Here is a 55,813-nt window from a genome sequence, read left to right as displayed (position 1 = left end):
TCAGGCGACGTCTGGCCAGCACGCGCAGCTGACCTCCGCCAGCAACCCAGCCCCGCGGGGAAACAGTCTGAGTGCGCAAAAAAGTGCCCTCCCAGCGCATGGGAAGGCACTTTTTTGCGCACTCAGCGGGCGTAACCGGCTTTCATGGCCTGGGTCAGATCGCGGCCGCCTTGTCGAGTGCCTGCATCAGGTCGTCGGTGAGGTCGTCGACGTGCTCCAGGCCGATCGAGAGCCGCACGATACCTGCGCCCGGCTTCTTGTCTGCCTCGACGGGGCGATGGGTAAGCGATGCCGGATGCTGCACCAGTGAGTCGACTCCGCCCAGAGAGACCGCGTGCACGATCAGCGAGCACGCTTCGGTGAACGCGGCGGCGGCATCGTAGCCACCGGCAAGCTCCACTGCGAGCATCGCACCGGGGCCGACCATCTGCCGTCCCTCGCCGACCAGGCCCTTGGGGTCCTGACCGGGCAGGCCCGGGTACATCACGCGGCTGAGAGCCTTGTGCCCCTGCATCCGTTCGGCAAGCAGCCCCGCCGTCTCCTGCTGGGCGCGCACCCGAATCGGAAGGGTACGCAGCCCCCGGTGAAGCAGGTAGGCCGACAACGGGTGAAGCAGGCCGCCGGTGACGGCGCGCACCTGCCGCAGACGGGTGACCCAGTCGCGGTTGGTGGCGATGACCCCGCCCATGACGTCACCGTGTCCACCGAGGTATTTGGTGGCGCTGTGCAGAACCAGGGTGACACCCTGTTCGATCGGGCGCTGCAGAACCGGGGTGGCGAAGGTGTTGTCGACCATCACGGGAACCTCACCTGCCTGTTCCACCACGTCGGTGAGGTCGACGAGTTCCAACGAGGGGTTCGCGGGCGATTCGATCAGTACGAGCCCGGTGTTCTCTCGGATACTCTCCCTGATCTCGTCCACTCCACACCAGGTGACCTCGGTGCCGAGAATCCCGGTGGCCAGAACGTGGTCGGTGCCGCCGTAGATGGGGCGCACCGCGACCACGTGCGGCTTACCGGCGGTCACGGTCGCGATCAGTGCGGCGCTGAGCGCCGCCATGCCGGTGCCGAAGGCGACGGCGCCTTCGCTGCCTTCGAGGGAGGCCAGGGAGTCTTCGAAACGGGCGACCCCGGGCTGCCAGAGTCGCTGGTACACCGCAGAGTGGTCGGGCATGAGGTCACCACCGGTGGCCATGTGCTCATAGGAGTCACCACCGGACTCAACGCTCCCCAGGGGGTTTGTGGTGGAGAGATCAATCGGGGGAACATGGGAACCCGACTCGACAAGGCCCTCCATTCCGCCGTGAACGGCCCGGGTTTCAAATCTGGCATTTTTTGGTTGCATGATCTGACAGAAACAGACTCAGACACAAAACGCAAACCCGCGGGCGAGCGCCCCGATTGATACGCAGAAAAAGACTCAGGCCCCCACCGTGCGGTGAGGGCCTGAGTACGTTCAGTTCGTTCAGATCGGGTTGGCATCACAGCCGTCCCAGATCGTCAAAACTAGAGGGGGCGAATGTTCTCCGCCTGAGGGCCCTTGGGGCCCTGGGTGACCTCGAACTCGACGCGCTGGTTCTCGTCGAGCGTCTTGTACCCGCTCGACGCGATGGCCGAGTAGTGTGCGAACACGTCGGGGCTGCCGTCTTCGGGGGCGATGAATCCAAAGCCCTTTTCGGCGTTAAACCACTTCACGGTACCTGTTGCCATTTAAAACTCCTCCAGGAGTACTCACTTTTGCCTCGACTGTCGAGACAGCATGTCGCAGTGTTTATCTGGTGCTCCAGGAGGGAACTCATTCAGTCGCGACGGTCTAAACCACAAGCGTTCAAAACGTGAAAAACACTGCAACTGCGTACCCGACACTAGTGCACGCAGGCTAAAAATGCTTGCATTGTGTCGAGAGCGTTACAATTGAGCCGCGAAAATCAGCGTTTGACGCACCGAGTCGACGCTCACGGGCTGTTTCCCAGCGAATTTCGCAGATCGGCGTGCCGCGGCATTTCTACAAGGGGAGTAGCGGTCTCCAACCAGGTTTTCACGGCACTCAGCCGAAAGTGCCAATCACCGGGCGCCGCGGCCGGACTGGATCCATCCCCAGGATCTCGCCAGGACACCACACTCACGCTGTCGTCCACCGCGGTCACCGACCAGGCGACGGAGCACGAGGGGTCGGGGCCCTCGCAACCGGGAACTCCGGAAACGATCGTGCGCTCGATGTCTGAGACAGCCGCCCGGATGTACAGGTTCTGCTCGCGGTTGCGTGTTGGGGGCTCCTCATGCGGTGATACTGCCGCATTCCGGTTCGAACCCTCCTGGCCGGCGTTGTTGGGCCCGGACTCGAGAACCCGGAACGAACGGCCCGCACTCGGTTTCAGCCGGTCTTCGATGTCGCGCAGCCGACTGATCGTGTCCCTGGCCTCGTCAACCACAGTGAGCAGCGCAGGCACGAGCATGAGAAGGCGTTGCACCTTCTCAGCATTCGACGACCCGTCACCGGAGTGGATGATCCCCATCGCGTTGCCCTTGAGCACAGCGGCCTCGTCGAAGAATGTCTCTGGGCGGTCTTCGGCGAGATTGAGGTCGGCGGCGGCGAAGGCCTCCAGCGCGGCGTGTTCCGAATCTGTCATGCGAGCGTGCTCGACCGGGTTGCGGTCGGCCGGCCGCCGGTGATTGTGTTCTTCGCCCATCGAACCATCGTAGGCTCGACCGCTCGCGTTCGCCTGCCCGAGCCCACCACCCCGGGATCGCCGGCCACGGCGCCTCGACCGCTTCGGCCTAGAATGCCAGCATGACATCAGCGCAGATTCTCGGAGACCAATATCAGGAGGCGACCGCTGCCGGCGCGACCGCTCTGGACGCCGCCGATCCCTTGGCCTCCTACGGGGATCGCTTCATCACCCCCGACGGGGAGAAAGTCATCTACCTCGACGGCAACTCCCTGGGTCGGCCACCCGCGGCGAGCGCCGACCGAATCAACGATTTCGTTCGCGCCCAATGGGGCACCCGCCTGATTCGGGGCTGGACCGATGGGTGGATGGACCTTCCGCAGATCATCGGCGACCGACTGGGCTCGGTCATGCTGGGCGCTGCCGCCGGCCAGGTCACGGTGGGGGATTCCACGACCGTGATGCTCTACAAGTTGATCCGCGCTGCGGTCGATGCGCATCCGGAGCGGCGTGAGATCCTGATTGACACCGACAACTTTCCCACAGATCGTTTCATCGTGGAGGGGATCGCGGCCGAGCGCGGTCTGACCGTGCGCTGGATCCAACCCGACCCGACGGCTGGCGTCACCGTCGACCAGGTCGTCGAGGCGGTCACGGGGAACACAGCGCTCGTGGTGCTCAGCCACGTGTCGTATCGGTCCGGATATTTGGCCGACATGGAGGCGATCACCCGCGCCGCCCACGACGTCGGGGCACTCATCCTCTGGGACCTCTGCCATTCCGTCGGGGTCATACCCACCCAGCTCGACGCGTGGGGGGTCGACCTTGCCGTCGGCTGCACGTACAAATACCTGAACGGCGGGCCGGGCTCACCCGCCTTCGGCTATGTGCGGAGCGAACACCAGTCCCGGCTGCCGCAGCCGATCTGGGGCTGGCTGGGGCGAGAAGACCCGTTCGAGATGGAACAGGGCTACCAGGTGGCCACGGGAATTCGCGGCTTCATCAGCGGCACGCCCTCGATCCTGGGCATGCTGGCGATGCAGGACACGATCGACATGATCGACGAGGTGGGCATCACCGCCGTACGGGCAAAATCAGTTCAGCTGACGGAATACGCGGTGATGCTGGTCAACGAATGGCTGGTTCCGCGCGGGGTTGAGATCGCGTCGCCCCTCGACCCGGAGCGGCGAGGCGGGCACATCACCATCAACCACGACAGCTACCGCGCGGCCCTCGACACCCTCTGGGACAGGAATGTGATCCCCGACTTCCGCACGCCGAACGGGCTGCGCCTGGGACTGTCGCCGCTGTCCACCTCGTTCGCGGACGTCTATGCCGGCGTGGATGCCATCCACGAGGTCACCCGCGCTGCAGGCTGACCTCGTGGACGCTGTGCCTGATCCAGTCAGCCGACCGTCTTGGCGAACTTGCTGAGAAGGTGGGGGCCGGCCACCACTGGTTCATAGCGGGGTTGCTCCCCGGGCTCGACGCAGGTCGGCAGGCACTCGATCACGGCGCCGAAGTCGGCGTTGAAGAAGAACGGCATGCTCTGTCGACGGCTGCCGGCGCGTTCGGCGACCGGCGGGTTGACGACCCGGTGCAGCGTCGAGTTCCAGCGATCGTTGGTCCACCGGGCCATCAGGTCGCCGATGTTCACCACGAATGCGCCGTCGATGCTGGGGATGCCGACCCATTCGCCCGCGTTCTCGTCGCGCACCTCGAGGCCACCGGCCGAGGGCTCCTGCCGGAGAATCGTGAGGATGCCGTAGTCGGTGTGGGCGCCTGCGCGCAACTGGCCGGGCTGCGGGTCACCGTCGGGTGCCGTGTAGTTGATGGCCCGCAGCGCACTGGTCGAACGCTGGATCTTGTCGTCGAAGAACGCCGGCGGCAGATCGAGGCCGCGCGCGAACAGTGAGAGCAGTCGCCCGCTCAGTCCGAGCATCGACCGGTAGTAGGCCGTCCAGGTCTCACGCAACTCCGGCAGCATCTCCGGCCACAGGTTGGGCGAGTACGCGTCGGACTCTCCCTCGATCAGTTCGTGGGTGGGCTCATCGACCGGGCCGATGTTGAAGATCTCCTTCAAGTCACCGGGTCCTCTGGACCCCAAAGATTTGCTGAGTGCTTCCATGCCCATCGGAATGTAGCCGTACGGGTAGGACGCGCTCGGACGCTCCACCGTGAGTTTCTCTGCCAGAGAAAGGTCGAAGAACCTGCGTGCAGTATCCCAGGCCGGGTCGGCGATCTGAGTGTCGATGCCGTGCCCGATGATCTGGAAGAAGCCCACTTCGCGGCAGACCTCATCCAACTCGCGGCCGACCGTCTGCGGGTCGCGATCCAGATCGACAACCGGCAGCAACTCAGCGTCGCGACGGTCATCCAATTGAGCGGTAAAAGTAGTTTCGTCGTGAGAGTTGTTCATGGGCAAAGCCTATCGATCGGGCGGATCGATCCCGCACTCCCGGGTATCGGCGAGCACACGACGCATGTGGCGCCTCCGTCTGCCAAGCCCTTTGCGGCTGCCGATCGCCCCGTCAGCGTCGGCGGCGAGGCTTTCGGCCGGGCGCTGGGCGCCGGGGTGGTCCTGCAGGCCGCCTGCCGCCCTTCGACGAGGCGGGTTCCTTTTTCGGCGGCTTCTTCGTGTCGCCCTCTGCCTTCGCGGCATCCGGCTGCCGGCCGCGTGAACTCGCGGCCGTGCGACCCCGCACGATGCCCACCCAGTCATCGATCTCGTCGCTGGTCGCCTCGGTTGGCCAGACAAGGGCGATCTCGGTTTCTTCGGCGTCGATCAACGGCACGGCCCGCACGTCTTTGCGGCTGTACAGCCGCGCCACCGAATGGGGCAGCACCAGCACGCCGACTCCGGCCGCGACCAGTTCGACCGCCTGCTTCGTCGGGTCTGTGTCGGCACCTGTACCCGGTGCAGCGCCGGGTGGTGTGGAGTCTGCGATGGAAAGGGTCGTGTCGTCGGCCAACGAGGCCAGGTCGAGTTCGGACGCATCCCACAGCGGATGATCCTTGCCGAGCACTACGACGGGAACCTCGCCATACAGGCGAATGACGTTCAAGCCCTCACGCTCGATCGGAAGACGCACGAAGCAGACGTCGGCCCGATCTTCCATTACGACCGCGAGTTGGTCACGCTCGGCCACAGGGAGGAGCTCCAACGGCTCAGACGGATGGCGTTCCGCCCACGTTCTCGTCCATTTGGTGAGGGTGACGCCAGGCACGAAAGCGACTCGCAACGACATTGGCTCTCCTCACGGGGTCTGACGAATGGTGTCCTGCTACTGGCTTCAACGAATCGGCCTCCATCACGCGGTGTCAATCAGGCAGTTTCACCTCGGTGTCTCTGCGGCAGCCCCCTTCGGTCATCCGGCCTGCCTGCACAAAGGTTACGCTGTGCAGATGAGTTCGACGCGCACCCCCCAGATGATGAAAGCCGCCACGGCGGCAAAAAAGCTCGGAATCTACCTCCCGGCCACCCCGGAGGAGTTCCAGAAATCTGAGATCAGCCGAACCGAGCTGAACCAGCTGCAGGAGTCGCCTCCAGAATGGTTGCAGCAGTTGCGGCAGAACGGTCCGCACCCGCGTCTGGTGGTCGCTTCAAAACTTGGGGTCTCCATCGCGGGCCTGGTGCGCGCCGGGATTATTGACAACCCGCTGACCACCGCCGAGATCAAGGAATTGTTGCAGGCGCCACCAGCCTGGCTGGTTGAGGAGCGTGCCACGCACGCCGGTGTGCAGACAGAGAATCGCCGGGTGAAAGAGATCGCCGCCGCCGAGCGGAAGAAAAAAGAGCGTTCAGCGGGGCGCTGAGACCGGTTATCCGCTCTCGGTGAGCTTCGCTACCCACTGGCGAAGGAACCAGGCCCCGGCGTGGTCATGGATCAGGTCGTCGGGTACCACCACCGGGTACGGCTTCTGAAGTACGCCGTCTGACGGCCTCACATCGACGTGGGCCACCTCGTAGCCCGCATCGTGAAGAAAGTCGGCCATCAGGTAGTCGCTCCGTGAATCACCGACCGTGCGCCACAGCGTCGGCACCGGCCCGTGCCCGAGAAAGTACCCCAGTGCGCGCTCGGCGCCCCGATCCTTGTCGAGCAGCACCGACTCCACATCGATCGAGATGATGGTCGGGTCGATGCGGAACGGAACGTGCCCGTCTGAATCAGCAACGACCCGATCATTGAACCGCGCGCCGAGGCCGTGGTCGACGAGCAGATCGAATGCCGCAGCGGCGAACGACGGTTGTGCACGCACAAACGCCTCATGCTCGACGTCGGTGCGCTGCTCCACGGAGATCATGGCGTATTTGGTGCCGTCGAACTCCATCGTCTCAGCAAATGATGAGTGCACGAGTTGGCGAATCGCCTCGGTGTAATCCTGCGGCAGGGCGAGTGCGTGATCGATCTCGACCGTCCCAACGCCCTGCTCGGTGATCGGAAACCACACTCCACCCTTCTCGCAGACGCCGAACATCCGCCCGCCACCGGCAAGAACTGGCCCGAGCCCGGCATCGATCAACGGCCCGACCACGTGTTCGCGGATGAAAGATTCGCTCCGGCCAGTGACGAAAGCAATCGGAACGCCGAGCCCGCAGAGAGTGACCAGATCGTCGATGATGCTTGGAATGGCTATGGAGCGGCTGACTGGGCTGGCGATCGGGCCGTCAACATCAAGGAGCAGACCGAGGGGTGGAATGGTTGTGGGCACGGCTCCATTCTCGTCGGTTCACCTCGGAGCGGGCGTGAACGTCTGCTGTCTCGTCGCGGCAGCGCCCTGAGGCGGGCACTGTTTGACGGTGCAGAGTTATTTGACGGTGCAGAGTTATTTGACGGTGCAGAGTTATTTGACAGTGCAGTCTCATTTGACGGTGCAGTGTCATTTGACGGTGCAGTCTCCGGGCGCCACAGACTGGTCGAAGGAGTCTGCCGATGCGAGGACCGGTGCGAGTTCTGCCATGGTGAGTGCGTAACCGACAGATGCCCGATCCTCGCTCTTGGCGAAGACCACCCCGGCCACCCGGCCGTCGGTGGTGAGCAACGGCCCACCCGAGTTGCCGGGTTGCACGCTCGCCGTGAGCGTGTACACCTCCAGAAGCCGGGGGTTCGTGCCGTAGATGTTGGGAACGTCAACCGGCGATACCGCGCTGACGGCGGCCGGGCCCAGCCGGAACGGACCGCCCAAGGGGTAACCGGCAACCACGGCCGGCGAGCCGACAGGCAGCGTCTCGGCTGCCGGCAGCGCGGGCGTGGGCAGCCCGTCGACCGCAATCACCGCCAGGTCCCGTTCGGGGTCGAATGAGACCACACGGCCCGTAAACGTTCCCGAACGCGGTGTCTCGATCACCGGCTCCGACACGCCGGCAACCACATGGGCGTTGGTGACGATGCGCCCTGGGGAGACCACGAACCCACTTCCAGACTGGTTCTGGCCACATTTCCACGCTGTTCCGGTCACTTTCACCACGGAATCTGCCGTGATCGTGAGCGCCGGGGAACCCAAGTCGATGTCGGGAAGTTCGGCCGGCTCAGCCTGCTGCGTGGGCAGGCCGAGTACGCGAGGAACACCCTGCTCCGCCACCGTGGAACGCAGCTCAGCGAACAGTGACTGCACCGGTGTGGGGGTGAGCGAATGGATGACCCCCAGCACCGTGGATTGGGAGACGGCCTGCGACACGAACGGGATGCCCAACCCGCTGGCGCTGAAGGCCAGCATCGAGATCAAACCGGCAGTGACCACCACACCGACCACAGCCCCGAGCAGCCTGTCGATGATTCTGAGCGGCGTGCGGTCCACACCCCGGCGCACATACCGGCCGACCGCCGATCCGAGGGTGTGCCCGAGCACGATCAGCACGATCGCTGTGGCCACAACCGAAGGCACACGCCACACCGCATCCGTGACCCAGGAGCTGACCAACGGAATAGCGAGGAAGGCTGCCACCACGCCCAGCACCACACCGGAGATCGCGCCGAGACTCAGGGCCAGCCCGGCACGGAAGCCGTAAACGAGATAGCCCACGAGAACAAGCACCAGGGCGATGTCGAGAATCGGTAGTCCCACCGGATGCTCTCCTTGATCTCGTAGTCAGTCGCGGCAGCGCACCGTATGCATGCGACCGGCACCCGAGAATGTTACGCGACACTCTTCCGAGTTCACTGCAACGGTGTGAGACGAAGCATCGCTACAGACGAGGCAACGCTGTGAGACGAGCAGTAGCGGTGACCGTGCTGACGACGAGAGGCAGACCGGCCAAGCGGCAGGGGAGAGGCCGCATTCTATGACGGAATTCCCAGCCGATACCACTTGGGGAATATTTCGCCTCAGGGTATGGTTGAAGGTACTGTAGGTGTGCACTAGCATGCACTCCGACCAGCTTGATCACCGCACGTGCCACAGTATCTGCCGATGAACAGCGCCCCAGACACTATCTGGTCGGGCTGGAAGTCAGCGGATCGAATCGTCGTCAGGTGCCCAAACACATAACCATAGGGTGCTACGACACTTGTGATGCACGCGAGACGGGATCAAGCCGAGGCTCATGGACAAACAAGGGACAACTCAACATGATTTTTGAAGTCGGCGAAACTGTCGTATACCCCCATCACGGTGCTGCGACCATCACGAAGGTGACAACACGAAAGATCAAGGGTGTCGACACCAGGTATGTGAAGCTCGAGATGCACGAGGGTGATCTCGTCGTCGAGTTGCCGATTGACAACCTTGAGGAAGTCGGAGTTCGCGACGTCATCGATCAGGCCGGCGTCGAAGCCGTCTACGAAGTATTGCGCTCCGAGACGGTCGAGGAGCCAGGCAACTGGTCGCGGCGGTTCAAGGCGAACACCGAAAAGATGGGCAGCGGCGACGTCTTGCGCATCTCCGAAGTGGTGCGCGACCTCTGGCGTCGCGACCGCGAACGCGGTGTTTCCGCAGGGGAGAAGGCGATGCTGGCCAAGGCCCGGCGCAACCTCATCTCCGAGCTCCTTCTTGCACTGCACCTGTCGGCAGAAGAGACCGAGAGTGTGCTCGACGAGGTTCTCGAGTCAGCACTGGTCGCCGCATAGCCAGGCACAGCTGAAAAACATCGGTCCGGCCGCGTAGCTCTGAGCTACCCGGCCGGACCTTTCTGCTCATGGGCACCCTGCCCGGGAGATCGGTGGCCGTGCGCACTGGGCAATGCATCCGGAGCGACCTATATTGAGGTAACAAAACGCGGGATACGTTGAAGATCACTCTTTGGCGAGTCCATCCACTCGCGCAAATGACCCGATAGCTGTGCTCGTGTCTTCATTCTTGTATTCCTTGGGCCGCTGGGCCTTTCGGGCGCGGTGGCTGGTTCTCGTTGCATGGGTCGTGGTTCTGGTCGCGCTCATCGTGCTCGCGGGGCTCTTCGGCTCCGGCACCGACAACACCTACAAGATCCCCGGTACCGAATCTCAGAGCGCACTGGATTCGCTGGCCCGAACCTTCTCCGAAGTGAGTGGCACGTCCGCCCAGATGATTGTTGTGGCGCCCCCGGGCGAGGCCGTTCAACAACCTGAGTTCGAGGCCGCGATCGAGACCTCGATCACTCAGATCCTGACGATACCGCAGGTGTCGAATGTGACCTCTCCCTACGCGGCGACACCAACAGGCAACATCAGTCCTGATTCATCTGCCGCGCTGGTCCCCATCCAACTCTCGGTCACCCAGAGCGCGGTTGACGCCACAACATCCGACGCGCTGCAAGCGGCGGGGCGAACATTGAGCGCCGAACTGCCACCCGGATCGACCGTGGCGGTGGGCGGGCAACTCTTCTCGCAGACATCGGCCGGCATCAGCATCACCGAACTGATCGGTGTGTTGGTGGCTTTCATTGTTCTGCTGTTCACCTTCGGCTCGTTCGTGGCAGCGGGGCTACCGTTGGTCACCGCCCTCCTGGGCGTCGGCGCATCCCTGGCCGTGATACTCACCGCAACACGTTTTCTGACGATCACCTCGACCACACCGCTGTTGTCGCTCATGCTCGGGCTTGCCGTGGGCATCGACTACGCGCTGTTCATCATCTCCCGGCACCAGGAGAACCTCAAAGAAGGTCTCGCGCCAGAGGAGTCAGCGGCTCGCGCCATCGCCACAGCAGGGTCTGCCGTCGTCTTCGCCGCGATCACGGTGATCATCGCCCTGCTCGGACTGAGCGTGGCAAGGATCCCCTTCTTGACGACCATGGGGGTGGCCGCCGCGTTCGCCGTCGCCGTCGCAGTGCTCGTTTCGATGACACTCACGCCCGCGCTGTTGGGGTTTGCAGGAAAACGGGCCGTCGGCAAGCGCTTTCGTGTGGCTCTGTTGCCGGCCAAGATCTCGGACGGCGCGGCCACCGGCGACAATGCCACCCCACCTGCCCGGGGCGAGCTCGAGGCTTCCAAACCTGCTGACGATGACGACTCCACCCCCCGTTCTCTGGGCGAGCTCGAAGCGTCCGTGGTTGGGAACAGTGTTGGCGCAGACCACCACAGGAGTGTTGACGTCGCTGCGGCCGATCCCAGCGCTGATCCGCGCGGTAAATCCCGAGCGGGGGCCGGCACAGAGTTGGTACCCGTGCAGAACACGCCGGCCGGTCATCGACGGGCCTCGCACGGATTCTTCTTTCACTGGGTGGGAGTCATGACGAAATGGCCGATCGTCACGGTGCTTGCCGGGGTCATTCTGCTCGGGCTCGCGACCGTGCCAGCCGGGCACCTGCGCCTTGCACTGCCCGATGCCGGGTCACTCGAGGTGGGCGCACCGGGCAGGGTCACCTACGACCTCGTCAGCAAATACTTCGGCCCGGGTTACAACGGCCCGCTGATCGTGACGGGCTCCATCATCCAGAGCACCGACCCGGTGGGCCTGATGGCAACACTCGGAACCCAGATTGCGACCGTCCCCGGCGTGGCCGCGGTACCCCTGTCGACACCAAACCCCTCGGGCGACACCGGGATCGTACAAGTCATCCCCAAAGGTGGCCCCGACTCGCCACAGACGAAGGAACTCGTCGCCACACTGCGGGCGCAGCACGACACGTTCCTGCAGGAAGACGGCGTCGACCTGTCCGTCACCGGCTACACAGCGGCTGGTATCGACATCTCCGCCCGACTGGCCCAGGCGCTGTTACCATTCGCGCTGCTCGTGGTGGGCCTGTCGCTGATCCTGCTCATGATGGTGTTCCGCTCCATCGTGGTTCCCATCACGGCGGCGCTCGGCTACCTGCTCTCCATCGGAGCTGCTCTCGGGGTGAGCACCCTCGTGTTTGTGGACGGCGTTCTGGCCGGGCCATTGAACGTGAACTCGCTCGGCTCGGTGATCAGTTTCATGCCGATCATCTTGATGGGGGTGCTGTTCGGCCTCGCGATGGATTACGAGGTCTTTCTGGTGACCCGCATGCGCGAGCACTTCGTTCACCATGGCAACCCCCGAGAAGCCGTCGAACAGGGCTTCATCGGCTCGGCTCGGGTGGTGACTGCGGCCGCCATCATCATGTTCGCCGTGTTTGCGGCATTCATCCCCGAAGGCGACGCGTCTATCCAACCGATCGCAGTGGGGCTGGCGGTCGGAGTGCTCGTCGACGCCTTCATCGTGCGGATGAGTCTCATTCCCGCCGTTCTGGTGCTGTTCGGCCGCCACGCCTGGTGGCTACCAGCCTGGTTGGAACGCGCGCTGCCCTCGTTCGACGTGGAGGGGGAGGGTCTGCGCAAGGAGCTCGCGGTGGTGGGCTGGCCAGATCCGACCCGGGAGTTTGCGATCGCCGCGGAACACGCAACCGTATCGAATGCCAGCACTGTCGTCGTCAAAGACCTGCACCTGCTGCTCCCCTTTGGGGACGTACTGATCGTACGAGGTACACCACAGTCGGGAAGATCGACCCTGCTTCTCACCCTCGCCGGACGGTTGCAACGAGTAGAGGGGCCGGTGAAGGTCGCGGGTTTCGCCCTGCCGATGCGTGCAGCGAAGGTGCGATCGCTTGTCGGCGTCGCCCGCCCCAGTCGCAGCGGTGACCCGGTCGCCGACCTGCGCGCCGCCCTCTCCCACCACGCGGTGATCGTGATCATCGATGACCTCGACGCCGTCATGCATCCAGCAGATCGGGCCGCGTTCTCCCATCTGCTCGAGAGCGCGTGGACCGACGCCCTCGCCCGCGACTCCTCGCTGACGATCATCGCGTCCTGTGGGCTCATGGCGCGACTCGACGAACTGCTGCCGATGGGGCCGACGGTGCACACGGCGCTGCTCACCTCGGGCAAGTACGCACATCTCCAGGGAAAGTGAGAAGACATGCCAAAATCAGCCTTGTCTGCGCAATCCGGTTTCGAACGCATGGGGGGAGTCGCAGTCGTCGCCATTGTGCTTATTCCGCTAGTGCTCGGGGTGTTGCTCACCTCAGGGTTGGCCAGCCCGACGGCACGGGCCGACCGCATCACGGCCGCAATCGTGAACGATGACGTTCCGGTCACCGTCAACGGAAACTCTGTGCCGCTGGGCAGACAATTCTCTGCTGCGTTGATCGCCGGTGGTGCCGACCAGTTGTCGGCGTCCTCGGCAGGCGGGGTTGTGGCCCCGCCCGAAGACAACTTCACATGGATCCTCACAAATGATGACGACGCTGCTGCGGGTCTTTCGGATGGTTTCTACACCGCGGTCGTGACCATCCCCCCGTCGTTCTCGGCTGATGCAATGTCGATCTCGGGTCCAGCCGCCTCTGCCACGCAGGCGATTTTTCACGTCAGCACGTCTCCGGGATCTGCTTACATCGACCCAGCCCTGACCGAGGCGATCACTGGTGCCGCCACCACTGCCCTGAACCTGAAACTCACGACGCAATACCTGCAGAACGTGTACGCCGGTTTCAACACCATCGATGACCAGATGGCACAGGCAGCCTCGGGTGCGGTTTCGCTTGCGTCGGGTGCATCGTCGGTGTCGAGCGGCGCGCAGTCTCTGGCCACCGGTGCGAGCTCCCTCGCCGCAGGTCTGGTGTCGCTCAGCTCGGGTGCTGCTTCGCTGAGTGCGGGCGCGGCGAGCCTGGATCAAAAGGTGCAACCACTGCCGTCACAGACCGAGCAACTCGCTGAGGGTTCCGCGGCGCTGGCGAACGCCACCGACAATGCCCAGACTTCAGTGGCCGGTGCAACATCGTCTTTTTCGACCGTGGTCGCCGAATTGTGCCAGAAGCCCGGGCCGCTGTGCACCAGCGCGACAAATGCACTGGGGCGCCTGCAGAACGCCGACGCAGGCGTGACGCAGCTGGCGAGCGGCGCTGACGCCGTGGCCTCGGGGAACGCCCAACTTGCTGCCGCGATGCCGTCCCTGGTCGCAGGGGTGGACCAGGTCTCGGGCGGCGCTGGTCAGGTCGCCTACGCCGCCGTCCAGGCGAGCAGTGGCGGGGCGTCGGTCAATGAGGGTGCCGCCAGTCTGGTTGGGGGAGCAGAACAGGTCGACTCGGGGGCCGCGCAGCTGTCCCAGAGCCTCGGTCAGGCGGTCACACAGATCCCCACATACAGCACCTCCGACATGTCGACTCTGGCGGCGGTCGCCGCCGAACCGGTGGTCGCCCAGCAGGCACCCGGCGGGCAGCAGGGTTCGCTCTCGGTGCCGCTGTTCTGCGTGATTGCCCTGTGGTTCGGAGGTCTGGTCATGGCCCTGGTGCGCAAGGCGGTGCCGTCATCTCGCTTGTTGGCAACCACGGCTTCGTGGATGATCACGGGGAGGTCGGTGGCGATCGGGTCGTTGTTGGGGGCCGCGCAGGGGCTGCTGGTCGCACCCGTGCTGCTTTTCGGAATGACGGTCGACAGGTCGGAGTGGGTGGCTTTCACCGGCCTGAGCGTTCTGGCGGGGATCGTGTTTGCCCTGGTCAACCAGGGGCTGGTTGCCGCGTTCGGAGCGGTGGGGCGGGTGATCGCCCTGTTCGCGGGCGTCATCACCCTCATCGTTGGTCTGGTCTCAACGGTGTCTCCGGCCTTCCTCACCGTGGCCGGCCTGCTGCCGACCACCCCGGCCGTGCAGATGTTGCGCGCAACCGCCATCGGTGACACCGGTGGCGCGTGGACGAGCGCCGCCGTGTGTACGGGGTTCGGTGTGGTGGGCATCGCGCTGGTCTTCGCCGGGGTGATCGGCCGGCGAAGCGTTCGGACGCGGGCCTTGAGCCCGGCCAGAACCGCGCGATGGTGATCGCACCCCGTCACTACCTGCTGGGGAGGCCACGATGCCCGCTCCGTGCCGGCGGGATCCGGCATCGGCGAGAATGGTGCCATGGATATCACAGGGCAATACCGGCACTACAAGGGCAGCGTCTATGAAGTGGTCGGCATCGCCCGGCACAGTGAGACCGAGGAAGAACTCGTGCTCTACCGTTCGCCCGCCGGCGATCTGTGGGTCAGACCCCGCACGATGTTCTTCGAGCAGGTTCAGGTAGACGGCAACCAGGTTGCGCGCTTCACCAAGATCTCGTGACGCCGTTGGACACGTGGCACGGATCCGAGCCGTCGGCGCGCACCACCCGGCCGAGCGCCTATCCTTGGCTGAGATGATCACGAGACGACAAGCCGCGGTGCGGCTCGATATTCCGGTGGAAATGGCCCAGCGCAACGGCATCCCCGCGCGCATGACCGAGGCCGAATTGGCCGCCATCGATCAAAACCCGCCGTCCTGGCTGGCCCAGTCGCGAGCCAACCGCACCGGAAAGAAGCCGGTCTGGGTGCAGCTCACGTGTGTCGTGTGCGGATACTCCGAGGCAGCCCGTCCCAAGAAGTGGTGGCCAGAGGTCACTTATCTGAGCTGCTTCGATCACGGCTATGACGAGGTGCCGCCTCCCGCGGAAGGGCTGAGCCGTACTGAGGTCGACGGCATCGGCACCCGGTTCGTCGGCATCGTCGACGCTCCGGCCTGACACACCCGCGACCGCGCCCCTCGGAACGGTTCGCGCACGTTCGACCGGGCACGAAGAGTTCCATCTGGCGCGCGGGGCTGCCGACGTCGACCTGCGCCACGAGAAGCCCTCGGTGAGGCGGCGAATGCACGGCCACGTGTGCTTGGATTGCATCAATCATGAACACACTCTTAAACATCATCTGGCTGGTCCTGTCGGGATTCTGGCTGTTTCTGAGCTACATGCTCGCTGGCATCATCTGCTGCATCCTGATTGTGACCATCCCCTTCGGTATTGCATCGTTCCGCATCGGTCTGTACGCGTTGTGGCCGTTTGGGCGTGAAGTGGTCAACCGGCCGCATGCCGGCGTGTTCTCATTTCTCGGCAACGTGATCTGGGTGATCGTGGCCGGCATCTGGATCGCCATCGAGCACGTCATTGGGGGAGTGCTGTTGTGCCTCACCATCATCGGCATCCCGTTGGGGATCGCGAACTTCAAGCTGGTGCCCGTCGCACTCATGCCGCTCGGCAAAGAGATCGTCGACATTCGGCGCTGACCGCCGGGGCCACCCGCAGCTGAGCCGTAGGGGCCCGGCCATAGAATTGCACCATGGCTCTACTCCATCACGCTGACCTGAAACCGTCCAAAGTGGAATTCCTCGCCCGGTGGGTCCCGAGCCAACCGTGGTTTGCCGGAGACGCAGAGGCGGAGTTCAGCCGCGTGGGTGCGTATCGGTTCGACGATCCGGCCGGCGAGGTCGGCATCGAAACTTTTTTGGTGACCGCCGGCGACGGCCCGGTACTGCAGATTCCCCTCACCTATCGTGGAGCGCCGCTTGCCGGCGCCGAGGCTTCATTGGCGGGCACCATGGAGCATTCGGTGCTCGGGCACCGTTGGGTGTACGACGCCACCGGTGACCCGGTCTATCTCGCGGCAGTGCTGACGGCAATGCTAACTGGCGGCCACGAAGTGCAGGAGTACTTCATCGTCGACGGGGAGAAGGAATTTCGTGAACCGAGCGCGGCCGTGATCGGCAGCGGAACCGCTGGCACCGCGGTACCCGATCTCGCGCTGGATGCCCCGCTCACTATTCGGCAAGAAGACAATGCGACGATCGTCGAGACCGGCATCCTGACCCTCGCCCTGGCGCGTCGACTCGGCGAACCCTCCGCCGAAACCGGCGCCCTGAGCTCGCTGGTCACGGCCGACGAAGCCGCAACCCGGCACGTGCTCCGCGGAAGCTGGAACGGCCAGCCCACCCTGCACACCCTCGCGGTCGCCGCCCTCGGCTAGGTGCCGTTCTCACTTCGCGCAACTTGGCACTCTTCGCGCCAGGTCGAACGGGCGCGAAGCGAGCCAGCTGGCGCGGTGCGGCAGCGTTGACCGGCGGCGCTGCACTGCGGGCTCAGTAGTCGCCCAGACCGCCGAGCAGCGGACCGCCCGGGAGCGCATCCCGAATGTCGCCGGCCTGAATTCCGGCACCTCCCGGCCAAAGCACGTTGGCCATTCCCGGGTATTGAACGGCTAAGCCCTGCGGGCCCAGCGGATCATACAGAGGCTGGCTCGAAGGGTGGTCTGCACCGGGATCGCCAATCGGCTCCTCCATTGCTGCCCTGAACCTGCCCATTTCGGGAGGAACCTGGGATAGGTATGCCACCACTTTCATCCCCGGCGGAAACCCGAGTTCGAAGTCAGCAACAGACCCTGTCATGCGCCCGAAGGTTATCAAGCCCGTTGTGATGTAGACGAAACCGTCGTTGTTCGGTTCGAGTGCGCCAAATGCCACCTCAACGTTTGTCAGAACGATGACGACCTCCGATCGGTCGTAAACACGATCACCACCCGCGTAGTGGACCACCCTGCTGCCCTCGCTCACCTCAACGATTTCGCCGCTGACGACCAGATCGCTCTTCGCCCCGAGCACCAGGTTCGATGACACCGGATTGTAGTCGGGCGCACCCTTGACGAGACTCAAAGTGGCCTGCTCGCTGTACCGCCCACCTTCTGAGAAGTGTTCGCCCGAGCCCTCAGGGGTCGCGCCGACCGGAGTTGTCGACGGTGCCGCGGACGGCGTGGTCGGCTCAGCAAGCGTCGAAGGGGACGGTGGTTGAGACAACGACGAGACTGCCCAGACAACTCCGACTCCGGCAAGCACCAGTACTGCGGCCGTTGCGAAAGCCGCGCGTCGAACGGATCGGCTGCGGGCTGCGGGATCTGATCTCATGAAGTCGCCGAACCCCCAGATATCTTCAGTCGGTCAGCCATTGCCATCTCCGCCGAGCAGTGGCCCGCCCGGGAGTGCATCCTGGATGTGCCCAATCCGCATTTCGCCGAGTATCGGCCAGAGCACGTGCGAGCTACCCGGATGCTGCATCACGAGACTCTGCGGTCCGACCATGTACACGGCTTGGCCAGCCGGGCGTCCGGTAGCGGGGTCGACAGGCTGCATCTGCTCTTCTTCTTCGTTGGTCGGGGGTGATACGAGATAGGCCACTACCTTCATCCCTGGCGGAAACGCGATCCTGACGTTGGAAACGGACTCTTTCGTGCCCGGAGTCACGATGTAGACGAAACCATCATTGTTCGGCTCGAGTGCCCCTGACGCCACGTGGGCGTTGGAGACGACAAGCACCATCGACGTGGAGAAGGGCTGACCGTCGCCCACGCCGGAGACCCACGTGGGGCCCTCATTCACCCCCACGATCTCACCGCTGATCACCAGGTCGCTTCGTTGCGCGAGTTTCTGGTTCGTTGACGCCCCAATGTAGTCAATCGTCTGAGACGTATCGAACACAGTCATGATGGCCTGCTCGTTGTACCCGCTACCGTCTGAGACGCCGTTGTTCGAGCCCGGCTCCTCATCGGCTGCCTCAGGATGGGTGGTCGACGGTGCCGCGGATGAAGCGGTTGGCCCGGCAATAGTTGACGGGGATGAGGCGGTTGGCCCGGCAATAGTTGACGGGGATGAGGGCGTGACCGCCCAGACGACTCCCGCTCCGGCTAGCACCAGCACTCCGGCCGAGGCGAGCGCGACGAGGCGCAGGGAACGGCGGCGTGAGGCAGCATCCGAGGCCACCCGGGCCAGGAGTCGATCTTCCAGGTGAATGTAATCGTCGTCACTCGGCACGTCAGAAGTGAGGCTCATGCAATCACGTTCCCTTCAGGTGGTGCAGTTCGGATCGGAGTCGCACACGCAGTCGTGCGAGCCGGCTGCGCACCGAGCCATGGGTCAAGCCGAGCCCCAGAGCCGCCTGCTCATAACTGATCGACTCCAACAGGCACAGGTGAAAGACCTTCTGGTCGATCTCGGGCAACGCTCTGACGACGTCGTCAATGCTGCGCAGGGTGTCGGAAGTCATGGCCAACGCCTCCGGTGACGGCGAATCTTCGATCGCTTCGGTCACGGCGGCCGTCACGTGTGCTCGCTCTCGGTCGCGGGCCCGGCGCCGGTTCAGAGCCAGGTACCGCGAGGTGGTGGCCAACCAGGGCAGGGTTGACCCACCGACCAGGGTGATGACCGCGCGTTTTTTCCACAGCAGCAGGAAGGCATCCTGCATGATCTCTTCCGCATCGTGTCGGGAGCGCAACACGTTGAACGCGGTGAAGTACACGGCGCGCTGGTGCAGCTGAAAAATCGATCGCAACGCGTCGGTGTCGCCGGAGAGCATGCTCGCCAGAAGATCAACTTCCGCAGGCATGACTGCGGGTGGTCTCTCTGGCGACATTGTCAGTTTCCTCTCCAGGACTCGTCGTACCGGCAGTACGCGCCCTCTACCCAAGGTGTGTGCAGCAGCAGTCACATCGTCTCATTCCGATTCCCGCGCCGGTTACTGCCCCTCCGATTACTCGCCGCTTTCCGCACCCTGCGTGCTCGCTGCATCCGCCGTGCACAACGGATCATCGGTACTCCAGCCGGTGGCCCCGTACATACCGACCCGGAAGCCGCTGCTTTCGATCCCTGCGGGCTCGATCAGCACTCGCGCCAGCTCTTGGCCGGCTTCTGTGTAGGCGACCACCTCGCCGCCTCGATCTGTGCCGTTGTGATCCGCGCCACTGTGTTGTTGCTGCGCGAGTACATCACGAACAGCCCGCAGCCCGCGAACACTGATTTTCAGCCTGACCGGATGGTCAGGGTCACTTATCGGAGTGTGTGCCCCTGTGCCGGCAGGCAGCTCAGTCAGCTGGCGTTCCAGGCCTACAAGAATCTCCTGAACGGCGCCGACTGCGGTCGCCGGCCCGGGGCTGCCATCCCATTCCAGGATGGCGGCCCACGAACACGCTTCAGACCGCACCAATCCGGTTTCGGGGGAGGCCACGGCAACGGATGAGGCAGCTGAGGCAGCTGAGGCAGCTGAGGCCGACGTTGCAGACCCGGGCGAAGACGCCGTGACGCCGGCACAGGACACACACATCAGTGCGATGGTCACACCGATCGTGGCCGACAGAACTTGTCTCCCGCATCTCACGCACAACACCTCATCTCGGAGCACGCCCAATCGGCGTATGAATATTCCATTTATGCCTTATCCCTACAGTGTCCGACCACGCGCGAACCGTCTCACGGATGCCGCGTCCGACCGGCCATCGCGCACCAGTACATGCCGAGGTGAACATCGTGTCCCCACCACCGAATGGCCGAATTTGCCGGTCAGATGATATTTTTTCACGATCAGACTATGGTGAGTGAAGCCGTCAGACAGTGTTGGCGTGACCCGGTCACTGACCGTAGTCTGCACGGCAACGGGAATGGACCGGCCCGACACCGGCCTGTGGCTCACAACGAGGGGAGAAGACAATGGCGTTCTTCGAGAAGATCAAAGCGGCATTCGACAGCGGCGGAATCAAGGTCAAACTTGAAGTTCCGAGAAAGTTCACCTGGGGCGATGCGTCGGTTCCGGCGACCGTGACGCTGACCGGCCACAAGTCGGAACGACGCAGGGTCGAGGCATTGCGTTTCAGTTTCGAAGACGAAGCCCAAGAAAGCTCGTCAAGCGGCTCGAGCAGCAGCTCGGGCGGTGGTTTCAGCATTGGGCCGAGCGCCGGATTGAGCGGTGGGCCCGCCAACCAGAATGGCCAGAGGGTTCGAATCGACTACCATCACGAGGGGCCGATCGACCTGGAGCCAGGCCAGGTGGAGACTCTCACCGTCGACATGCCGCTCCAGATGCCGGCAAGCGCCGAGGCGGAGGTCGAAGCCGCGGTGCCCGGCTTTCTGGGGAAGGCCCTCAAATCGATGGCAACCATGGGAAGGCCCGACCTGATCACGCATTTTGTCGTGTCAGTAGCCACCGACGTCGAAGGGGTGAAGAAGTCGAAGGCGACATCCAAGCGAATATTGAACAGTGCTTCGCAGGGGTTCACATCGAAAACGACGGTGCTCGGGGTGGATTTCTAGCCACACGACCGTGCACCAGCGGTGAATGTGGCCGATGAGATCGCCGCAGAGATTACTCTCGACTCCCGGTTGATGGCCGGCTCCGTCAGGCGTCGTTCAGGTTCCCTCCGGCGGGGAGATGAGAAGGCCCACCCGCTCGGCGAGATACGCGTCCAGGCCAACGGCCGCGTCGTCGCCGCCCGAGGCGTTCCAGCGCACCAGCACCCGTGACCCACGGATGAACAGTGGTCCCGACGACCCGCGCAATTCATCAGCCTGCACGGGGATGGGGCGTGCGTCGAAGTTCACGGTCTCGCCTCGTTCGAACGGGCCCCGGAACGCGGCTCCCCGATACATGCGGCGCGTCTCGGCCGACAACGATTGGAACCCCGGACGGCCAGGCTCGAGCACCCTCGTTGTCAGACCTGTCGCGTACAGCCTCGCGTCCGCATCGAGCAGAATGACGCCCAGCCGCCAGACTCGGCCCATCGGAACCATGGCCGGCGCTCGCTTGATCAACATCACTCGGCGAGACGGCTGAAACGTGGCCAGCGCCTCATCCCGGGCCCCGGCGGCGCTGAGTTCGGCGGCCGCACGGTTCGCAAGGTAACAGATTTCCTGCACGATGGGATCATCGTTCTGGGCCCGACCGCCGACTCTGCCGTCTTCATGCACAGGGCCAAGTTTAGATGCGTGACACCGTGCGCCGAGAGCCAAGGATCAGGTAAGACGCGTTGATAGGGTGAAGAATGAACGAATGCCCAACTCCCCGTTCGAAATCCTGCAACTGGTTCTGAGGATCGCACTTGCAGTCGCATTCATCGGAATGGGAGTGATGCACTTCAGGCCCGGCCCGAAACGCGTCATGGCCAAGATCATCCCACCCGCTCTGCGTTTCGAGGGAGTTGCCAGACCGGCGAACCTCGTCACGTTCACCGGCATCTGTGAGATTGCGGGCGGCATCGGTCTGCTCATTCCAGCGACGCAACTGGCCGCCGGCATCTGCCTCGCCGTGTTCCTGATGGTGGTATTCCCGGCAAATGCCTACGCTGCGCGCCACCGCGACCGGTTCGGTAAGGTCGCCGTGCCCCTGGTGCCGCGGCTGATCGGCCAGGTCATTCTGGTCGCCCTGTGCCTGATCGCTGTGATCTGAAACCTGGCCGAGCCTCGCGGGCGAGTGTCTGGCCGCCTCGTTTCGAAACACTTTAGACTGAAAGGAGATCGTTGCGACCGGGTATCGTGGCGGATCAATCTGATGGCTGGGATGTTGCGAGGGGTTCCATGGGGAAATTCATCTACGGTACGCCGTCGCTGACGGTTGAGTTCGACGACCGCGTTCTTGCACACGTCAAGGTTGTGATCACCACAAAACTTCGGCGCGGTGAGAGTTTTCTGTTCAACTGGGAGTACGGCACCGACTCGGGGAGCGGGCACTCGTCTGTCTGGTTGCATCCGGCAATTCCCCTCCAATTCGAGTTTGCCGACGCCGGTGAGCAGAAAATGAACAGGGAGTGGTTGGAGGAGCTCTTGCGCGCTGCGAACTCCAATTCGGGCCTGCGTCTCGTTCCCGAACCGGCGGTCGAGGGTGAATCACCACCGGACTCAGACACTGTGGGGCACAAAGTCCTCTAGCGCCCCACCTGCATACTCACCACTGTCCTATAATGGGTGCGGCCTCCGCGATACTCTTCGGTGGACTGGATGCTGCCGACTTCACTGAGACCTTGAGGTACCCCATGGGAAAATTCATCTACGGCACGCCGTCTGTCACCATCGAGTTCGACGACCGTGTTCTTGCCCACGTCAAGGTAGTGATCTCCACCAAGCTTCGGCGCGGAGAGAGTTTTCTGTTCAACTGGGAACCCGCCGAAGAGTCGGACGCCAGCCTGTGTTCCGTGTGGTTGCACCCCGCAATCCCGATTCAGTTCGAGTTTTTCGGCAACCGCGAACCCCGGATCAACCGCGCCTGGCTGGAAGACCTGATTCGTACCGCCAACTCGAACAGCGGCCTGCGGGTGACGCCGGAGCCCGACGAGCCAAAAGAATAGGTTCGCCCGGCAAGTCATCGAAGAACCGGCGCCGAATACCGTGCCCTGAGCGGGCTGACCGGTGTTTACGGGGTGTTCGCAGGCATCCGTGCCGATTACGATGAAAAGTGCTGGCCACGCCTTCGTCTCGCGGTGCCAGCGTCCTGATCACCACGACCGCTCACGCCGGTCACGGTGCGGTCAACCGAAGATCCACGCGCATCGAAGCGAATCGAAAGGCACCCGAATGGCGTCATGGCTTCCCTCGGGGTTTGTCTCTGGCGAGCGGATTCGCGACGTCATCAGGTCGACATTCTGGCTCATCCCGGCACTCTGTGTCGTCGCTTCGATCGGCTTGGCTGCTGGGCTGATCGCGCTGGATCGCGTTGTCCATGATCCGTCAGGGGTGCTCTTCCTGTTCCCGGGCCCACCAGAAGGCGCGCTCAGTTTCTTGTCGTCGATCGTGGCCGCGATGATCTCCTTCACGGGTCTGGTGTTTTCGATCACATTCGTTGTTCTGCAGTTGAGCAGTGGCCAGTTCTCACCCCGGGTGCTTCGTCATTTTTTGCGTGATCGCACAGTGCGCTGGAGCCTCGGCATCTTTATCGCCACCTTCGTCTACGCCATGGTCGTTCAGCGCGCCGTGCTCGGCACTGCAGACCACAGCCCCTTTGTGCCGAGGATCGCGATGGCGATGTCGTTCGTGTTCGTGTTGGGCAGTGTTGGATTGTTCATCGCGTACCTTTCGCGTGTTTCCAATATGATCCGGCTGGCGACGATCGTCGCTGAAATCGGGGCCCAAGGCCGAGCCACCCTGAAACGTCGACTTGAGTGCCGGTCGCCGTTGGCGCGTTCCGGACCCCCGGGCACATCACTCACCTTGGCTTTGCCAGTGCGGGAAATGATCTTCAGCCCCCGTCCCGGTGTGATTGTTTCCATCAATGAAGAGGCGTTGGTGAGGGTTGCCGCCGAGAAGAGTTGTTTGCTCACCCTCAGTGCCCGGGTCGGTGATTTCGTGCCGTTCGGTGGGCCGCTGTGCGCAGTACGCGAACCGCATCGAGGAGGTCCACCCACTCTCGACGATCACGAGGCTGATGCCGATCTGGAAGGGTTACGCACCGCGGTCCAGACACATATTTCGTTGGACAACGAACGCACTTCTGAACAGGACCTCGCTTTCAGCCTGCGAGAACTCGTCGATATCGCCGAACGGGCACTGTCTCCGGCAGTGAACGACCCGACCACCGCGTGCCAATGCATCGACGAGGTGCACGACATCTTCCGCAGGCTTGCCGTGCGCGCGCCGGCTGCCAGCGAATGGGAGGACGAAGCCGGGGTACTCCGCCTGATGATTCCACAATACGAGTTCAGCGATTACCTCAATTTCGTGGTTGGGGAGATTTGGCTCTACGGTGCACGTTCTGCCCAGGTGCCCGCTCGGCTGGCCACAATGCTCGCAGACCTGGCCACGGTCGCGATGCCCTCGTACCACGCTGATCTTCATCGGTGGTTGCAGACAGTCACCCACGAGACCTCCCGCTGAAGCTTAATCAGTCGTGAGCCTTTGGTGGACAACGCTCCCGGGCGAGTCACTCCCACGCATAGTGGGCCAAAACACCCATTGTCAACCCCTTGAATTGGGCACATCTTACGCCAAGAATGATGAGAACGAAGATCTGACCAGCCGCAGTCCTGTATTGACCGTCTGATCACCAGAACCACGATCTTTGGTGAGGATGGAGCCAATTGTCAGACGCAGAATCGCTACCCATAGGTTCGTCTCCGTCTGCCCGCGAGCAACGTGTATCCGTCGATCCACTCCAATTGTCGCCGAGAAATGCTTCTCGGCTGCGAAATGAACGAGTCTTCCAGGCTGTTGAGCGAGTACCTGGGATGGATGGTGACGTAACACGCGCCTTGGAATGGGCCGTCGAGGTCGCCGCGTGGGCTCCGTTGCCCGGTTCTGGGGAAACGCCGCTGCTGTGGGAACTGCTCGCGTCGACGGCAGCCGCCGACGTCGCCGTCGCACGAGTGCTGGAGCCCCACTTGGATGCTCGGGCAATTCTGCACCAAGCCGGACTTCCCGTGGAGCTGGAAGACGTCGACGCGGACGCTCGCAGCACGTGGGGTGTGTTTGCCGCTGAAGGGCCGGGCATGAAGGTCACCGCGGCCGAACGCGGGTCGACGTGGTTGTTACAAGGCACGAAGCCGTGGTGTTCCCTGGCGGGTCAGCTCACGCACGCGTTGGTAACCGCTCATGTGCAGGACACGCGGCGATTGTTCGCCGTCGACCTGAGGCAAGATGCCGTGAGTGCGGATGCTGGCCCATGGTTTCCGCGAGGCCTCAGCCAGGTCGTGAGCGCTCCGGTGCATTTCAACTCAGCGCGGGCCATCCCGGTGGGGGAGGCCGGTTGGTACCTCGAGAGGCCCGGATTCCAATGGGGAGGTTTGGCCGTCGCTGCGTGCTGGTGGGGCGGCGCCGTCGGGGTTGCGCGATCACTGTACGAATGGGCACGCAGAGGCAATCCTGATCAACTGGCGATGTCGGCGCTTGGGGCGGTGGACACCGAGCTGAATGCAGCACGATCTGTTCTGCGAGAGGCGGCCGTTGGCATCGACGATCCGTCGCCATCGGCATCTTCCGAGGCGATGACAGCTCTGCGTGCGCGCAACCTTGTTGCCGAGGTGGTGGATTCCACGATTCTGCGCGTGGGGCACGCTCGCGGCCCCGGCCCCCTCGTGAATGACGAGGCACACGCACGCCGGGTCGCAGACCTACAGCTTTACGTGCGCCAGCATCACGCCGCCCACGACCACGCCGCGCTGGGCCGTGCACTTGTGGCTTCGAGGGAAGCCTCGTGGTGACATTCAGCGCGCGGGCCCCCGGCACCCCGGAGACGGCGTGGGCAGCGAGTATGAAGCTGCGCGCCCTCCCAGCGCTTCAGCTCGGTGATATCGAGAGTGTGGTCGTGATCTCGGCACATCCGGACGATGAGGCACTTGGCGCGGGCGGGCTCATCGCTCGCCTCGCTTCGGAGGGGATACCGGTCACCTTCATCGTGGCGACGAACGGCGAAGCGTCACATCCGGATTCGCCCACACATTCCGCCATCGAACTGCGCCGCCGCCGCCGTGCCGAGATGAGTGCGGCCGCCGCGGTCATGGCTCCAGGCTCCTCCGTCACATTTCTGAGTCTGCCTGACGGACGACTGGGGGAATACATCACCGAGTTGCACGACGCCATACGCGATGGTGTCGGCGACGGTGCCAACGTGCTCATTCTGTCGCCGTGGAAAGAAGACCGGCACCCGGACCATCGCGCCGCCGCACTGGCAGCCCGAAAGGTCGCGCGCCACGTATCAGTGACACTCCTGGAGTACCCGATCTGGTTCTGGCACTGGGCCGACGCCAACGAAGTGACGGCACCATGGCCGTTGATGCGTCGACATGAGCTTTCCGAGGCTGACCTTCGCATCAAATCCGAGGCGTTGGAGCAGCATCGAAGTCAGGTCGCGCCGCTTTCGAGCCAGCCCGGTGATGAGGCAGTGGTCGATCCTGCGAGCCTTCGTTACTTTTTGCGGGATTTCGAAGTTTATGTTGTCGCGAGGAGAGACCGTGAGTGAAAGCTTGAAACAAGGATTCTTTGACGACTTCTACGCTGACTCTTCGGATCCGTGGGGCTTTGAGGACCGGTGGTACGAGGAGCGCAAACGCGCCATCACGACTGCGGTGCTGCCTCGGAGGCGTTTCGCTTCCGCATTCGAGGTCGGCTGTTCGATAGGCGTCCTCACCGCCGACCTCGCGGCGCGCTGCGACCGGTTGCTCGCGGTAGACATCGCAGCAGCGCCAGCTGCGGCGGCGACCGAACGGCTCTCCGAAAACAGTCATGTATCGGTCACCCAGATGGCGACGCCCGAGGAATGGCCAAGCGGACGATTCGACCTCATCGTGCTCTCGGAGATCGGATATTACTGGAGTTCGCAGGACCTGGCACTGGCTCTGGACCGCACCGCACAGTCGTTGGCACCCGATGGCATTCTGGTGAGTTGTCACTGGCGACGTCCGGTGGCCGAATATCCGCTGACCGGTGATGATGTGCATCGGGCAATCGGGGCGCGAAGCGAGTTCACCAGGCTCGTGCTGCACGAGGAAGAACCGTTCCTCCTGGAAGTGTTCTCCCGCTGCGCACCGTTGTCTCCCGTCGCCGCAGAGAGCTGGTTGGGCTGACATGGTGATCGAACAGATCGCAATCGTTGTCCCGATCAGGGACGAGGAGGAATTGCTTCCTCGTTGCCTGGCTGCGATAAGCCGTGCTGTCGAGAATGTGCCGAAGTCGGTGAAGGTCTCGACGATGCTGGTCCTCGACTCCTGCAGCGACCGTTCAGGCGCGATCACCGAGATGTGGTCGTTTGACACGCTCACCGTGGCGGCGAACACCGTGGGCTGCGCCCGCGCCGAAGGAGTCTCAGCCGTACTCGCGCGCAGTCGCATCGGACTCGACTCTTTCTGGATCGCGAATACCGACGCAGATTCAGCGGTTCCCCGAGACTGGCTGACGCACCAGTTGGAGATCGCCGACGCCGGTGCTGCGCTCGTACTCGGAGCTATCCGACCCGATGAGACCGGTTTCTCAATTCGACAGAGGCAACGCTGGTACCAGATGCATCCGTCTGGAATCTCCCACGGGGGAGACGTGTATGGGGCGAACCTGGGAATCCGTGGGTCGGCCTACCGCGCGGTCGGCGGTTTCGAGGCGGTGTCGGAGGACGAGGATGTGGGACTGGTCGCGCGAGTTCGTGACGCCGGACTCCCGATAGTTGCGACTCGTGGCCACCCTGTGCTCACGTCATCTCGTGTCGCCGGAAGAACGCCGGGCGGCTACGCGCGATACCTGAGAGAAGACCTCCTCAACGCCTGAAGACCATCGCACGCGGGGCCGACCCAATGGAGGGGCCTTACTATCAGCCCTTCGGATCCATGTTGATGCCCGCCATCGCGAGGTGACCTGAGTCCACCGGAAGTGCCACACCGGTAATGTTCGACGCCAATGAAGAGTTCAGGAACAATGCGGCGTTGGCGATGACTTCGGGAGGCATGAAGCCTGAACCCTTGAGTATCCCGTAGCTCTTCCCGCCGTTCACGAGATCGTCATACGTTCCACCTTCGTGACCAGCCATCATGTCGTAGGCCTGCTGGTTATTAGTCATTCCCGTTAGAATCGGGCCGGGGTTCACGGTGTTCGCACGGATGCCCTGTGGCCCGAGTTCCACCGCAATCGCCTTCATGAATCCGACAACGGCGAACTTGGCGGACGTGTAATGGGAGAAGAACGGTCCGCCCTCAAGACCGTTGACGGAAGATGTCATCACTATTGAGCCCTGTTGGCGTTCAATCATGTGCGGCACGACTGCCTTCACTGATTGCCAGACCCCGGTGATGTTGATATCGAGCATTTCTTGCCACGTCTCGCGGCTCATCGTCTGAACAGGGCCAAGGGTCCAGATCCCCGCGTTGGCGATCAGACAGTCAATCTGGCCGAACTGCGCAAGCCCTTCCTCCACCGCCGAGTCAAGCGCCGCTTGGTCACGGACGTCAGCTTCGATCCCCAGCACGCGGCGATCCAACGCCTCGACCTGCTTCACTGTCTCGGCGACGTCGTCCGCAGTGGTGTGCGGGTATGGAACTGAGTCGAACGCCTTCGTTGTGTCAACGAAGATGATGTCAGCCCCCTCCTTCGCAGAAACGACCGCGTGCGCGCGCCCTTGACCGCGACCTCCGCCCGTGATGAAAACTACTTTGCCATCGAGAAGTCCCATTGTTCTTCACTCCTTCTTGCGAGATCAATCGCGTCCGTGCTCGGACACTGCAGAGAGCCCCTGCAGAAATCGGGAGAACCGGTGTCCACCATTAAGGCACTCAGTGCCTCCAGCGTATGTCTGTACGCACGTTGTGCACAGGCCCGGCATTCGGTTATCGAGTCGGTCGAACCACTTCACCCAGATCTTGGTTCGCCGTCACGCCGGGTTTGCGCCGCAGGTCGGGAAAGAATGTTCGGATGGTGCGTTCCCTCCACGCGCTCAACCACACCCCGGCACCGAACGCGAGATCGTCGAGGCGACGCGCCACGAAGTATCGCGGCAGGTCGAGTTCGGCCCTGTTCCGCCGCCGAGCCAGAACCGCATCCACCACAGCCGCCGCCGCAAGCACGTAGCGGAAGCGCTTGGAGAACACTCCCACGACCACGCTGATCGGCCACCAATGACGGAGGAGGATTCCCATCAATTGGTACTGGGTGGCAACGAGGTCTTCTGTCGCGACGAGGATGCCCAGGCGGACACGGCTGGTAGCTGGTCGCAGCTTCACGACGTTGCGTACGGCAATGATCGCCCACACCGCAGCGATCACTGGGACGCTCCACCGGCGGGCCGCGACCACGGCCACCATAGTGACGATGTTCGACGGGGAGAGGAGCGCGGGAGCCACGTAGTAGGGGAAGCGCTTGGTGAGTGCGCTGGAGGAGCCGCCATAGAAGGCTTTACGCCTCATCCAGGCGCCGAACTTCACCCGATGATCATGGCGCACCTGCACGGAGGGATCGTAGCGCACGCGCCAGCCCTGGTTTCCCAGCCGCCAACCCAGGTCGACGTCTTCGCCTACACGAAGGTCTTCGGCGAACCCACCCTCCAGTCGATCGACCCGAGCAATCGTGCAGGTGCCGGGCACCCAGGAAGCAACCGCGCGAGGATGCACGAGGGAAGGCAGCTCTCCCAGATCAAGCGACGATCGGGAGTTCTCGTACCGACCGATCCAGTTCGTCTCTTCTGATCCGTGCAGACCGAGAACCCGGGGCAAGACCAATGCGACCTTTGGGTCAGCAAAGTGCCTCACAAGGTGCGGAACCATCTGCGAATCCACGACGACATCCGAATCCACAAAGGCGACATATGGGGTGGTCACCTCCCGCAACCCGGCGTTGCGGGCGGCACCCGGGCCCATGTTGACCGGAAGGGCGATGAAACGCGACCCGTGCGCCCTGGCCACCCGTTCGTGAATGTGAGGATCCCGGGAACCATCATCGACAACAATGATTTGGGCGTTTTCACCGATACTGGCCAACACTCGTTCGAGTTGGGCGGGCCGATCAACAACCGGAATCACGTAGGTCACCAGATCGGGATCGACGACCGGCAGTTCATGGACCACAGGATGAGCCATTCCCAGGTCGATCAGCAGGTCGCCGAACTCCGCGCTCTGGTTGTCCGTCACGGTGAGACGCCGAGCGTCGAGCATCTCCTCGGCCGCTGGCTCGAGGTAGAGAATGCTCTTCGGCGCACCCCCGACGAGAGTGGTGCCCGAATCTCGGTAGCGCACGTTGGCGCTCAGCTCGATCACATACCCGTCGGGCAGCCGATCCGTCATCATGGTCCTTTCACTCGTTCTCCCTGGAGCGTCAGCCTATCGGCGCCCGGTGGCGCCCATAGCCGAGTGCGGTCGACACCATAGCGGGACACCGACCGTTGACAGCGATTGGTTTAGATTCGGCTGCCGTGGTGCGCGCCTAGTGCGCGCGTGAAAGTTGGCGGAATGTAGAAGTCAGCGGGCGACAATTCGTGGATTGAGGAATGACCGAGCCCGAGAACTGCAGAGTCGAGCCCACCCCGAAGAATATCGAACACGTTCTCGACCCCTGCTTGGCCATTCGCGGCGAGCCCCCAGAGATACGCGCGCCCGATCATGACCGCGCGCGCGCCCAACGCCAGTGCTTTCGCCACATCGCTGCCACGTCGGATCCCACCGTCGAGCAGAACCTCGACCTGTTCGCCCACCGCGTCTGCCACTGGCCCCAACATGCGAATCGTGGCCGGTGTGCTGTCGAGGTTGTTTCCACCGTGGTTCGAGACCGAGATCGCATCCACGCCAGCATCGACAGCGCGCAGCGCATCGTCGACCCGCGTGACGCCCTTGAGCATGAACGGGCCGCCCCACTCCTTGCGCAGCCACTCGACGTCGTCCCAGGTCGGTGGGGGAGTCTGCATCCATTCGCCGTACGCCCCAAAGAAAGTCGGCGCCTCGCCTCCCGGCGGCGCAAGATTCGGAGCAGTCAGGTCAGGTATGTGTCCCGATTTCGCGAAAGTCCAAAGCCACTTCGGGTGGGGGAGCACATTCGGTGCGAACGTGATCATCGTTTTCAGATTCATCTTCTCGGGGATGCTGGGGCTGCCCCAATCACGGCCATTGGAGAATGACCAGTCGAGGGTGGCGATGAGGCCCTTCGCTCCGGCGGCGCGGGCACGGTCCATCCGTTGAATCATCGCCTCCCGCGTGCCGGTCCAATACATCTGGAACAAAGTGTTCGGGTTGGCAGCCGTTACCTCTTCGACGGGTTTTGAGGCGAACGAGCTCAATCCCATGATTGTGCCGCGGGTTGCAGCAGCGCGGGCGACCGCCACCTCGCCCTCCGGGTGCACTGCCTGCACTCCGGTGGGCGAGATGACGACAGGGAGCGAGATCGGGATCCCAAGAACACTCGTCGACAGGTCACGTTCCACGTGATGACCGGCGACGTGCGGGGCAAAGGCCAGCTCCGAAAACGCCGCCAAGTTGTCATCAATGGTGACCCCGCGTTCAGAACCGGCTACCAAGGCGCCATAGACCGACGATGGAAGTCGTTTCTTCGCCCTACGTTGCGCCTCGGCGACCGTCTCGAACCATGGATTCCTGGCCATTGCTTCCTCTCACTCTCCCTGAGCCGATCACGACTCAGAACTGCTGCATGCGTGCGTTGGCGATCAGAAGTACTGCATGCCTTGATCGACACTGATGTGTTCCGAGGTGATGTACCGCGCATCATCGGAGGCCAGGAAGGCCACCGTGTTGGCAATATCCTCGGGCTCAGCCATCCAGACAGGAAGGAACGGGGTACCCATCTGGTTGAGCGCCGGGTTCGACTCCGCCGCATGAGTGAGGGCATCCACCATGTTGCCGGAGCCCATCGGGGTGTTCACACCTCCGGGGTGCACGCTGTTCACCCGGATCATATGCTTGCCGAGCTCGGCTGCGAAAGCCCGTGTCATCCCGGTCACGGCATGCTTGCTGGCGGTGTAGTGCACCATGAACGGCTGCATTTTCTTGCCGGCATACGAACTCGTCAGGATGATGGATCCACCGCCGGCCGTCACCAGATGCGGGGCACCGACCATCACCGTGTTCCACACGCCCACGACATTGGTGTCCATGGTGACCTGGAAGACCTCCGGCGTGGTCTCGTCCCACCGCGCGGGGATGCAGATCCCGGCGTTCGCCACAACGATGTCGAGCCTGCCGAGGTCGGCCACGGATGTGTCGACGAAGGAGCGCATCTTCTCGAGATCTCGCACATCGCATTGCTCGACGAGGATTCGCCGGTCGAGTGCCTCAACCAGGCGCACGGTTTCGTTCAGATCGTCCATCGTCGGCGAATCGTATGGCACGTGAGGAATTTCGCCGGCCAGGTCGACACCGATGATATCGGCGCCCTCCTGAGCCATCTTGACGGCGTGCGCACGCCCCTGGCCGCGGGCGATGCCCGTGATGAATGCAACCTTGCCTTCGAGTTTTCCCATGATGACCTCTCCTTGATTCTTCGGTTATGTGATTCTTGTGACTGCGAATCCGCGCAGTTCTTCTGTGTTAAGTTGTGGCGATTGATCAATGCTCAGGTGTGGAACAATTCGCTCAATGCTGGCGCGACGTCACGGTAGCCCCGTATGAGGCGGGTCTCGCCGTGCCCGAATCGGGCGAGATCACGACCGAGTTCGACGTCTTTCTCCCCGCCGACGTCGATGAGCACGTCGAGCCGGGGAAGCCTCGCCGCGCTCTCGCGCGGATCGGGACCGGCATTGTGCACGCAATCAGAGAGCAAGACGACGCGGGCGTCGCGAGCAGGCACACGGGCGAGCTGTCTACTCGCCAATTGCAGCGGGAACGCGACGTTCGTGAGCCCCCGAGCCGGGATGCCCAGCATTGCGTCAAGCAGGTCCATCGGTTTGATCGGCTCTCCGAGCTCGAGGAGGATCGCGGCATCCGACCAGAACGCGATGACGGCGAGCGAGTCATGTCGCAGGTGTGCCGCCAGCGCACCGACCGCCGCAGCGGCGGTCTGCACACGATCGCCCTTCATCGACCCAGACACATCTACGACCAGCACCACGGACCGCTTCGTGCGCACGCGGTCGCGCACGATGATGTCCTCGTCGTCGGGCACCGGTCGCTCGGCGAGCACTTCGATTGTTCGATCAAGATCTATGTCGTCGGACCCACCACGATAGGGCAGGCTCGCCAAGGTGCCAGAGCCGCGCCGGCCCAAGGCATCCGCCTTCGGCCTCGGTACGGCCAGCCGAGAAGCGATCTCTCGCGCTCGCGCACGCACCGCCGGATCCGGGGTGATCATTTCGAGGTCTGCGGCGAGCAGGGCGGCCGGTTCGCCCGTTTCGCCCGGCGCACTGCCCCCTCCCGGTGATTTCGGTACCAGTCGCCCTCTGCCCGGTTCGGCGCGCAACACCATGCCAGCCCCAGAGGATGATGGGCTGAACATAGTCGGATCCTCCTCGAGTTGCTTGGGCTTGCGTCGCAGCGGCCGACGCGCGCGGGCCGGTTGCCGTTGAGATTCGCGCGTGAGTGGCGAATCTACTTCAACATCCCTTCAGCCCGGAGCCGCGGCTGCGGGTTCCAAGATGAAATGGTCTTCCCAGATCTCGCGGAGCACGCGCTCCGGTGTTGTTTCGGCTGCCTCATCGAGATGGATGCGTCCGGACAGGGCAACCACCATCGCGTCGTAGACCAGCGGCTGGTACCCCTGGTCCTCATGCGAGAGCACACCGCGCAGCCCGGCGAGTTGCTCGGCCACTAGAACGCAGTCGATGGCCCCGCGCACACTGCTGCCCTGTCGTACATCCGGGTGCCGCCGGGTTGCACGGGTCACCGCAGCCGCATCCGCGATGAGCTGCTGGCCCAGGTCGCCGGAGACCTGACTGCGCAGCGCGACAATGCCGCGTTCGGCCTCCTCGTCCTGATAACCGATCGCGAGGCGGTTCAGGCGATCGTGCACACTGGTCGAGAGCCGGGTCGTTCCCACGCTGTCGTACGGGTTCATCGATGCGATCACCCGGAAAGTTGGCTGGGCTTGAATGATTCCCACCCTGGGCACCGCAATCGAGCGGTCGGCCATCGCAGCCAGCAAGGTGTTCAAGGTATCCTCTGGCGCCCGATTGAACTCCTCGATATAGAGGAAGCCGCCCTGTTGCATTGCCTCGACCAATGGGCCCGCGACAAAGTTGTCCGCGCTGTAATCCTCGCGCAACACTCGCGCCGGGTTGTGGTGACCGACGAGCTTCGCGGGGGTCAGATCGGCATTGCCCTCGACGAACATCAGTGGGATTCCCCACTCCTCGGCGATGGCCTTGAGCATGGTCGTCTTACTGGTGCCCGGTGGACCCTCCAGCACAATATCCCGCCCAGCCGCTACGGCGGCCAGCGTGAGTTCAAGCTCATGCTCACGCCCGATGAGGTGCGATGCGATGCGCTCCCTCGCGTCGGCGATGGCGCTTGTAGTCACTGTCTCTCCCTGCTGCTGTCACTCATGGTCTGGTTCGGGTTACTTGATTGCAGCTCCGCCATCCACGGGGATCTGAGCACCGGAGACGTAATACGACTGGTCGGATGCCAGCCACGCAACGGCATTCGACACATGAATCGGCTCGATCCAGGCTTTGCCCATCGGGTTCAACCCGGCGAACGCGGCCTCAGCATCCTCCGCCTCGGGGTGTTCGAGATCAGGACGAAACAGTTTGTAGGTGTGCTCGTTCTTCACCATCATCGTGTCGATCGCATTCGGATGGATCGTGTTGACCCGGATTCCGAGAGGGCCCAACTCATTCGCGAGCACCTTCATCAAACCACCGAGCCCATGTTTTGTGGTGGTGTAGGCCGCGACGTTCGCCAAGCCCTTGAATCCGGCCAACGACGAAATGATGATGACCGACCCACCCGCACCTGAAGCAATGAGATGCTCCGCAGCAGCCTTGTAGGTGTGCCAGACACCGGTCAGGTTGATGTCCATGAGATCTTGCCACGACTGCTCGTCTACTTTGTGGGTGTCTGAGCCGAATGTGAAGATGCCGGCGTTTGCCACCACGATATCGAGCCGCCCAAGTTGGGCCACACCATCATTGACCGCCTTGGTGAGGCCGTCAATATCTCGTACGTCTGCTTCGACAGCGAAGATTCGGCGATCAAGCTCTTCAACCTGTTTGACCGTTTCGGCGAGATCTTCTGGTGTTGCAGGTGCATAGAAATCAGCCACACTGTCGACTCCATCGCAGAGGTCTACAGCGATGATGTCAGCGCCCTCCTTCGCCAGCCGAAGTGCATGGCTGCGACCCTGTCCTCGTGCCGCGCCGGTGATGAATGCAACTTTTCCTTCAAGCGTTCCCATGATTTCCTCTTCCTGTACGACCGAGCGTTTATCCGCTTCGCACTTGTTGTTACTTGATAACGGCACCGGCATCGACCGGGAGAGCCACCCCAGTGATGTAGCGGGCTTCGTCTGATGCAAGGAATAGCAGTGCGTTGCTGATGTCGACCGATTCAACCCAGGGGATGGGCAACGCGTTGAGCCCCTGTGCCGCAACCGCAAAATCCTCCCGAGTTGGATTCTCCAGATCCGGCCGGAACAGCTTGAACGCCGCGTCGTTCATAATCATGTCGGTGTCCACCGTTGTCGGATGGATGCTGTTGACACGGATCATGAATGGAGCCAGCTCGACCGCCAGGGCCCGCATCAGCCCGACCACACCGTGCTTGGCTGAGGTGTAGTGACCGATATTCGGATATACAGTGAGGCTCGCTGCGGAGCTGGTCAGAATGATCGAGCCACCGCGTTCACCCGCCTTGAGGTGAGGGATCGCCGCTTTGGCGGTGCGCCAGACCCCAGACAGATTGACGTTGATCATGTCCGTCCAGATATCTTCCGGTATCTCCTCAGCCAGATATGGGCTGGACCCGAGCCCTGCGTTCGCAGACACGATGTCAAGTCTTCCCAATTGCTCCACACCGTCATCCACCACGGCCTTCACCGCATTAAAATCCCGCACGTCCGCTTTGGTGGCAATGATTCGACGATCCAGCGCCTCGACCTGACGGACTGTCTCTGCCAGGTCTTCTTCCGTCGCCATCGGGTATGAAATTCCCGGGGCGTCTTCACAGACGTCGATCGCGATGATGTCTGCACCCTCTTGGGCCAGGCGCAGGGCGTGGCTGCGGCCCTGCCCACGTGCCGCACCCGTGATGAATGCGACCTTGCCTTCTACTCTTCCCATGATTTTTACCTTTCTGTGGGCAGGATCGAGTGATCCTGCGCTGTGACGGTACGTGGGCGCCCGAAAGTCTGCACCGACGATGGTGGTGCGAGAATGACGTCCTGGGCGTTGCAATAAGCTCGGGTGAACCGGGTACGCTTCATGGAATCCCTCCTTGAAATCGACGACTGCGGCGAAAAACTGAGGTTTCAATCAGCGTAATGGCACTCAGTGCCAAACGGAAGGGGGTTGATCCAGATGGCTCTGCAGAATGCGCTCAGGGAGCCCGAGGCCCGCAGGCTTGGCCGAAAACCTGCCACGTCGCGTGCGGAGCTCAGCCGCGTCGCGCTCGAATTGTTCAGCACGCGGGGTTTCGACGAGACGACGACTGATGACATCGCCGAAGCCGCAGGTATCGGGCGACGAACCCTTTTTCGTTATTCGGCATCGAAGAGTGATCTGGCGTGGGGCGACTTCGACCTCGAACTCGAGGGATTGAAGAAGCACTTGGACAACCTGCCATCCGCGCTTCCCCTGGTCGATGCCCTGACCTCGGCGGTGATCGAATTCAATCGCTTTCCCGACGACGAACTGCCTTACCACCGGGCACGAATGCAACTCCTTCTCACAGTTCCGGCCCTCATCGCCCACTCGACGCTGCGGTACGCGGCCTGGCGCCAGGTGATCGCCGAATACGTTGCGCGGCGAGAAAACATCGAGGCGGCCAGTCTTCGCCCTCAAGCCATCGGTTGGGCCTGCCTCGGGGCGTCACTAGCCGCATACGAACAATGGTTGGCGGACGAACAGGCCAACCTTCTGGACCTCTTGGAGGCGGCGTTCGTAGTACTCACGGGCACCTTCAGCAATGGGAGCGCCCAGCCACTGGACAAAGAATCGTCCTGAAACCAGCGCCTGCAGAAGATCGATATGAAATACGACGTGATTGTGGTGGGGGCAGGAGCATCAGGAGCTCCTCTGGCCGCGAGGCTCAGCGAAGACCCGGCGCGGTCACTCCTGTTACTGGAAGCTGGACCCGTACCAGCGACGACTGAAACGTTCCCCACGGAACTGCTCAATGCTGTGACGGTACAGGGGGCAAGGCCGGATCATCCCAACAACTGGTCATTCGAGAGCCATCTGACCCCCGACCGCCCCTATTCCACTGCACGAGGACGCATCCTCGGCGGCTCTTCAACGATCAACGGCACGTATTTCGTTCGAGCGAGGAAGCGGGACTTTGACCGCTGGGCGGCGAACGGCAACAACGAGTGGGACTGGGAGAGGGTTCTGCCGTTGTACCGCCGGCTCGAGTCCGATCACCAATACGGTGAGAGCGCGATCCACGGTGGCTCCGGGCCCATGCCTGTGAATCGAGCCCCACTGGAGAACCCGATCGCGATCGCCTTCGCGAATGCCGCTACCGAACTGGGCTTCGCCGCCGAGCCCGACAAGAACGACCAGAGAGCACCGGGAGTAGGCCCGATCCCCATGAACGTGTCGGACGGAATCCGGGTCAACACCGGGATCGCGTATATCAACCCCGCGCGAGCTCGGAAGAACCTGACCGTTCTCGGAGACACCTATGTGCTCCGCGTTCTCTTTCGGGGGCAACGAGCCGTCGGAGTCGAGGTGATGAGTGATGGAATCGTATCGGTCATTGAGGGCGACGAGATCGTGCTCGCAGCCGGGGGAGTCAAGTCTCCGCACATCCTGCTCGTTTCGGGAATCGGGCCACGGGCGGCGCTGGAACACCTCGGGATTCCTGTGGTCGCCGACCTGCCGGTGGGAGCCGACTTCAGCGACCACCCACAGGTCTCGCTGAGCTGGGAGCCGCGAGCTGGCCTGGAGGAGAACTCGACCGCACCGGCCATGCAGGTCTGTCTCAATTTCGCCACGCACGGCTCAGAGCACGAGAGTGACGTAGAGATCATTCCGTGGCTGAAGTCGAGTCGAGACCTGCTGGACCCGATTCAAATCGATCACCATGCGGTAAGGCCCGGTGAGCTTACACTCCTGGTTTCCCTGCAGGCGCCTGTTTCACGCGGGCAGATCACCCTCCAATCAGCTGATCCATCGGTGCAGCCGCGCATCGACTACAACTATCTCGGCGAATCAGAAGACCTATTCCGCCTACGCGAAGGCCTCCGCGTTGCCGTCAGCATCGTGCGTTCAGAACCGTTTCGACCACTTGCCGAACGAGTCACCAATCCGACCGAAATTATTCTCTGTGACGACCACCTTCTCGACGAGTGGATTCGGGAGACTCTGGGCACAGCTTTCCACCTCTGTGGGAGCGCAAAGCTCGGGAAAACGGACGACCCGACGAGCGTCGTTGACCAATATGGCCGAGTGCACGGGATCGAGGGCTTGCGGGTCGCCGACACGTCGATCCTGCCCACGGCGCCCACGCGAGGACCAGCAGCGACGGCAGTCCTGATCGGCGAAATGGTCGCAGATTTCATGAAACGCAATAAAGCGAAGTAGAACTCGCAAGCGCGCAGAGATACCCCCTAGGGTATACTGATCTCGCGGGGTCACGAGACCACGTCATAGTCAGGGTATCGACACAGTTATTGAATGTGCACCATCGAAATCCTCTGTATGAACATCGAGAGCCGAGGAGTCCCACATGAGCGACTACACCATTACCGCCACCATGAACCAGCCATGTGCCGACACGGTGGCAGCCGTGCGCACTGCGCTTGCCGACCAAGGATTCGGCGTACTCACCGAGATTGACCTCAAGGCCACGCTGAAAGCGAAGCTCGATGTCGACATTGAACCGCAGATCATTCTTGGCGCCTGCCGACCGGCACTGGCCTATGAAGCGATCCAGGCGGATATGGCGATCGCAGCCGTGCTTCCCTGCAATGTGGTCGTGCGATCCGTGAACGAGACCACCACCGTGGTCGAGGCCATCGACCCCGACGCGATGATGGGGATCGCCGCCAACGACGCACTGCACGCCGTCGCGGCCGATGCCAAGCAGCGCCTGACCGCGGCGTTGGCTTCATTGTCCACTGAGAGCTGAACGAAGCAGACCTCACCGCGTAGCCCGCCGCCGACTCTGCTGTTCCCGGGCAGAATAGGTGCATGACCACGACACCGCGAATTCTTCAGAACTGGAACCCCACCGCGTTCGTGTTCTTGGGCCTGAGCCTGGTCGGGCTCGTCGGCACACTGTATTTCAATATCTTGTCCGTGGTGCAGTTGCGCAACTATCTGGGCGACTGGTTTGGCAGCGGCCCGGCGGTCAACTCGCTCGGAGTAGATCTGCTGGTCGTGGCGATTGCGGGGAGCGTCTTCATCATCGTCGAGGCGCGCCGGCTCGGGATGAAGCGGGCTTGGCTGTACATCGTGTTGTCTGGCGTGACCGCATTCGCGTTCACCTTCCCTCTGTTCCTGGCGATGAGAGAGCGTCGACTGATGCAGACTGCCCATGAGCGAGCAGTCAATTGACCGTCAGCGCTGCACCTTCCTGAGTGCAGGACAAGAACGAAACCGGCAGAAAGAGAAGGATCGCGACTCCCACGAGAGCGAGCACGCGGTCGGCGGCGCATCTAATGCGTGAACGTCGAGACGAGACCCTCGGTCGGCATCGGTGATTCCAAGTCGTCCAGGTACGCAGTTGCTTCGGCAATATCGAGCACCAGGCTCTCTGCGAGGTTGCGGCTGAGCCCGTTGCGCACCACGATGCGCTGCACAACCATGTCGGTGAGGTTGTCTGGCATCGGGTAGGCCGGGATCAACCAGCCCTTCAAGCGAAGGCGCTCAGACAGGTGGTAGAGGTTCCACTTGTCGGTGTGCCCCTTCTTCAACTGCCAGGCGAAGACCGGAATGTCGGTGCCCTCAGTCCAGAGTTCGAAAGCCGGCATCTTGGCGATCTCACCGGAGAGGTAGACCGCAACATCCTGTGACGCTTTCTGCACTTTGTAGTATCCATCCCAGCCGAGGCGCAGAAACAGGTAGTACTGCAACAGGACCTGGGCGCCCGGGCGCGAAAAATTGAGCGCGAAGCTCGGCATGTGACCGCCGAGATACGTCACATCGAAGACGAGGTCTTTGGGCAGGTCATCGATGGTGCGCCAGATGACCCAGCCGAGGCCCGGGTAGACGAGGCCATACTTGTGCGCAGACGTGCTGATCGATGCGACTCGTTCAACACGGAAGTCCCATCGCAGGTCGGGTTGCAAGAACGGGGCGATCATTCCCCCGGATGCACCGTCGACGTGGATCGGCACATTCAGCCCGGTGTCGGCCTGGATGCGATCAAGTGCCTGCGCGATCTTTTCAACCGGTTCGTACATTCCGGTGTAGGTGACGCCCATGATCGCGACGACACCGATGGTGTTCTCGTCGACATACTTCTCGAGCTCGAAGCCGTCCAGCACCTTGTGCTCGTCGCTGATGGGCACGTAACGCGCTTCGACGTCCCAGTAGTTGCAGAACTTCTCCCAGCAGACCTGCACTGCGCTCGACAGGATCAGGTTTGGGCGTTCGGTGGACGTGCCGGCGGCGCGACGCGCCTGCTGCCAGCGACGCTTCAGTGCCAGACCGCCGAGCATGCATGCCTCAGACGAGCCGATGGTCGATGTTCCGATCGTGTTGCCTGGGTCGGGAACGTTCCACAGTCGGGCGAGCATGTTCCAACAGCGGGCCTCGATCGCCGCCGTCTGGGGGTACTCATCCTTGTCGACCATGTTTTTGTCGGCAGACTCGGCGTAGAGTCTGCTGGCGTGTGGATCCATCCAGGTGCCGACGAACGTGGCGAGGTTCAACCGTGAGTTACCGTCGAGCATCGCCTCGTCGTGCACCACCTGATAGGCCGTCTCAGGGAGTGATTCGCCGGGTGGGATCTGGTTCAATGGAAAATCGGTTGCTTCGCCCGCCCGCGCGAACAACGGATTGAGCTGGTTCTGATCCCCGATGCCGGTGTGGGCGCTAGGTGGCGTGCCCGGCTTCGGAGACGACTTGATCCTTGTCATATCACTCAGACTAGGACAAGAGAATAGGGGAGTTGGTCACCTAACACGGGCACTCCAGAATCTACTACCCCGGGCATCTGCCGGCCCACGAGTGGGGGAGCGGCTCTGGTGCCGGTAGGCTCACCAGGATCGGTGCGGTCTGCGAAACCTGTTGGATGGCGGTTCCGCTTTCGGGCATCTGCGACAGCTGTGACGAACACGTCGGGTAGCCTGCAGGGTCGGCGTTGCGGCGAAGTGCCCTCGCTCCGGTAACCGTTCTGGCGCGCAGAATGAGAGTGGCGAAAGGAGCTTCACACGCGAGCTCGGCCTAGAGAGGAATCTGCCATGAATGACGACACGTCGGTACCCGAGCCGAAAGGCGTCTCGGTCGAACTGCTTGCCAACCTCGACCTCGGTCCAGAGATCGAGGGCATGGTGGGGCACCAACTGCGAATGCGCAAAGTGACCATCGAACCTGGTGGCGTCTTCGGCCCGCCCCACGACCACGTGGGTAGGCCGGGCATGGTTTACGTGCTGCAGGGAACGATCACTGATCATCGAAATGGCACCACTGTCGAGTACGGCCCCGGTCCGGGCTGGCCGGAAGACAGTCTCACCACGCATTGGCTCGAGAACATGGGAACGATAACGGCAGTCGAGATCTCCGTCGACATCGTCGTGCAGCCATAGTCCGTGGCCATCCGCTTGCAGGTAACCGACCTCGAGCCGTTGGTGCGACTAGATAACAGTCGCACTTTCGGATGTGGCCATTGTTCACTCAACGCCTGCCCGCTCGGGCAAAGCCAGACGTCTCTGCGAATGACAGCGAGAACTACTGGCCACGTTTCTAGAGTTTCATCAAGAAGGAGGACCAGGCGAGCCGACGCTCGCGGCGCGGATCTGTCGCGACATGGTCTATCTCGTCGATGATCAGAGTCTTTCGAGACTGCTCGGTGTACGGCGGCCAGGACTCGGAGAGCGCGCCGCCCTCCGCGAATTGAAGCCAGTATTCGCGCATTCGCCGCCCAGCTCGGGCATACGGTTCGCCTCCGCCCAGAGCAGTCATCGTTCGTGCCAACGGAGCGTCTACATGGTCAAACAGCGCAAACATCTCGACCCCATGTGTGGCGTCGACACCGACCAGTTTGAGCAGGCGGGGCGCGAAGTCGAAACGGTAGACATAGACAGGTGCGAATTTCGAGTGAGAGTCGGCGATCTGTGTCGACGGGTACCAGAAACCGTAGTCGCCGGCGAAGTCCGCTGCGGGCCGGCGACCAGGCAGACCGGGGTAGGCGGCTCGCATCTGCAGTTGCGCATCAGACGGTGCGGGGCCGAACAAAGCTCTGATCCGCGCTTCGGATCGTGGCAGGATGTCGATCTTGCCGCGAAAGATCGAACCCTCCCGGTCGTTGGTGCCAATGATCAGCGGCACCTTGTGAGCTCGGCCCCCACGAATGGCGACGATCGGCTCCTCAGGCAACAAAGCCCCATCAACCACCGGGGCGAGGCAGAACGCACCCGGGTACGCATCCGGCGTGTGCACCTGGAGCTGAACGCACGCCGTGACAAGATCCGCGGTCTTCGCCGTCGACAGCAAGTGTTGGATGCGGGCTCGCTCCCCGGGGTTCGTGTCTGTTCCTTCGATTGGCTCCGGCTGATGCATGATTCGGCGAAGGTTCGTGAGAAACTCGACGGCCCAGACTTCGGTCACGGCTGACCGGTAGATGGCATCCGGCGGAGCGCTCTGGGCGATGGCCCGCGCGAACAGCCCTCGTGCCGAGGGAACAGCCAGCAGGGTGGTCACTGCATTGCCGCCGGCGGACTCGCCAAACACGGTCACCTGGTGCGGGTCACCTCCGAATTGCCGAATGTTCTCCTGCACCCAGTGCAAGGCGGCAATCTGATCGCGAAGTCCGAGGTTGCTGTCGAAGGGTCTCTCCGGAGATGAGTAGCGGCTGAAGTCCAAATATCCGAGGGCGCCGAGCCGATAGTTGAAGCTGACGTAGACCACTCTGCCGCTCTGCACGAAGCCCTCGCCCTGACCGGAGAAGTCACTCGAGGATCCCATGCTGTAGCCGCCACCGTGAATGAACACCATCACCGGCAACAGCGCACCACTACTTGGGGACACAAGCGGCGTGCGCACGTTGATTGTCAGGCAGTCTTCGCCATTGCGGGCGGGCGCCGATGCCGGTCTGATCCGCTTCGGTAGCGTCTGGGGTGCGGCCAGGCCGAACGTGGCCGCGTCGCGGATACCCTCCCACGGCACAACCGGTGATGGCGACCGGAACCGTCGTTCCCCGACCGGAGGTGCGGCATACGGAATGCCGCGCCAGAATCGGGATGAGGATTCGTGCACGCCCCGCACCATCCCGCCGGTGACGCACACGTCCAGCTCAGGGCCGTTCGGTGAATGCTCGGCTGCCATCGAGACCTCATTCCTCGTTCCCATACAACTCTGCGGAGAGCCGCCGCGACACTACCCTCTCTGTGGACACCCTCACTGTGGACTGTGGTCGCCGTCTCGGTCTCGGTGGTAACTTCCTAGCTATAAGGAGCAACCACGGAGCTGCGGATCCGGCCGAATCAACGCCGCGCCCCTCGGCCCCAACACAATCCAGTCAGGAGCCGCATTCCATGAGCGACAACGAAGTGAAGATGATCATCCTGTCGACGGATGATCTCGACGAATCGATCAAGTTCTACACTGAGACCCTGGGCTTTCCGCTCAAGTTTCGCGATGGCGACCACTTCGCGGCCTTGGACGGCGGCACCGTGACTCTCGCGTTGGCCACTGCACTCGATCATCCGATTCCCGGCCAGATCGTCCTGGGCATCAAGACCGGCGACGTCGACGGCAATGCCGAAGCGGTCGACGCGAGTGGAGGCGGCATCGCAAAGGGCCCGTACAACGACGCCCACGAACGACGCGCCGTGGTCTATGACAGCAAGGGAAACGGGCTGGTCTTCTACAAGTCACTGCCACCGCGCTGACGTATTGTGGTGGTGCGGAGTTGCGGTGTTGCGGTGTTGTCAGCCTCGCCCTCTGTGCAGAAGCAGTTGGCCGTCTCATCTGTTCGGCGGCACCCTCGTGGCACCGGCGTCGGTCGGCTCATCACCGCCGCGTGGGGCAGTGGCAGTCGAGCCCAGGCCCTGCCGATCTGCAGCGGCGGCCGCGTGCTGTTCGCCGCCACCAGGGAATGATCGCGTCGTGGTGGCATTGACCAGAGCCAACTCAGCGTCGATCGCGGCTCGCCGGAACTCGGGAGCAGTCTCGCGCAGGTCTTCGAGCAGCGCGCGCATTCGGCGCATGGCTCGCTCTCGGGCATTCGCCCTACCGCAGCACGCGATCGTTCAGCAGCGCCCGGAAGTAGCCGAGCGAGTTGCCCAGCGCGTTCGGGTGCAGATTGGACTGCGCAAGCAGGTTCGACGGGTTGAAGCTGATGTAGGGGAGGCGCGCGCCGATGCCGTGGTTCGCGAACTCCTGCGTCACGTCAACAACCTGAACGTTCTTGCCCTGGGCGGTCACGCTGCCTGCAGCTGCGGTGATGACCCCGTTCAGCGCATCCGTCGCCTGATTGACAGCATCTCCCAACGGTGCCGTGCCCGGGTTGAACAGTCGCGGATAGGTGAACACGACGATCTTGGCGTTGGGCATGGCCTGGGCAACCGCGTAGTAGGTTGTGGCGAGTTTGGGTGCGAGTGTGGAGAGTTTCCCCGCAGCTTCCCCTATGGCCTGCTGACAATACGCACTTGCCGGATCGGGAACACAGGCCGCAAGCACTTGGTTGGAGCCGGCGTCAATGCCGCCCACGGTGAGTGTCACCAGGCGCACGGAGGAGGCGGGGCCCGTCAGCGTGCTGGGCAGCTGCCCCACTTGGGCCTGAACCGCTTCTGTGTCTGCTCCAGAGCACGACTTGTTCGCCACCAACTTGTATTTGCTGAGGGTTGCCGTGATCACCGGGTAACTCGTGTACTTGCTTTGCAGACAGGGTCCGCTCAGGTAGGGTGGCGCCCCTTGGCCAGAGGTGAACGAGTCCCCGAGCGCGACATAGTCGGAACTCGCGTGGGATCCGAACAATCCTTGTGGAACCGCGGCGGTGGCGGGTGCAGCGGCGGCGCCAAAGAGCAGCGCGACGGTCAGGACAGAAAAGGCGCCGAGGCGCCACGAAAGGCGGGGTCGAGGTTTCGGTGAGAGAGTCATGCGCGCATCGTACGCTCGGCGAAAACCGTCGGGTAGGGATTGATGAAGACAATTCAGTTTCTCTGCTCGATTGGGACCCAGTATTCGAGGTGCGGTGACCCCCTGGTGCGTGCTCTTGGGGTGGATCCGGCTCCCGCTCCGCCCGCGATATCGAGCGCAACCCCGCTGCTCCATCCGCGATGATCGGTTGCACGCGGAGCCCGCGCAGTTAGACTTTTCTATGAACGTGACACCATTCGAGGAGGTGAGCCCGATGCACACACCGTCCACTCTGGGCGCTCCTTGGAATTCACGATCGCGCGACTGACGTAGCCGCGGGGAGCGCTGAACGCACGCTCAGAAAGCTACGACCATGAATCATTCACTTCAGTACGACTCCAAGGCAGCCTCCAACGACGTCACGACGCACCCCTCCGGCACAGCGCTGGTTCTGGGTGGTGGCGGATCAACAGGCAATGCGTGGCTGATCGGCGTTGTCGCCGGACTGTTCGATGCGGGGTTAGATGTCACCAACGCCGATCTGATTATCGGTACCTCTGCCGGATCGACGGCCGCGGCGCAAGTAACGAGTGCGGCCCCGGCCGAGTTGCTTGCCGAGATCCTCGACGCTGCGCCCACGACACGGACCGCACCGGTCGCGTCCGACCGTGGACCTGCCGCGAGGAGGCGGGCGGTGAACCGGCTGGAGGCCACAGGCGCAATCATCGCCGCCGCTGAGGACGCGGCCGACATGCGACGACGGATGGGCGCGTGGGCGCTCGAGGCGGCCGCATCCTCGCCCTCTGGCGACGCCCCGACCACTGTGACGGCGACAGGAGTCATCCGCTGACATGGCCGAACTCACCTCTTCACAACCGTTAGACCTGCTTGCGCAGGAAACACGGATGGGCGCTGTCACGTTGCGCGTCGCCAACCTCGACGCGATGACGGCCTACTATCGCGACGCCGTCACGCTCACGCTGATCAGTCGCGACGGCGATCGAAGCATCCTGGGCCGTGGGTCCACCTCGATCGTGATTCTTGAACATGCGCCCGAACTGAAGCATGCCGCGCCGCATGAGGCGGGCCTGTTCCACACGGCGGTGCTGTTCGACACCGAGGCTGATCTGGCGACAGCGGTCCACTCCGTCGCGCAGCACTCTCCGCGAACCTTCACAGGAAGCGCCGACCACCTCGTGAGCAAGGCGTTCTACTTCACTGACCCCGAGGGCAACGGAGTTGAACTCTACTGGGATCGTGCTCGCACGGAGTGGAGCTGGACCCACGGCGAGGTTGACATGGCAACGCTGCGTCTGGACCGACGCAAATTTCTGGCCGAATCACTCAGCGAGGACGCCATCGCAGTCGCCCCTTCCCGCCCCGCCAAGGTCGGGCACGTGCACCTGAGCGTTGGCGACATACCTCAGGCCCGAGAGTTTTATGTGCAGCAACTCGGGTTCGAGACCACGAAGGTGATGGGTGACCAAGCCCTGTTTGTCAGTGCGGGCAAATACCACCACCACATGGCGATGAACACCTGGACCAGTGCCGGAGCGGGACGCAGAGGGCCCAGTCTCGGTCTCGGACTTGTACGAATCGAACTGCCGACGCCGGACGACATCGGCGCACTTTCAGATCGACTGAGACATTACGGAGTGAAGGCTCGTGACAACGGCCAGATCGTCGAGTTCGACGACCCGTGGCTGAACGTGATCCAGGTCGAACCGAAAGATTGACGAGCGGCCGAAGCCAGAATCCGGATGGTGAGGTCCGTCCGGTGCTCTGGCCAGGTCACCTCATGCGGCACAGCGCTTCCAGCCACTGGTGGCAAAATGACAGCATGGTCGAAATTTCGGATCAGGACTTCGAGAAGATGGTCACCGAAGAATATGACGCGATCCCAGACAACATGCTGGGCGAACTCGAGAACGTGGCGATCCTGGTCGCGAACCAACCGCCGGGGGAGCGGCCCCGACTCTACGGTCTGTACAGCGGGCATCCGCTGACCACGCGGGGAATGTACGGATTCGGGGAACTGCCTGACCGCATCACGTTGTACAAGAACAACATGCAGGAGCATTGCAACACTCTCGACGAGTTGCGCGCCCGCGTGCGCATCACCCTCGTGCACGAGATCGGTCACTACTTCGGCCTCGACGACAAGCGACTGCAAGAACTCGGCTGGGCCTGAAACCGGCCCCCCGCCGGGCGCTGAGTAAGCGGTATTCCGCCGGATTGCTAAGGTTTTTCGATCGGGCAGTGAGCCCCGGCGGCGCGGCTCGGACCCGCCGGTGAGGCACCCGATGATCGTGAGGTTCAAAGTGGTCTGCCAGTCATCATCGGTCACGTTGAGAAAGCCGCTTGCCGAACCGAACACGCGCAACCGAGCGCCTCTGCGGACACGACACACCGCAGCGATCGCGTCGCGGTCGAGCGTCAGCACCGTGGCCAAGCTCCAAGCCTACCGAAGGCCCCTAAAACTCGGCGGTTGCGAACGGCTCACGGTATTTCTGTCAGCCCGTGCTGGCCACCCGCTCGGCCTCGCCCCGCGTCTTCTCGTACAGGCCCATCGCGACCAGCGGCGCGAGGCTATTCATCTGCAGAAGCGCCATCGTCGGCCTTCTTTTCGCGCTTGAATATGCCAGCCATCCTTCCGGCGGCGTTTGCCGTGGCTGCTCCGACCGTCTTCGCTGTCCCACCTACGGCACCGCCGACCGTCTTCGCAGTCCCTCCAACGGCATCCCCGACAGTGGTCGCCGCGCCCTTGACGGTGGTGAGCGCTCGAGCCTCATCCGGAACGCCGTCCCCGTCGAGGTCGACGCTTCGGAACATTTCGGTCCCGTCCACCACACGCCCCCAAACGTTTTCGCCGAAATCTTTGGCGGACTCCGAGGCCGAACGCATCGCCAAGACCGCCCTCGATGGATCGGGCACTCCGTCGCCGTCGCTGTCGGTGAGTTCAAGCCAGGTCGGCCAGGATTCCACAGGGGCGGAGAAGCCTGCACGGCAGGACTTGACCACTCCGCTGCCGAAGTAGAAGCTTGTTGCTCCGCCGGCGACCGCACCGATCACAGGGATAGCCTTCGAACTGATCTTGACGGCCCCCATGACGGAACCTTGAGCAATCGCCTGCTTGGCCAGCACCATCGAAACAGGGACAAGCGCTGAGTCTGGTAATTGCTGGGCGAGCAAATCTCCCCACTTCGGTGTGGCTCCGGCAAACGCGACCCCTGCTACCGTGCGTGCACCTGCGACAGTTGCACCCGCCGGGAGCGCGCTCATCACCAGGTCGGTGATCTTGCTCTTCCGCTTCTCGCCGAGCACCGCTCCAAGGACAATCACCCTGGCCCGCTCCGGGTCTTCGATCGAGATTCCACGCAGCTCAGCCATGCAGAGCGCGAAAAGCGCAGTCGTCTCATAGAAGAACAACAGATCCGCAACACCGAGCCCGATAGCGATGGGAATACCCACGGCAGGGATGGCGGCGGAGGCGCCTATGGCCGTGCTCGCTGCCGTAGTGGTGGCAACGTACTGCGCTTCGATCGTTTTCATCACTTCGGCCGGGGTCGCGAAAGGCTTCTTCCGGCGGATCTCCTTGATATAGGCCGTCACTGCTGGTCGCTGGACGGCGATCGCCTTGAACACTCGGTCTTGGAAGTCGTCAGGAAGTGGGGACGTCTTCGGTGCGGCGCCCGACGATGGTGTCTTGTCCGTATCAATAACTTTGTTCATCGTTCTCTCATTTGGGTGTTTCGCCCCGAGCGCCCACAGTTCGGTTAACGCCCCCTGCGGTTGGGACCGAGCGACGGCTGCCGGTATAGATCCACCGTGGCACGTCATCCACTGATCGTGGTAGTCCACGAACAGGGTACGCCCAGCAATCATGCGCTCACACACGTCCTCGACTGAAACGTGCTGCTGTTGGACTTTCGATTTACGTCACTGTCCGAAGAACGGCTCGAAAGTCGACGACTCGGTACCGATCGCGTAGACCGCGATCGCTGCTGCCGCCACCAGCCAGATCCAGATCCTTCTCCGGAAATCGTGCCAGCTCGTGCAGTTGATGAACATGAGAACTGCACCGCCGACAGCGAGTATGGCCCCGGTCGACCACGACGGCTGAATGGAGCCCCCGACTCCGAACGCGGCTGCCGCGACCATCTGCGCGACTATTGATGTGAGCCCGATGGCGATCAATGCCGCCAGACCGAATACCCACCGTGAATATCCGAGGGCAGCCTTATCACGGTTCGGTGACGCCGCAGGTTCTGACATCTGTTGGTCTCCTGTTCGGCTGGCTTGTTTGTTGCGGGACAACTCCGAAAATAGCAGGCTATTCCTCAAAGCCCGGGCTGTCGGTCTTCACGCTCGCTCGCACGAGTAGTCACGCTCGGCTTCACGGCTGGCCTCACAGGTTCAGTGGCCAGAATGGCCGGATTTCAATCTGTCCGTGTCGGGCCATCGGATGCCGGTAGGCGATGTCGATGACATCGTCAAGGTCGTCGCATTCAAGAATGTCAAAGCCTGCGATCCATTCCTTCGTTTCGAGGAAGGGGCCGTCTGTCACGCTCAGTTTCCCGTCGCGGACCTTGATGGTTGTGGCATCGCTGGGGCTGCGGAGTCGGTCACCCGCTCGGGAGATTCCTCGACGATCGACCTCGGCCACCCAATCCGCGAGGCTCGTGTCGTCGTTGGGGAGTTCGGGCGCCGTCGAATCGGTGCAGATGAGCAGTAGGTATTCCATGAGCGTTCTCCAATCAGATGGGATACCATGCGACGCACGAGGAGCCGTCCGGAGGACATCTGCAATTCTATGAAGTGCAATTCTATGAAGTTCGCTGCACGTAACGGGAAAAATTTCACGTCTACGGCCAAATCAACGGAGGGATATACGCATGGACATGAAACTGGAATTAGTGCCCTTACCGGTGGCAGATGTGGACGTCAGCAAGAGCTTCTACACCGAGATGGTCGGTTTCAACCTCGATCATGACGTTCAACCCGGCAACGGCATGCGCATAGTCCAGCTCACTCCGCCCGGTTCGGCTTGTTCAATCGTCATCGGAACTGGAATGGGCAACAATGGCCCGACGGACGCCACTGTCAACGGCCTGCACCTCGTCGTCAGCGACATCACTGAGGCACGGCGCCAACTTGTGGACCGTGGGGTGGCAGTCAGCGATGTTCACGATATGGGCGGAGTCAAGTTCGCGTACTTCAGCGATCCCGATGGGAACTCCTGGACCTTGCAGGAATTGTACAAACCATAAGAACCGGTGAGTTTTCCCCACCGAAAGGAACGACCGCCGGACGGGTCAGGTCTACCGTTGTCTCGCGTCTCTCATTCGTCGTGCCAGATATCGCCGCTCCACATCAGTGGGCGCAAGCTCAAGGGCACGCTGGTACTCGATTGTTGCCTCATCCGCACGTCCGAGACGTCGCAGCAGGTCGGCACGAGTCGCGTGAAGCAGGTAATAGTCGTCGAGGCCGGTGATGGTCGCGAGAATGGCGAGTCCGGCATCCGGGCCCTGCCACATGGCGACGGCCACGGCCCGGTTGAGTTCGACGATCGGTGACGGCATGATTGCCGCGAGCTCCCCGTAAAGCCTCGCGATGTACTCGAAATTGGTGCTCGCGGGTGACGCTGCGGTCGCATGACAGGCCGCAATGCGCGCCTGCAGTTCGTACCTGCCCGGGCCCGGCTGCAGCCCAGCCAGAATATGGATCGCCTCGCTGATCGCGTGGGCATCCCACCGCGACCGGTCCTGGTTCTCGAGCGTTACAAGCTCGCCAGCACTATCGGTGCGTGCGTCGCTTCGCGCGTGCTGCAGAAGCATGAGCGCGAGCAGGCCGCGAGCTTCTGCGTCGGCCGGCAGGAGCTCGACCATAAGCCTGGTGAGTCGCACGGCTTCCGCGAGCAATGGTCGACGAATGATCGAATCGTCGCCGGTCGCAGAGTAGCCTGCGCTGAACAGCAGGTACAGCACCGCGAGAACCCCGTCGCGGCGTTCAATGAGTCGGGATTCTGGAGGCACCCGGTAGGGGATGCCCGCGTTCTTGATCTTCGCGCGCGCTCTGACCAGGCGTTTCTCCATCGTTGACTCGGTTACAAGGAATGCGCGCGCGATCTGTGCCGGGCTGAGACCGGCGACCGTGCGGAGGGTCAAGGCAACTCTGGCGTCCATCGGCAAAGCGGGGTGGCAACAGGTGAATATTAGACTCAGGCGATCATCGGGGTGAGTGAGAGCCTCCGCACTCACGCCTTCTGGCATTTCGGCTTTTACCGGCTCCTCGGGCTCACGAGCGATTCGATGCAGTGCACGCCTTTCCGCGGCTGCGCGCCGCAGCACGTCGACCGCGCGGTTCTTCGCGACGGTGGTCAGCCACGCACCCGGATTCGCCGGGATTGTATTCGCCCGCCAGTCGACCAGCGCCTTGGCGAAGGCATCCTGCAGGCAATCCTCGGCCAAGGTGAAATCGCCCGTCATGCGGATGAGCGTCGAGACGATCCGCGCGGTTTCAGCGGATGCTGCTGTCGCCAGCGCGTCGGCGACAACATCCGTCATTCGATCGGCTCCATCGTTCGAATCTCGATCTGGCCGTGGAGGCCCATCGGGGGCTTCGCTGGGAGCTCACTAGCCTCGTCGGGGTTGTTTGCCCATTCCGTGGTGGCGTGGTTCCGATCCCAGGCCGGCGCGGTCGAGTCGGTGCAGACGAACGGCATGTACTCCATCGAAATGCTCCTCCAGTTGTCAACCGTGATGCGACTGGCTCACGGCACATCGACGCAACAGCGCGAAGTGGCAGGACACATCGTCCGCAATTCGTGAACAGGTGTCCTCGTAGTCTTGCGCCATCCGTCGCTCTCGCATAGGCATAACCCCAATGAAGAAGTTTCGAGCAAGGAGCACCAATGAAATACATGATCCTCATCCACTCGAGCGCGGAAATGGAAACTGCGCTGGGCGCCGGGCTTGGCGAAGAACTCGACGCCACGCACGGAGCTATCATCGGCGAGCTGCGGGCGTCAGGTGAGTTCATTGACACCAGCGAACTGAGCACGACGGTCGCGAAGGTCGTGCACACCAGGGATGGCCTCTCGGTAACCAACGGGCCGTTCGCGGAGTCGACGGAGTGGGTGGGCGGTTACTACTTGGTCGACTGCGCATCGATCGATCGCGTCGTGGAGATCGCGGCCCGCTTCGTCGAGGCACGCTATGCAGCGATCGAAGTACGCGCACTGGTGGAGCACGAAGGTGGTTCCCTGGGGAGTTGAACGTGAAGCCGCAAATCATCCTGCCTGGCTCAAACCAGAAATACAACAGGCATCAAAGTCGGCAGGCGTGGTCTTCGCGAAACCCGCCGATGTCGTGATCGCCGGTGGTCGTGGCACCGTTCGTTCACTCGGAGAGGGTCTGCGCGGCTCGGGCATCCCCCTCGCGCTTTACCCACCCTGACCGGCCTCCCGAACCTGTGAGTTTGCATTCTTCGGTCATACCGCCATTGACTTAACTGGTGGCGAGCGCAGACTCAATTTAACCACTAGAGACCTCCGGTGGGTCCCCGAGTTTTTCTGTTCATTGAAGTCGTCATATGTACGAAGCTCATGAAGGCACATTGGTCTCACTTCAGGAAGCACAAACTTCCAAAAGCGGGACTGTCAGACTGCGTCCGGTTTCGTCCAACAGGCAAGGTTCGTCCAACAGGCAAGGTTCGTCCAACAGGCAAGGTTCGTCCAACAGGCAAAGCGCTGCTTCGATCACCAGCCAGTCGGTCACGGTGGTTTTCCTGTGCATGCACTGATCCATCTCAGTCAATCGACGCCAGGTATTTTTCTCACCTGGGGGGTTTTCGGCATACAACTCGGAAACCTCATCGTCATCGTCTCCATGTTCGTGGTCTTCGGTTTGGCGCTAGTGGTGCCGTTCCCGCGCGGAGCCCGGGAGGGCCGGGAGAGCCGGGAGAGCCGGGAGGATATGAAATGACTGACTCACAGCTGCCTCAGCCCACTCTGGAGCCGGAACCGGAAGATGTCGACCATTCGTGGAGCGGTCGGCTGAGACGGTGGGTGCTCAAGGTGCTCCCACCGGAGAAGCTGTTACCGACATCGCAACCCAGTTACGTTGCGACCTGGATTTATATGTTCGGGATGGGCGCCATCGCGTCGCTCGTCTTCGTGATTGGCTCTGGTGCCGTGCTCAGTCTCAACGGCCCGATGTGGTGGCATCTGTCTCCGCTGGGCCACTTCTTCAATAGCCTTCACCTGTGGAGCGTGGAGTTCTTCTTCTTTTTCATGGTCATCCATCTGTGGGCAAAATTCTGGATGGCTGCCTGGCGCGGCAATCGGGCTCTGACCTGGATCACCGGCGTGGTTTCTTTCGCCGTGTCGATCGTGGCCGGTTTTACCGGATACCTCCTGCAAACCAACTTTGACTCGCAGTGGATTGCATATCAGGCCAAGGACGCGTTGAATGCGTCCGGCATTGGTGCGTGGTTCAACGTTGCCAACTTCGGCCAGATGTTCATGTGGCACATCCTGCTGCTACCTATCGCGGTGCTTGTCATCGTTGCGTTGCACGTGCTGCTCGTGCGAGGACACGGTGTTGTCCCACCACTTGATGCGGCAGAGTCTGACTCCCAGTTGCGCGAGACGACGCCGACCGAGGCAACTTCCAGGGAGGCCTGAGGTGCCGGATTCACAGAAGTCGCGGGCCCGCCGCAAATCACTGGACGTGAGGGCATGGAACGGAACCACGCGCCCCTACGACCTTCTGAAAGAGTTGGCGATAGGTGTCCTCGTCGTCGGTGTCATCATCGTAGGATTTGCTGCGGTCGCAGGATCGCCCGATGAACCGACCATCACGCTGCAGAACTGGGCGCAGGCGAACCCGAACGACTTCGTTGCAACAGCGACCGCCGAACTTGCTGGCACCTCCGATACCGCCAGCTACGGCCCGCCGTACTCCTCAACCGCGGGTGCAACACAGACACTCGGGCCGATCGACCTTCAGACCATGTCCGGCGTGCAGCTTCGCATAGATGCAGCGAAGGATTTCGTCATCACGCCGTTGACGACGCTCGACTCGGCTCCCGATGCGGTTTCCACGTGGCGGGCGGCCACGAGCGAGCAGCAGACCGCGTGGGCGACCAGCTACTCAGACGCGCTCGGGAAAGCCTCAAATGGTGATCCCTCCACCGTTGTCTCGGGGAACTACGGTCCGGTGCCCCAACTCACTCAGGGGCTTCTCACCGTCGCGAAGGGCGGTGCGCTGGATGGAGCCATCCAATCGGAGGGCGGGCTCTATAACACCAACCCGACCCCCACGATTCTGTTCCTCAGCGATGGCACATACTTCTCATCCTTGGCCACCGCGCAACACCTCACCGGCGACCAATGGGGAATGATGAATGAGACAGGCAGCTATCCGGGCCAGTCCTGGTTGTGGCTGTTCTCGTTCTGGTATCAGGTTCCTCTCATTGGCAACCTCCCCAACGCTGACTTGGTCGTCGTCTTCATCATGGTGTTCCTCACCCTTGTGCTCGCGCTGGTGCCGTTCATCCCAGGACTGCGGTCGATACCACGATGGATTCCGGTCCACCGGCTCATCTGGCGTGACTACTATCGCAAACGGTGAACCGGTGACCACGGGTATGACCGCACCCGACCTCGGTACACATATCCTGCTGACCGCCTTCCGCAGGAATGCTCTCGGTGTGTCCACACCGGTCTGAAATGTTCCGCTCCCTGACGGGAGTCGCTGCATGTGCACCGGTGCTGGAACGGGGGAGTGGAAACGCGTTCGGTTGCCCGCTAGGGTCGCACCCAAATGGTCACCGTCTAACTGATCGGCGGGCTTCAGTGCCGCATGAGCGCGGCATGACTTTCGGAGATACCATTCTCGTCATTACTCCGGATCCGAGCAGCAGGATGCCCGCGTCACGTTTGCCGGCCTACCCTCGACCCCACCAGGGATTACCAACCCCAAAACGAAAGGAAACCGCTGAACCCAGGGGTTCAACGGTTTCCTATGTCCTGAGACAGGACAAGTGTGTCCGGAGGGGTGTTGTGGTTCAGGACATAGGAAACCCCTGTCTCGCGACATAGGAAACTTCCGCATCGGTCACAGTGGTGGATGTCGATTGCTCGTCTTGTCATCACCGCTGTTGTTCTTGAGGGTCGCTCTCAGGCTGATGTCGCCCGCAGTTATGGCGTTTCCAAAGGGTGGGTGAGCAAGCTGGTCGCCCGCTACCGGGTAGAGGGGCAGGCGGCGTTCGAGCCGCACTCTCGTCGCCCACATCATTCCCCGCAGGCGATCTCAGCCAGCACCGTGGAACTGATCCTCCGGTTGCGTGGTGAACTCACAGTCCGCGGTTCGGATGC

General features: G+C 62.5%; 61 protein-coding genes and 1 pseudogene (1 of these 62 cut by a window edge). 33 read left to right on the top strand and 29 right to left on the bottom strand.

Going from position 1 to position 55,813, the window contains the following annotated elements; all coding sequences use genetic code 11:
• Positions 1-32, top strand: partial view of a DEAD/DEAH box helicase gene (locus DL891_RS08245; RefSeq protein WP_111719952.1) — the 3' end only. 1,786 nt of this gene lie to the left of the window's left edge; 32 of the gene's 1,818 nt are visible here — the last part of the coding sequence; its start codon lies beyond the left edge, outside the window; it ends in the stop codon at positions 30-32.
• A gap of 122 nt (positions 33-154) precedes the next feature.
• Here the strand turns inward: DL891_RS08245 and DL891_RS08240 are convergent, their stop codons facing one another.
• The 3 genes from DL891_RS08240 to DL891_RS08230 form a co-directional block, all read right to left on the bottom strand.
• Positions 155-1,345: a PLP-dependent aspartate aminotransferase family protein gene (locus DL891_RS08240; RefSeq protein WP_111719951.1), complete on the bottom strand. Its 1,191-nt coding sequence runs from the start codon at positions 1,343-1,345 to the stop codon at positions 155-157.
• 161 nt (positions 1,346-1,506) lie between these two features.
• Entirely contained in the window at positions 1,507-1,710 is a 204-nt protein-coding gene (locus DL891_RS08235; protein WP_111719950.1) for a cold-shock protein, read from the bottom strand.
• 245 nt (positions 1,711-1,955) lie between these two features.
• On the bottom strand, positions 1,956-2,690 hold the full coding sequence (locus DL891_RS08230; protein WP_111719949.1) for a hypothetical protein: 735 nt from the start codon (positions 2,688-2,690) through the stop codon (positions 1,956-1,958).
• Positions 2,691-2,791: 101 nt separating this feature from the next.
• On the opposite strand from DL891_RS08230, the gene kynU reads away from it, so the two are divergent.
• Entirely contained in the window at positions 2,792-4,048 is a 1,257-nt protein-coding gene (gene kynU, locus DL891_RS08225; protein ID WP_111719948.1) for a kynureninase, read from the top strand.
• A 26-nt stretch (positions 4,049-4,074) separates the two neighbouring features.
• Here the strand turns inward: kynU and DL891_RS08220 are convergent, their stop codons facing one another.
• Together DL891_RS08220 and DL891_RS08215 are read right to left on the bottom strand one after the other, a co-directional pair.
• Entirely contained in the window at positions 4,075-5,088 is a 1,014-nt protein-coding gene (locus tag DL891_RS08220) for an isopenicillin N synthase family oxygenase (RefSeq protein ID WP_111719947.1), read from the bottom strand.
• 112 nt (positions 5,089-5,200) lie between these two features.
• Positions 5,201-5,917, bottom strand: a complete 717-nt coding sequence (locus DL891_RS08215; protein ID WP_111719946.1) for a LysR substrate-binding domain-containing protein — start codon at positions 5,915-5,917, stop codon at positions 5,201-5,203.
• 157 nt (positions 5,918-6,074) lie between these two features.
• Here DL891_RS08215 and DL891_RS08210 point away from each other — a divergent pair, with 157 nt between their 5' ends.
• The gene (locus tag DL891_RS08210; RefSeq protein ID WP_111720123.1) at positions 6,075-6,485 is read left to right on the top strand and encodes a DUF5997 family protein; all 411 of its coding nucleotides are present in this window, start codon (positions 6,075-6,077) and stop codon (positions 6,483-6,485) included.
• 6 nt (positions 6,486-6,491) lie between these two features.
• Here DL891_RS08210 and DL891_RS08205 read toward each other — a convergent pair whose 3' ends face one another.
• Both DL891_RS08205 and DL891_RS08200 read right to left on the bottom strand, forming a co-directional pair.
• On the bottom strand, positions 6,492-7,382 hold the full coding sequence (locus DL891_RS08205) for a hypothetical protein (protein WP_232819074.1): 891 nt from the start codon (positions 7,380-7,382) through the stop codon (positions 6,492-6,494).
• A gap of 168 nt (positions 7,383-7,550) precedes the next feature.
• Positions 7,551-8,735 (bottom strand): MarP family serine protease, encoded by a 1,185-nt coding sequence (locus DL891_RS08200; RefSeq protein ID WP_111719945.1) that lies wholly within the window; start codon positions 8,733-8,735, stop codon positions 7,551-7,553.
• 503 nt (positions 8,736-9,238) lie between these two features.
• Between DL891_RS08200 and DL891_RS08195 the strand changes: the two genes are divergently transcribed.
• The 7 genes from DL891_RS08195 (at position 9,239) to DL891_RS08165 (ending at position 16,843) form a co-directional block, all read left to right on the top strand.
• Positions 9,239-9,736 carry a CarD family transcriptional regulator gene (locus DL891_RS08195; RefSeq protein ID WP_111719944.1) on the top strand — a complete coding sequence of 166 codons (498 nt, stop codon included), beginning with the start codon at positions 9,239-9,241 and terminating at the stop codon, positions 9,734-9,736.
• A 217-nt stretch (positions 9,737-9,953) separates the two neighbouring features.
• Positions 9,954-12,953 carry an MMPL family transporter gene (locus DL891_RS08190; protein ID WP_198668825.1) on the top strand — a complete coding sequence of 1,000 codons (3,000 nt, stop codon included), beginning with the start codon at positions 9,954-9,956 and terminating at the stop codon, positions 12,951-12,953.
• A 6-nt stretch (positions 12,954-12,959) separates the two neighbouring features.
• On the top strand, positions 12,960-14,852 hold the full coding sequence (locus DL891_RS08185; protein ID WP_111719943.1) for a hypothetical protein: 1,893 nt from the start codon (positions 12,960-12,962) through the stop codon (positions 14,850-14,852).
• 81 nt (positions 14,853-14,933) lie between these two features.
• The gene (locus DL891_RS08180) at positions 14,934-15,134 is read left to right on the top strand and encodes a DUF1653 domain-containing protein (RefSeq protein WP_111720120.1); all 201 of its coding nucleotides are present in this window, start codon (positions 14,934-14,936) and stop codon (positions 15,132-15,134) included.
• 73 nt (positions 15,135-15,207) lie between these two features.
• Complete coding sequence (locus DL891_RS08175; RefSeq protein ID WP_111720119.1) at positions 15,208-15,570, top strand: hypothetical protein; 363 nt, start codon at positions 15,208-15,210, stop codon at positions 15,568-15,570.
• Between the two features lie 158 nt (positions 15,571-15,728).
• Positions 15,729-16,106, top strand: a complete 378-nt coding sequence (locus tag DL891_RS08170; protein WP_111719942.1) for a YccF domain-containing protein — start codon at positions 15,729-15,731, stop codon at positions 16,104-16,106.
• A gap of 53 nt (positions 16,107-16,159) precedes the next feature.
• Positions 16,160-16,843, top strand: a complete 684-nt coding sequence (locus DL891_RS08165; protein ID WP_111719941.1) for a hypothetical protein — start codon at positions 16,160-16,162, stop codon at positions 16,841-16,843.
• Between the two features lie 112 nt (positions 16,844-16,955).
• On the opposite strand, the gene DL891_RS08160 is transcribed toward DL891_RS08165, so the two are convergent.
• The 4 genes from DL891_RS08160 to DL891_RS08145 form a co-directional block, all read right to left on the bottom strand.
• On the bottom strand, positions 16,956-17,774 hold the full coding sequence (locus tag DL891_RS08160; protein WP_111719940.1) for a hypothetical protein: 819 nt from the start codon (positions 17,772-17,774) through the stop codon (positions 16,956-16,958).
• Positions 17,775-17,807: 33 nt separating this feature from the next.
• Positions 17,808-18,695, bottom strand: a complete 888-nt coding sequence (locus tag DL891_RS08155; protein WP_111719939.1) for a hypothetical protein — start codon at positions 18,693-18,695, stop codon at positions 17,808-17,810.
• 4 nt (positions 18,696-18,699) lie between these two features.
• Positions 18,700-19,275, bottom strand: a complete 576-nt coding sequence (locus tag DL891_RS08150) for an RNA polymerase sigma factor (RefSeq protein ID WP_111719938.1) — start codon at positions 19,273-19,275, stop codon at positions 18,700-18,702.
• A gap of 117 nt (positions 19,276-19,392) precedes the next feature.
• On the bottom strand, positions 19,393-19,866 hold the full coding sequence (locus DL891_RS08145; protein ID WP_157962447.1) for a hypothetical protein: 474 nt from the start codon (positions 19,864-19,866) through the stop codon (positions 19,393-19,395).
• Between the two features lie 479 nt (positions 19,867-20,345).
• Here DL891_RS08145 and DL891_RS08140 point away from each other — a divergent pair, with 479 nt between their 5' ends.
• A complete protein-coding gene (locus tag DL891_RS08140) occupies positions 20,346-20,945 on the top strand; it encodes a hypothetical protein (RefSeq protein WP_111719936.1) in 600 nt (199 codons plus the stop codon).
• A gap of 96 nt (positions 20,946-21,041) precedes the next feature.
• On the opposite strand, the gene DL891_RS08135 is transcribed toward DL891_RS08140, so the two are convergent.
• A complete protein-coding gene (locus DL891_RS08135) occupies positions 21,042-21,599 on the bottom strand; it encodes a hypothetical protein (protein WP_232819073.1) in 558 nt (185 codons plus the stop codon).
• A gap of 82 nt (positions 21,600-21,681) precedes the next feature.
• Here DL891_RS08135 and DL891_RS08130 point away from each other — a divergent pair, with 82 nt between their 5' ends.
• The 8 genes from DL891_RS08130 (at position 21,682) to DL891_RS08095 (ending at position 27,869) form a co-directional block, all read left to right on the top strand.
• A complete protein-coding gene (locus DL891_RS08130; protein WP_111719935.1) occupies positions 21,682-22,077 on the top strand; it encodes a DoxX family protein in 396 nt (131 codons plus the stop codon).
• A 128-nt stretch (positions 22,078-22,205) separates the two neighbouring features.
• The gene (locus tag DL891_RS08125) at positions 22,206-22,556 is read left to right on the top strand and encodes a hypothetical protein (protein ID WP_111719934.1); all 351 of its coding nucleotides are present in this window, start codon (positions 22,206-22,208) and stop codon (positions 22,554-22,556) included.
• Positions 22,557-22,660: 104 nt separating this feature from the next.
• On the top strand, positions 22,661-22,972 hold the full coding sequence (locus DL891_RS08120; RefSeq protein ID WP_111720117.1) for an ATP-dependent DNA ligase: 312 nt from the start codon (positions 22,661-22,663) through the stop codon (positions 22,970-22,972).
• Positions 22,973-23,198: 226 nt separating this feature from the next.
• A complete protein-coding gene (locus DL891_RS08115; protein ID WP_157962446.1) occupies positions 23,199-24,494 on the top strand; it encodes a DUF2254 domain-containing protein in 1,296 nt (431 codons plus the stop codon).
• Between the two features lie 350 nt (positions 24,495-24,844).
• Positions 24,845-25,816, top strand: coding sequence for an acyl-CoA dehydrogenase family protein (locus tag DL891_RS08110; protein ID WP_232819072.1), 972 nt, complete (start codon positions 24,845-24,847; stop codon positions 25,814-25,816).
• On the top strand, positions 25,810-26,574 hold the full coding sequence (locus DL891_RS08105; protein ID WP_111719932.1) for a PIG-L deacetylase family protein: 765 nt from the start codon (positions 25,810-25,812) through the stop codon (positions 26,572-26,574). The genes DL891_RS08110 and DL891_RS08105 overlap by 7 nt, the downstream gene beginning before the upstream one ends.
• Positions 26,567-27,178 (top strand): SAM-dependent methyltransferase, encoded by a 612-nt coding sequence (locus tag DL891_RS08100; RefSeq protein WP_198668824.1) that lies wholly within the window; start codon positions 26,567-26,569, stop codon positions 27,176-27,178. Before DL891_RS08105 ends, DL891_RS08100 begins: the two co-directional genes overlap by 8 nt.
• 1 nt (position 27,179) lies before the next feature.
• Positions 27,180-27,869: a glycosyltransferase gene (locus DL891_RS08095; protein WP_111719930.1), complete on the top strand. Its 690-nt coding sequence runs from the start codon at positions 27,180-27,182 to the stop codon at positions 27,867-27,869.
• A 43-nt stretch (positions 27,870-27,912) separates the two neighbouring features.
• Here DL891_RS08095 and DL891_RS08090 read toward each other — a convergent pair whose 3' ends face one another.
• From DL891_RS08090 to DL891_RS08055, 8 genes are all read right to left on the bottom strand, one after another.
• On the bottom strand, positions 27,913-28,767 hold the full coding sequence (locus tag DL891_RS08090; RefSeq protein ID WP_111719929.1) for a mycofactocin-coupled SDR family oxidoreductase: 855 nt from the start codon (positions 28,765-28,767) through the stop codon (positions 27,913-27,915).
• Between the two features lie 154 nt (positions 28,768-28,921).
• Positions 28,922-30,373 carry a mycofactocin biosynthesis glycosyltransferase MftF gene (gene mftF, locus DL891_RS08085; RefSeq protein ID WP_111719928.1) on the bottom strand — a complete coding sequence of 484 codons (1,452 nt, stop codon included), beginning with the start codon at positions 30,371-30,373 and terminating at the stop codon, positions 28,922-28,924.
• Positions 30,374-30,483: 110 nt separating this feature from the next.
• Positions 30,484-31,677, bottom strand: coding sequence for a pre-mycofactocin synthase MftD (gene mftD / locus DL891_RS08080; RefSeq protein ID WP_111719927.1), 1,194 nt, complete (start codon positions 31,675-31,677; stop codon positions 30,484-30,486).
• Between the two features lie 63 nt (positions 31,678-31,740).
• The gene (locus DL891_RS08075; RefSeq protein ID WP_111719926.1) at positions 31,741-32,553 is read right to left on the bottom strand and encodes a mycofactocin-coupled SDR family oxidoreductase; all 813 of its coding nucleotides are present in this window, start codon (positions 32,551-32,553) and stop codon (positions 31,741-31,743) included.
• Between the two features lie 92 nt (positions 32,554-32,645).
• Positions 32,646-33,524: a VWA domain-containing protein gene (locus DL891_RS08070; RefSeq protein WP_198668823.1), complete on the bottom strand. Its 879-nt coding sequence runs from the start codon at positions 33,522-33,524 to the stop codon at positions 32,646-32,648.
• 108 nt (positions 33,525-33,632) lie between these two features.
• A complete protein-coding gene (locus tag DL891_RS08065; protein ID WP_198668822.1) occupies positions 33,633-34,544 on the bottom strand; it encodes a MoxR family ATPase in 912 nt (303 codons plus the stop codon).
• Between the two features lie 39 nt (positions 34,545-34,583).
• A complete protein-coding gene (locus DL891_RS08060; protein WP_111719924.1) occupies positions 34,584-35,423 on the bottom strand; it encodes a mycofactocin-coupled SDR family oxidoreductase in 840 nt (279 codons plus the stop codon).
• 49 nt (positions 35,424-35,472) lie between these two features.
• Positions 35,473-36,306 (bottom strand): mycofactocin-coupled SDR family oxidoreductase, encoded by an 834-nt coding sequence (locus DL891_RS08055; protein WP_111719923.1) that lies wholly within the window; start codon positions 36,304-36,306, stop codon positions 35,473-35,475.
• A gap of 237 nt (positions 36,307-36,543) precedes the next feature.
• Between DL891_RS08055 and mftR the strand changes: the two genes are divergently transcribed.
• From mftR to DL891_RS08035, 4 genes are all read left to right on the top strand, one after another.
• Positions 36,544-37,188, top strand: a complete 645-nt coding sequence (gene mftR, locus DL891_RS08050; RefSeq protein WP_111719922.1) for a mycofactocin system transcriptional regulator — start codon at positions 36,544-36,546, stop codon at positions 37,186-37,188.
• 24 nt (positions 37,189-37,212) lie between these two features.
• On the top strand, positions 37,213-38,769 hold the full coding sequence (mftG, locus tag DL891_RS08045) for a mycofactocin system GMC family oxidoreductase MftG (protein ID WP_111719921.1): 1,557 nt from the start codon (positions 37,213-37,215) through the stop codon (positions 38,767-38,769).
• 145 nt (positions 38,770-38,914) lie between these two features.
• Positions 38,915-39,316: a DUF302 domain-containing protein gene (locus tag DL891_RS08040; RefSeq protein WP_111719920.1), complete on the top strand. Its 402-nt coding sequence runs from the start codon at positions 38,915-38,917 to the stop codon at positions 39,314-39,316.
• A 62-nt stretch (positions 39,317-39,378) separates the two neighbouring features.
• Complete coding sequence (locus DL891_RS08035) at positions 39,379-39,744, top strand: DUF2834 domain-containing protein (protein WP_111719919.1); 366 nt, start codon at positions 39,379-39,381, stop codon at positions 39,742-39,744.
• A 101-nt stretch (positions 39,745-39,845) separates the two neighbouring features.
• Here the strand turns inward: DL891_RS08035 and DL891_RS08030 are convergent, their stop codons facing one another.
• Entirely contained in the window at positions 39,846-41,270 is a 1,425-nt protein-coding gene (locus tag DL891_RS08030; RefSeq protein WP_111719918.1) for a glutamate decarboxylase, read from the bottom strand.
• 324 nt (positions 41,271-41,594) lie between these two features.
• Between DL891_RS08030 and DL891_RS08025 the strand changes: the two genes are divergently transcribed.
• Positions 41,595-41,939, top strand: coding sequence for a cupin domain-containing protein (locus DL891_RS08025; protein ID WP_111719917.1), 345 nt, complete (start codon positions 41,595-41,597; stop codon positions 41,937-41,939).
• Positions 41,940-42,096: 157 nt separating this feature from the next.
• Here DL891_RS08025 and DL891_RS08020 read toward each other — a convergent pair whose 3' ends face one another.
• A complete protein-coding gene (locus DL891_RS08020) occupies positions 42,097-43,677 on the bottom strand; it encodes a carboxylesterase/lipase family protein (RefSeq protein ID WP_232819071.1) in 1,581 nt (526 codons plus the stop codon).
• 209 nt (positions 43,678-43,886) lie between these two features.
• On the opposite strand from DL891_RS08020, the gene DL891_RS08015 reads away from it, so the two are divergent.
• A complete protein-coding gene (locus tag DL891_RS08015) occupies positions 43,887-44,243 on the top strand; it encodes a VOC family protein (protein WP_111719915.1) in 357 nt (118 codons plus the stop codon).
• A 75-nt stretch (positions 44,244-44,318) separates the two neighbouring features.
• Here the strand turns inward: DL891_RS08015 and DL891_RS08010 are convergent, their stop codons facing one another.
• Complete coding sequence (locus tag DL891_RS08010; protein ID WP_111719914.1) at positions 44,319-44,561, bottom strand: hypothetical protein; 243 nt, start codon at positions 44,559-44,561, stop codon at positions 44,319-44,321.
• A gap of 22 nt (positions 44,562-44,583) precedes the next feature.
• Positions 44,584-45,453, bottom strand: a complete 870-nt coding sequence (locus tag DL891_RS08005; RefSeq protein ID WP_157962445.1) for an SGNH/GDSL hydrolase family protein — start codon at positions 45,451-45,453, stop codon at positions 44,584-44,586.
• Between the two features lie 352 nt (positions 45,454-45,805).
• On the opposite strand from DL891_RS08005, the pseudogene DL891_RS08000 reads away from it, so the two are divergent.
• The 3 genes and pseudogenes from DL891_RS08000 to DL891_RS07990 all read left to right on the top strand — a co-directional run.
• Positions 45,806-46,204: pseudogene (locus tag DL891_RS08000) on the top strand (patatin-like phospholipase family protein); the annotation flags it as partial.
• A 79-nt stretch (positions 46,205-46,283) separates the two neighbouring features.
• Positions 46,284-47,168 carry a VOC family protein gene (locus DL891_RS07995; protein ID WP_232819070.1) on the top strand — a complete coding sequence of 295 codons (885 nt, stop codon included), beginning with the start codon at positions 46,284-46,286 and terminating at the stop codon, positions 47,166-47,168.
• A gap of 104 nt (positions 47,169-47,272) precedes the next feature.
• Complete coding sequence (locus DL891_RS07990) at positions 47,273-47,623, top strand: metallopeptidase family protein (RefSeq protein ID WP_111719912.1); 351 nt, start codon at positions 47,273-47,275, stop codon at positions 47,621-47,623.
• A gap of 398 nt (positions 47,624-48,021) precedes the next feature.
• Here the strand turns inward: DL891_RS07990 and DL891_RS07985 are convergent, their stop codons facing one another.
• From DL891_RS07985 to DL891_RS07975, 3 genes are all read right to left on the bottom strand, one after another.
• Positions 48,022-49,164, bottom strand: a complete 1,143-nt coding sequence (locus tag DL891_RS07985) for a hypothetical protein (protein ID WP_111719911.1) — start codon at positions 49,162-49,164, stop codon at positions 48,022-48,024.
• Between the two features lie 207 nt (positions 49,165-49,371).
• Complete coding sequence (locus DL891_RS07980) at positions 49,372-49,707, bottom strand: hypothetical protein (RefSeq protein ID WP_111719910.1); 336 nt, start codon at positions 49,705-49,707, stop codon at positions 49,372-49,374.
• Positions 49,708-49,840: 133 nt separating this feature from the next.
• Complete coding sequence (locus DL891_RS07975; RefSeq protein WP_111719909.1) at positions 49,841-50,176, bottom strand: YciI family protein; 336 nt, start codon at positions 50,174-50,176, stop codon at positions 49,841-49,843.
• 151 nt (positions 50,177-50,327) lie between these two features.
• Between DL891_RS07975 and DL891_RS07970 the strand changes: the two genes are divergently transcribed.
• On the top strand, positions 50,328-50,702 hold the full coding sequence (locus tag DL891_RS07970) for a VOC family protein (RefSeq protein ID WP_111719908.1): 375 nt from the start codon (positions 50,328-50,330) through the stop codon (positions 50,700-50,702).
• Between the two features lie 51 nt (positions 50,703-50,753).
• On the opposite strand, the gene DL891_RS07965 is transcribed toward DL891_RS07970, so the two are convergent.
• Together DL891_RS07965 and DL891_RS17090 are read right to left on the bottom strand one after the other, a co-directional pair.
• A complete protein-coding gene (locus DL891_RS07965) occupies positions 50,754-51,998 on the bottom strand; it encodes an RNA polymerase sigma factor (protein WP_111719907.1) in 1,245 nt (414 codons plus the stop codon).
• Positions 51,995-52,165: a hypothetical protein gene (locus tag DL891_RS17090; RefSeq protein WP_157962444.1), complete on the bottom strand. Its 171-nt coding sequence runs from the start codon at positions 52,163-52,165 to the stop codon at positions 51,995-51,997. The genes DL891_RS07965 and DL891_RS17090 overlap by 4 nt, the downstream gene beginning before the upstream one ends.
• A 180-nt stretch (positions 52,166-52,345) precedes the next feature.
• On the opposite strand from DL891_RS17090, the gene DL891_RS07960 reads away from it, so the two are divergent.
• The 4 genes from DL891_RS07960 to DL891_RS07940 form a co-directional block, all read left to right on the top strand.
• Positions 52,346-52,708, top strand: coding sequence for a YciI family protein (locus tag DL891_RS07960; protein WP_111719906.1), 363 nt, complete (start codon positions 52,346-52,348; stop codon positions 52,706-52,708).
• Positions 52,709-53,581: 873 nt separating this feature from the next.
• Entirely contained in the window at positions 53,582-54,118 is a 537-nt protein-coding gene (locus DL891_RS07950) for a cytochrome b N-terminal domain-containing protein (protein ID WP_232819069.1), read from the top strand.
• Position 54,119: 1 nt separating this feature from the next.
• Positions 54,120-55,067 (top strand): hypothetical protein, encoded by a 948-nt coding sequence (locus DL891_RS07945; protein WP_232819068.1) that lies wholly within the window; start codon positions 54,120-54,122, stop codon positions 55,065-55,067.
• Positions 55,068-55,565: 498 nt separating this feature from the next.
• On the top strand, positions 55,566-55,813 hold a 248-nt coding region (locus tag DL891_RS07940), incomplete at its 3' end, for a leucine zipper domain-containing protein (RefSeq protein ID WP_157962443.1).

The sequence above is a fragment of the Homoserinimonas sp. OAct 916 genome (genome assembly GCF_003260275.1).
Lineage (GTDB): Bacteria > Actinomycetota > Actinomycetes > Actinomycetales > Microbacteriaceae > OACT-916.
Note: the sequence above shows the minus strand (reverse complement) of the source record. Positions and strands in the feature narration are given on the sequence as shown.

Coding starts and splice junctions, on each gene's coding strand:
- DL891_RS08240 (WP_111719951.1), bottom strand. CDS start 1,345: ATGCAACCAAAAAATGCCAGATTTGAAACCCGGGCCGTTCACGGCGGA.
- DL891_RS08235 (WP_111719950.1), bottom strand. CDS start 1,710: ATGGCAACAGGTACCGTGAAGTGGTTTAACGCCGAAAAGGGCTTTGGA.
- DL891_RS08230 (WP_111719949.1), bottom strand. CDS start 2,690: ATGGGCGAAGAACACAATCACCGGCGGCCGGCCGACCGCAACCCGGTC.
- kynU (WP_111719948.1), top strand. CDS start 2,792: ATGACATCAGCGCAGATTCTCGGAGACCAATATCAGGAGGCGACCGCT.
- DL891_RS08220 (WP_111719947.1), bottom strand. CDS start 5,088: ATGAACAACTCTCACGACGAAACTACTTTTACCGCTCAATTGGATGAC.
- DL891_RS08215 (WP_111719946.1), bottom strand. CDS start 5,917: ATGTCGTTGCGAGTCGCTTTCGTGCCTGGCGTCACCCTCACCAAATGG.
- DL891_RS08210 (WP_111720123.1), top strand. CDS start 6,075: ATGAGTTCGACGCGCACCCCCCAGATGATGAAAGCCGCCACGGCGGCA.
- DL891_RS08195 (WP_111719944.1), top strand. CDS start 9,239: ATGATTTTTGAAGTCGGCGAAACTGTCGTATACCCCCATCACGGTGCT.
- DL891_RS08185 (WP_111719943.1), top strand. CDS start 12,960: ATGCCAAAATCAGCCTTGTCTGCGCAATCCGGTTTCGAACGCATGGGG.
- DL891_RS08180 (WP_111720120.1), top strand. CDS start 14,934: ATGGATATCACAGGGCAATACCGGCACTACAAGGGCAGCGTCTATGAA.
- DL891_RS08175 (WP_111720119.1), top strand. CDS start 15,208: ATGATCACGAGACGACAAGCCGCGGTGCGGCTCGATATTCCGGTGGAA.
- DL891_RS08170 (WP_111719942.1), top strand. CDS start 15,729: ATGAACACACTCTTAAACATCATCTGGCTGGTCCTGTCGGGATTCTGG.
- DL891_RS08165 (WP_111719941.1), top strand. CDS start 16,160: ATGGCTCTACTCCATCACGCTGACCTGAAACCGTCCAAAGTGGAATTC.
- DL891_RS08160 (WP_111719940.1), bottom strand. CDS start 17,774: ATGAGATCAGATCCCGCAGCCCGCAGCCGATCCGTTCGACGCGCGGCT.
- DL891_RS08155 (WP_111719939.1), bottom strand. CDS start 18,695: ATGAGCCTCACTTCTGACGTGCCGAGTGACGACGATTACATTCACCTG.
- DL891_RS08150 (WP_111719938.1), bottom strand. CDS start 19,275: ATGTCGCCAGAGAGACCACCCGCAGTCATGCCTGCGGAAGTTGATCTT.
- DL891_RS08140 (WP_111719936.1), top strand. CDS start 20,346: ATGGCGTTCTTCGAGAAGATCAAAGCGGCATTCGACAGCGGCGGAATC.
- DL891_RS08130 (WP_111719935.1), top strand. CDS start 21,682: ATGCCCAACTCCCCGTTCGAAATCCTGCAACTGGTTCTGAGGATCGCA.
- DL891_RS08125 (WP_111719934.1), top strand. CDS start 22,206: ATGGGGAAATTCATCTACGGTACGCCGTCGCTGACGGTTGAGTTCGAC.
- DL891_RS08120 (WP_111720117.1), top strand. CDS start 22,661: ATGGGAAAATTCATCTACGGCACGCCGTCTGTCACCATCGAGTTCGAC.
- DL891_RS08115 (WP_157962446.1), top strand. CDS start 23,199: ATGGCGTCATGGCTTCCCTCGGGGTTTGTCTCTGGCGAGCGGATTCGC.
- DL891_RS08110 (WP_232819072.1), top strand. CDS start 24,845: ATGGATGGTGACGTAACACGCGCCTTGGAATGGGCCGTCGAGGTCGCC.
- DL891_RS08095 (WP_111719930.1), top strand. CDS start 27,180: ATGGTGATCGAACAGATCGCAATCGTTGTCCCGATCAGGGACGAGGAG.
- DL891_RS08090 (WP_111719929.1), bottom strand. CDS start 28,767: ATGGGACTTCTCGATGGCAAAGTAGTTTTCATCACGGGCGGAGGTCGC.
- mftF (WP_111719928.1), bottom strand. CDS start 30,373: ATGATGACGGATCGGCTGCCCGACGGGTATGTGATCGAGCTGAGCGCC.
- mftD (WP_111719927.1), bottom strand. CDS start 31,677: ATGGCCAGGAATCCATGGTTCGAGACGGTCGCCGAGGCGCAACGTAGG.
- DL891_RS08075 (WP_111719926.1), bottom strand. CDS start 32,553: ATGGGAAAACTCGAAGGCAAGGTTGCATTCATCACGGGCATCGCCCGC.
- DL891_RS08070 (WP_198668823.1), bottom strand. CDS start 33,524: ATGTTCAGCCCATCATCCTCTGGGGCTGGCATGGTGTTGCGCGCCGAA.
- DL891_RS08060 (WP_111719924.1), bottom strand. CDS start 35,423: ATGGGAACGCTTGAAGGAAAAGTTGCATTCATCACCGGCGCGGCACGA.
- DL891_RS08055 (WP_111719923.1), bottom strand. CDS start 36,306: ATGGGAAGAGTAGAAGGCAAGGTCGCATTCATCACGGGTGCGGCACGT.
- mftR (WP_111719922.1), top strand. CDS start 36,544: ATGGCTCTGCAGAATGCGCTCAGGGAGCCCGAGGCCCGCAGGCTTGGC.
- mftG (WP_111719921.1), top strand. CDS start 37,213: ATGAAATACGACGTGATTGTGGTGGGGGCAGGAGCATCAGGAGCTCCT.
- DL891_RS08040 (WP_111719920.1), top strand. CDS start 38,915: ATGAGCGACTACACCATTACCGCCACCATGAACCAGCCATGTGCCGAC.
- DL891_RS08035 (WP_111719919.1), top strand. CDS start 39,379: ATGACCACGACACCGCGAATTCTTCAGAACTGGAACCCCACCGCGTTC.
- DL891_RS08030 (WP_111719918.1), bottom strand. CDS start 41,270: ATGACAAGGATCAAGTCGTCTCCGAAGCCGGGCACGCCACCTAGCGCC.
- DL891_RS08025 (WP_111719917.1), top strand. CDS start 41,595: ATGAATGACGACACGTCGGTACCCGAGCCGAAAGGCGTCTCGGTCGAA.
- DL891_RS08020 (WP_232819071.1), bottom strand. CDS start 43,677: ATGGCAGCCGAGCATTCACCGAACGGCCCTGAGCTGGACGTGTGCGTC.
- DL891_RS08015 (WP_111719915.1), top strand. CDS start 43,887: ATGAGCGACAACGAAGTGAAGATGATCATCCTGTCGACGGATGATCTC.
- DL891_RS08010 (WP_111719914.1), bottom strand. CDS start 44,561: ATGCGCCGAATGCGCGCGCTGCTCGAAGACCTGCGCGAGACTGCTCCC.
- DL891_RS08005 (WP_157962445.1), bottom strand. CDS start 45,453: ATGACTCTCTCACCGAAACCTCGACCCCGCCTTTCGTGGCGCCTCGGC.
- DL891_RS07995 (WP_232819070.1), top strand. CDS start 46,284: ATGGCCGAACTCACCTCTTCACAACCGTTAGACCTGCTTGCGCAGGAA.
- DL891_RS07990 (WP_111719912.1), top strand. CDS start 47,273: ATGGTCGAAATTTCGGATCAGGACTTCGAGAAGATGGTCACCGAAGAA.
- DL891_RS07985 (WP_111719911.1), bottom strand. CDS start 49,164: ATGAACAAAGTTATTGATACGGACAAGACACCATCGTCGGGCGCCGCA.
- DL891_RS07980 (WP_111719910.1), bottom strand. CDS start 49,707: ATGTCAGAACCTGCGGCGTCACCGAACCGTGATAAGGCTGCCCTCGGA.
- DL891_RS07975 (WP_111719909.1), bottom strand. CDS start 50,176: ATGGAATACCTACTGCTCATCTGCACCGATTCGACGGCGCCCGAACTC.
- DL891_RS07970 (WP_111719908.1), top strand. CDS start 50,328: ATGGACATGAAACTGGAATTAGTGCCCTTACCGGTGGCAGATGTGGAC.
- DL891_RS07965 (WP_111719907.1), bottom strand. CDS start 51,998: ATGACGGATGTTGTCGCCGACGCGCTGGCGACAGCAGCATCCGCTGAA.
- DL891_RS17090 (WP_157962444.1), bottom strand. CDS start 52,165: ATGGAGTACATGCCGTTCGTCTGCACCGACTCGACCGCGCCGGCCTGG.
- DL891_RS07960 (WP_111719906.1), top strand. CDS start 52,346: ATGAAATACATGATCCTCATCCACTCGAGCGCGGAAATGGAAACTGCG.
- DL891_RS07950 (WP_232819069.1), top strand. CDS start 53,582: ATGGGCGCCATCGCGTCGCTCGTCTTCGTGATTGGCTCTGGTGCCGTG.